This window comes from Blastopirellula retiformator, from assembly GCF_007859755.1.
GTDB lineage: Bacteria > Planctomycetota > Planctomycetia > Pirellulales > Pirellulaceae > Blastopirellula > Blastopirellula retiformator.
The window spans coordinates 229697-287367 of sequence record NZ_SJPF01000004.1 but is presented as its reverse complement, the minus strand read 5'-3'; the positions used below and the strand labels follow the sequence as shown (position 1 = coordinate 287367).

The following is a 57671-nucleotide window of genomic DNA, read 5'->3' as shown; positions in this document are numbered from 1 at the left end:
GTTGGGCCTGGAGGCTAATCAGGAAGATCTAAATACGATTGTGCAGGTGGCCATTGCCTATCAGGTGGCTGGAGAGGCTCGTAAGGCCCGTGAGACGCTCGAGAATGCGATGGAAAAGGTAGAGGATGAGCAGAGCAAAGCGATGCTTAAAGTGATTCTTCAAAAACTAGAGCAACATGCCGAGGGCGCGAAAAAGGAATCAGATTAACGCACTGGCAGCCCCGCTTTTCTCTCTCAATTCATGGGATCGCGGCTTATTGGCGCCCTTCCATGTAACTGCCTGTTGAAAAATGCCATCGTGGCATTTTCCAACCTCGCCAGGCTCAGAGCATAGCTCTTCGCGGCTCCCAAAATAACGACTTACGTCGTTATTTTGGGAGCGCATCCGTGCGATCACGCAGTCCGTCGAGAAAATCAACGGACTGTTAAGCTTGTTTTCCTGCCTGCTAATTGGTTTCAAATTCGGCGGATAATTTCAATCCGCGGTTAGAATGATCGGAGATACTCAATGTTGAATGTCAAATCTTGGACGCTCTTTATTCTGGTGCTGGTATTGCCAGTCAGCACTGCAGTTCAAGCAGAGAATATTGGCGAAACCCAAGATGGTGCTGAGTCGCCCGCTGGCAGGTACGCTCAAAAGTTGCCTGGCGAAGGACAGGTTTCACCCGCAGTTAGGTTTCGCGTCGACTTATCTCCAGCGGACGCGAAGCAGGGAGAGTCAGTGCGGTTGACCGTGCATGCGATGATTGCCGATGGTTGGCACATCGGCCCGCTAGATTCAGGCGACTTGAATCAGACGGGCTTTCCAACAGAGCTAGAAGTTGACATCAAGAACCTTGAGCCGATCGACAAGGGCTTCACCGCCTCGAAAGAGCCGAAGACTGTAGAAGCTGGCGTCGACACCCAGCAACTCTACGACGGCACACTCGATTGGAGTCGGGAATACCGCGTGATTTCTGGAGACGCGAGTTACTCTGTGAAGGGCTTCGTTCTGTTTCAGGCATGCGACGATATGCGATGCCTGCCCCCTACGAAGCTTGAGTTTTCGTTAGGAGAGATTGTCGCCTCGAAACCGAAGCCTTCTGGCGTCGAGAGTGAGAATCACAACGAGAAAACAATTGGCGAACCCCTGGTTATCGAGTTAGAAGACTGCAATTTGACGAGAGTGCGGCCTCAACTCGGAAACATTTTTAGCCTGTTAGTACTCGGGCGCGGGGTGGACAAGATGGTCCTGAGGGGGACCGTCCGCATAGGGCCTGACGCCACCGCCAACTTGTATCTTCCAGAAGCGAAGCGTTATAGCCTGCGGAATACTGGTTATGGCGAAGGCATATCAGGCAATAATTCGACCTATGTCTCCGTTGATCAGAATTGCGATGAAGTCCTTGCATTGTCGGAAGCGTTTGCGGCGAGTCGGCCGATTCGCATCCATGACAAAATGTTTCGTATTCAGTCGATTGATAAAAAGGGACGGACTTTGACTTTGCAGCAGGTCGACATGCCGCTTCAGGGTTCGGTGATTGGTCGAAAGTGCCCTGATTTTGAGTTTGAGACGGTCGATGGCGAGACGGTCTCCAACAAAACCATTCTCGGCAAAGTAACTGTCTTAGATGTCTGGGCCGTATCTTGTCACAATTGCTACGAAGGATTTCCAGTTATCAAGAAGTGCCAAGAAAAGTACTCCCCGGAAAACGTGCGGGTTGTGTTATTCAGCACGGACAGGAATCGAGCATTCTACGACAAACAGTCTCCTAAACTCTTCAAGAAGTATGGTGGAGCTGACTGGCCTGCGGTTCTGCTGCCAAGTGCTTTTGAGAGCGCTCTAGTGTTTGGTGATTATGGCTTTGGAAGTGTCGTTGTTGATAAAGAGGGCGTCGTCCGGGGGATAGGGCTTCATGGTTATGAGGTCAAGCAAGTCCTGGCAAATATTCTTGAGAGCGGGAACTAAGAGGAAAAGAAGAATGCTCAGGCATCCATGCATGACGCTGTTAATTCCTACCTACGTTGTCTTCGCTTCAACGCTCGGAGCGATAGTATGCTCAGACCTGGCTGGCCAACTTGATGTTCTTCAAGCTGCAGAGGTGGAGATTGTTGATCAGGGAGTCGCCGCAAGTAGCGATTCTGCTTTGCAGGGGCTAGAAGATCAGTTGGTTCAGGTTGCCAAGCGTGCACGACAAGCAACTGTCGCCATAACCTTCGACCATATGTCAGGTCATGGTTCAGGAGTCATCGTTTCAAGAGATGGAATCGTTCTATCTGCTGGACACTGCGTAATGAATCCCGGGCAAGAGGTCAACATCCTCCTCGGCGACGGTCGGAAATTTCGTGCGGAAGGAATCGGGCTTGAGAAGGAATACGATTGCGGCCTTTTCAAGATTGATGCGGCGCAGTTGGCGGGGCAAGAGCTGCCATTCGTTGAGCTTGGCTGGTCATCGCAGCTAAGGAAGGGTGAGCCCGTATTTAGTACGGCGCATGGAGGCGTACGCAACACCGACCGTGGCCCCTATTTGCGATTCGGTCGCGTGATTTCACCGGTGTCTAGTAACAATGGATTTATTCAAAGTACGTGCCTGATGGAGCCAGGCGATTCTGGTGGTCCGCTTTTTAATATGGATGGTCGCCTAGTGGGCTTGCGAAGCCGTATTGGCTTGGCAAGCCTCGACGAGAACTACGATGTCCCAGTCGATCTTTATCGGTTCTACTGGGGTTCCCTGCATCTAAAAGAGCGCTTCCAGTGGAAGAATTGCAAGGAAGTTCCAAGCTTCGGCGTTCAGTTTGAGGTGAATACTCTAGGCGCGATCGCTGATTTGTTCGGGTTCGGCGGCGGGAGCATTTGCATTGCAAGTGTTGACAAACCGTCTTGGGCGTTAGAGATGAAATTGAGAGAGGGCGACTATCTATTGACTTGGAATGGTGATGGCATCTCAAGCATTCCGGCATTAAACGCCAGGATGATTAGCGCATTCGCCTTGGGGGAGTCGGTAGAAATAGGTATTAAACGTGGCGATCAAAAAAAACTGCTAGAGCTCGATTTTTCCGAATTTGGCGATTTGCGATCGCGGATGGAAGTCATCCAGCCAAATCGCGAGTCTTCGTATGCCGGTAAGCGTGCCGTCGAAGCGTTGGCGAGACTGGCCAGCGCAACACGAGCGCTAGAGCAGCAATTAGACGACTATTCTGTCATGGTAAGTTGTGGCGCCAAGCAGATTCCGGCAACTCTTGTGTTTTGGCGTCAGGGCCATGAAACAAGTTGGGTTGTTGGCAGTTCATCGTTAATTGAGCGGAATGAAGTAACGGTTTTACTGGAGTCAGGCCAATCGATTCCTGGAACGGTAACGAATCGCAGCCAGGGGCTTGACTTAGCCCTGATCAGGTTGTCTCAGCCAGCCTTGTTGCCACAAGGCAAGTTGTCGCCTCTTACTTTCAGCGATCGGCCGATCGGCCGAATACTCGTATCAGTTAGTCAGTGTGACGATGGGCACACGAGCGTTAAGAGTGCGCCGATTTTCTCATCCTCTGGCCGTGGTCGACTTGGTATCGTCGGGAAGAGTGAGTGCGATCAATTTATTATTGAGGAACTGGAATCTGGTGCTGCCGCCGATCAAGCTGGCCTGAAGGTGAATGACCAAATCATTAGCCTGGATGGAACAAAGGTATCGTCGCTCGACGATGTCCTGAAATTTCTCCGCAGCACGGTGCCGGGCCAGAAGATAAATGCTAGTATTAGTCGCGATGGGATTACGATAGATGTCGAGATCACGCTGTCGCGCACCAACAATGCAGCTCCTGGTCCTCATGCTGCCAACTGGTTCAAGGGGGGGAAGAGCAAGGAAACAAGTTTTCAGCGTGTTCTCTTGCACGATGCCCCGGTACTTTCATCTCGCTGTGGCAGTCCCGTGTTCGACTTGAAAAAGAACTTCGTAGGCATGAATATTGCTCGCGCGAGTCGGACCCGCACTTACATCATTCCCGCCTCTGAAGTGATCGCTTTTGTCGACGAAATCGTGAACGGCTACTAGTTCTGGCCTGCCCCCATTTTCTGTACCAAGCCTTATGAAAGATCGGTTTGGGAAACAGGTAACGATTGGGTGGGGTCGCTGTGCCGCTGCAGCGGAAGGAGCGCAGCGACTGGAGTGGAAGCGGCACAGATAGGTCATTAGACTTAGCCACGCGTAGGTGTCGCGCATGCGACTATTGGCCCATCGCCATTTCAATCGCCTGACGCGGCGCCCCGATATCGGCCGTGACCACCTCTCCCAACCAAGGCTTTGCTGACTCGGCCGCGAAACCTTTTTTCGGCGCCACAAACGTAGCCGTCACCGTCGCGTCCACCGTCGGATCGCCCGGCGTCCCTTGATCGCAGTCGAGCCCGCTCGGCAGGTCGACCGCCAGGCGTTTGGCGCTGCTGCGATTGATCGCCTGGATGATGCGATCCAGCGGTGGTCGTGGATCGCCTTGCATGCCGGTTCCCAGCAGCGCGTCGACGACCCAGTCGGCGTCTATCAGCAGGCGATCGAGCGTCTTGTCGGTGACGTCGGCCGGGATGATTTCCAGCGGTAGGCCCGCCTTCTGCACGATGTTCAGCTGCACCGCCGCGTCGCCGGTGATTTCGTCCGGCGGGCAAAACAGGAGCGTCTTGGTCGGGATGCCGCGCAGGTCGAGCAGCCGGGCCATCGCCAAGCCGTCTCCGCCGTTGTTTCCCTTGCCGCAGCAGATTCGGACGCACTTTGCGCCACGGTCAGCTAGAATATCAACGCACCCTCGGGCGGCGTTTTCCATCAAAACGACGCCGGGAACGCCAAATTTCTCGATCGAGATCTGATCGACTGCGCGGACCTGCGCCCGACTGATTTGCGATAAACTAGAGTGCATGGACATAATGGCGTGTGTGGTGTTGGCGTTTCTTCGCGAAAGCCTCAGCCTTCATGATACGCCGTAGCCGAACCTACCAAAACCAAGCGAAGAGGAGCCTCGCCGCGATGCCGCTGTTTGAATACGTTTGCAGCCAATGTAACTGTGAGTTTGAAGCGCTGGTCCGTGGCGAAGAGTCGCCCGCCTGCCCGCAGTGCGGCGACGTGAAGCTGGAAAAAGCCTGGAGCGTGCCGGCCGCCCATACCGGCGGAGCTTCGCAAAGCCTACCGATGTGCGCTCCGCCGAGCGCCCACGGCGGTTGTGGCGCTCCGCAATGCGGTGGCGGCGGCTGCGGGATGCACTAGTCCCCGCTGCCAACTGGCCCACTCCTTCGTTTCCCACCGACCGATCCTTCCAACCTAGGGTTCCTGCCGATGATCTTTCGACCTCGCTTTACCTTGGCGGCGCTGATCGCACTGGCCTGCTCTTCGTCGGCGTGGGCCGTCGACTCGTGGCCACAATTCCGCGGCGCGGCGGGTGACGGAATCAGCGAAGCGACCCAGGTTCCGCTGAAATGGTCGGAAGAGGAAAACGTCGCCTGGAAGACCCCGATCGAAGGCAAGGGTTGGTCATCGCCGGTCTTGGGCGACGGCAAGCTGTGGCTGACGACCGCGATTACGCAGAAAGCGTCGCAAGAAGCGTTCGACGAAAAGCTGAAAGGCAAACCGCGCTTCGCCCAGGCGACCAGCGAACTGGCGGCGACGGTGCTGCTGAAGGCGATCGAAGTCGACTACGCGACCGGCCAGATCGGCAAGCAGGTCGACCTGTTCTATGTCGAAGATCCCGATCCGATTCACGCGACCAATAGCTACGCGTCGCCGACACCAGTGCTGGAAGGGAACCGGCTCTATTGTCACTTCGGAACGTATGGGACCTGCTGCTTCGATACGACTACCGGAGAAGTACTCTGGCGGAAACAGCTGCCGCTGCAGCACAACGTCGGGCCAGGCAGTTCGCCGGTGCTGCACAATGGCGTCTTGATTTTGACCTGCGACGGCGCTGATCAGCAGTATGTCTGCGGGCTTGACGCCAACAGCGGCGAGACCGTTTGGAAGACCGATCGCCCCCCGCACCGCAATGAAGATGGCGACCAGCAAAAGGCGTACGCCACGCCGCTGGTCGTCACCTGGGGTAGCCGCACGATGGCGATCATCCCGGGCGCCCAGTGGGACTGCGCTTACGATCCGCTGACCGGCAAAGAGCTGTGGCGCGTCGACCATGGCGACGGGTTCTCGAACGTGCCGCGGCCCGTTTTTCAGGATGGCGTCGTTTACATTTGCACCGGTTTTACCCGGCCCGAGTTGTGGGCGATGAGCGTCGACGGCGAAGGAGACGTCACCGATACGCACGTCGGCTGGACGATGAGCAAACAGGCGCCGACCAAGCCCTCTCCCCTGCTCTGGCAAGACCTGCTCTACATGGTTTCGGACCGCGGGATCGCAACTTGCGTCGACGTCGAGAATGGCGAAACGGTCTGGACGGAACGGCTAGGAGGCAACTTCTCGGCCTCGCCGGCGATCGCCGAAGGACGAATCTACTTCTGCAACGAAGATGGCGAGACGATCGTGATCGAGCCCGGCCGCGAGTTCAAGGTCTTGGCCGAAAACGAAATCGCCGGCCAAATCATGGCGACTCCGCTGCTGTTGGAAGGAGCGATCATCCTCCGCACCGACACCGCCCTCTACCGCATCGGTAAGAAATAGTAGCCCGCAGCGCGAGCGAGGGAAAAGCGGCCACCAATCAAATGCCGGCAATGAAGTGAGGAAAACCGACGCTTCAAGAATCGCCTTCGGTCCTAAGAATTCTCGACAGCATGTGCTTCCAAAGCCTGGCGCATGCTCGCCAAAGCTTCCTCAAAGCCAACCGCTTTGGTCTCTCCACGATCGTAGGCGCCTAGACGCCGATCGATTTCCCGGGCCCAAGCGTCGGCAATTTCAGGAGTGCGAAACTCCTCATGCGGAAGACTCTGTTCCAGCATGTCGGCCAGATATTCACGATCTTCCGGCGGCAACTCCATCGCTCGCTGGGCAATCTCGTCGCGTGGTGAAATCCTGTCATCTCCAACGGTGGCGCTTGCCCGATTTTGCCAGTTCTCAACTGCACGGTCGAGACTTTCCTGCGTCGCCAAACAAAAAATGCGTTCGGGCCGAAACCCAAACGCAGTTTGAATTCTCAACGCGGATGCAGCGCTAGATGCTGCCGTTACGATACCCGGGGTATCCGCCCCCCGGACCATAGCCGCCGGCCGGGGCGTTCCTATACGGCAGGACCCGCGGACCCAAGTTGAAGGTTGGGCCGAGGCCTTGATACGGAGCGCCCCACAATTGATACGGCACCGAGTAAGGGCGATACGGATGGAGCCATTCGCCATAGGGCCGAACCGGGCGGCCCCACTCTTCGACAACGTGATAGTTGTCGACGCTGCCGCCGGCCCCGCGGATTGTGCTTTGGAACTGACGATAGCCCGACCGCAGATAGGTCGGATCGTACGGCTGTTCGACGATCGGATCGGGCGCATACTGCGCGACGCGATCGCCGGTGTGGTCGCTATGACTGTAAAAACTAGGAGCGGTCAGCCACTCTTGTCCCAAGGACGAGGAAGCGGCGGCCAATACCAGACCAAGCCCGGCTGCTACGCGGAGTACGTTCATGATCGAACAGGGGAGTTCGGCGCATCGTCGCGCGTATCCGTTACGTGACGCGACGATTAAATCAGACAGCCGGCGCTTCTAGTTGCGACGGCGTACGGCGCGACGAAACTCGCCGCGAGAACTGGGGGGTACCTTCCATCTTAATCAGCGATCTGCAAATCCCAAGACTTCATTCGGTCGAGATAGCGATCCTCGGTCAAATTGAAGTGGAGCGGCGTCAGAGTGATATCCCCCTTCTCCAGGGCCGAAAGATCGGTTTCCTCCGATCCGTGCTCGGGGCGCGGGTCGCCGGTCGCCCAGAAATAGTCGCGTCCCTTCGGGTCTTGCCGGCGAATAAAGTGTTCGCCATAGCGGGCCAGGCCCATCGGTACAACCTTTACAACCGATTTTTTCTGCATCGCGGCGGTCGGGAAGTTCAGGTTGAAAAGCTGCGACTCTTCCCCCTTTTGAGCCAAGATCTTTTCGACGATTTCCCGCGCTTTCAGGGCCGCGACGTCAAACAGCGGGTGCTCGGCCCATTCCAGCGAGACCGCCACGCTGGTGATCCCAAAAAAGGCGCCTTCGATCGCCGCGGCGACCGTGCCTGAATAGAGGACGTTGATCCCGGCGTTCAGCCCGCCGTTGATCCCGCTGACGATCAAGTCGGGGCGTTTCTTGCAAAACTCGAAGACCCCAATTTTGACGCAGTCGGCCGGGCTTCCTTCCACCGCATATCCCCGCAGGCGATCGCCGTCGTACGCCTCTTTGCAGATCAGGGGGCTCAAAAAGGTGATGGAGTGCCCGACGCCACTTTGCTCGGTCGCCGGAGCGACCACGGTCACATTGCCAAGCTTTTGCAGTTGGCGCTCCATCGCGGCCAACCCGGGGGCGTAAATTCCGTCGTCGTTCGTCAGCAAGATTTCCATCGTTCCATCCGGTTGTGCGACAAGATCCGTGTTGGACTTCATGCTAGGCGGCGTCGCGGCAAGGGTAAACCAGGGCGCTGGGGCCAAAACGGCCTTCCGGGCCAAACTTCATCCTGCAGCGTGGGGCTGATCTTCGCGACTTTCCGCAGCCGAATGAGGGGGGCCTCGCTAGTTTGCAGCATTTCGGGATGGCGATATAATACGCGGTTTCCTTCACCCGCCGGATTCTGGGCGGGCTTTTTCGTTTCCGGTTTGACGGAAGGATGACGATGACGGCTCCCTTTGCTGATAACACCTCTGGCTCGTCTCGCATCTCTGACGAAAAGATCCTCGTACTCGACTTTGGTTCGCAGTACGCCCAGCTGATCGCCCGCCGCGTTCGCGAACAGAACGTCTATTGCGAGATCGTCCGCCACGACATCACCGTCGAGCGAATCGCCACCCACAATCCCCGCGGCATCATCCTCTCGGGTGGACCTTCCAGCGTTTACGAAGAAGGCGCCCCGCAGTGCGATCCAGGCCTCTTTTCAATGGGCATCCCGGTGCTGGGCATCTGCTACGGCATGCAGCTGATGTGTCAGGCCTTCGGCGGCTCGGTCAAGAACACGTCGCATCGCGAATATGGACACGCCAAAATCAAGATCGGCGCCACCGAAGATCTCTTTGGCGGCCTGCCGAGCGAGACCGACGTCTGGATGAGCCATGGCGATCAGGTTGCTAACGTGGCCGATTCGTTCTCCCCGCTGGCCAGCACGTCGACCTGCCCCATCGCCGCCATGCGACACAAAGAACTGCCGCTCTACGCGATGCAGTTCCACCCCGAAGTAACCCACACGCCGCTCGGTTTTCAGATCTTGCGCAACTTTGTGATCGCCATCTGCGAGTGCGAAGGGCTGTGGAAGCTGCACGACTTCGCCCAGCAGACGATCGCCGAGATTCGCGAGCGGGTCGGCAATGACCGGGTGATTTGCGGTCTGTCGGGCGGGGTCGACTCGTCAGTGGTCGCCGCCCTCCTCTATCAGGCGATCGGCCCGCAGTTGTCCTGCATTTTGGTCGACAACGGCCTATTGCGGAAACAAGAGGCCGAGTCGGTCATCTCCGAGTTCACCAAGCACTTCAAGACCGATCTGCACGTGGTGGCCGGCAAAGAAGCGTTTTTGGAGCAACTGGCCGGCATCGAAGAGCCGCAGGAAAAACGCCGCCGCATCGGCTACCAGTTTGTTGAGTGCTTTAAGGCCGAGGCCCGCAAGATCGAGGACGCCAAGTACCTGGCTCAAGGGACGCTTTACCCCGACGTGATCGAAAGCGGCGCCGCGATCGATGGCCCGGCCGCGACGATCAAGCTGCACCATAACGTTGGCGGATTGCCGAAAGAGCTCGGCTTCGAGCTGATCGAGCCGCTACGGGATCTGTTTAAAGACGAAGTGCGGAAGCTGGGCCTGGAACTCGGCCTGCCGGAAGACCTGGTCTGGCGGCATCCGTTCCCGGGGCCGGGCCTGGCGGTTCGGTGTCTGGGCGAAGTGACCGACGACAAGCTGGACGTCCTCCGCGAGGCCGATTCGATCGTCGTCAGCGAGATCAAAGCGGCCGGACTTTACCGGTCGACGTCGCAGGCGTTCGCCGTTTTGCTGCCGGTGCGAAGCGTCGGCGTAATGGGCGATGCCCGAACGTATGAAGACGCGGTCGCGGTTCGCTGCGTCAACACCGACGACTTCATGACCGCCACCTGGAGCGACCTGCCGTACGAAGTGCTGGCCCGGATTTCGACCCGGATCATCAACGAGGTCAAAGGGGTCAACCGCGTCTGTTACGACATCAGCACCAAGCCGCCGGCGACGATCGAGTGGGAATAAGTTACCGTCTGCGGTAACGTCGCTGGTCGATAGGCCTTACAATACAGACACAGAATCATGACGCCATGATCTTGCGGCGTCTTCGTCGGATGAGCATGTCTGGGTCCCGTAGTAGGGCGTGGAAGCCATGCTCTTCTCACGAAGACGCGATAAGAGCATGGCGCGAAGCCTATAGAGAGCATCGCACGGCTCACAGAGCCGTGGCACGCTGGGCCGTGGCACGCTGGTTTCTGACCGGCAAGAAACAAAAACGGACGCGACTGTTGGGAGCAGTCGCGTCCATGAACGGAATCTTCGCTCGTTTGGCAAGCCTGGCAGGCGGGGCGAGCTGGTGGGAACTCGGGGCCAGGATTACTAACGATCGCGTGGAGTGAAGATAAGAGTCTTTACCCGAACTAATGTTCGATGGATTCATGATATCAGTTTATCTTGATCTTACAACCATTAATTCGCAGTTTTGGGAAGAATTCTTCCTGTCGGGAGGCAGCGGCCAGATGAAATGCACAAAATCGCTATAATCGGTAGCGATCCTTCATTACCCGTACCATCACTAAACGCTAGCTACGAAAGACGTTAGAGAGTACCTGCATGGGTAAAAAATACATCTATACGATCGAGAGTTTGAACAAAAAGTTCGGCACGCGCGAGATCATCAAGGATATGTGGCTCTCGTTTTACCCAGGTGCCAAGATCGGCGTCTTGGGGCGAAACGGCGCCGGTAAGAGTACGATCCTGAAGATCATGGCCGGGATTGATAAGGAATTCGACGGCAAGGCGGAGCTTACCTCCGGCTTTACTGTCGGCTATCTCCCCCAAGAGCCGCAGCTGAACCCCGAGAAAGACGTCTTTGGCAACGTCCAAGAGGCGGTCGCCGATCGTCGCGGGCTGGTCGAGCGTTTCAACGAAATCAGCATGAAGCTGGGCGAGCCGCTCGAAGATGACGAAATGAACGCCCTCTACGAAGAGATGGGCACGCTGCAGGACCAGATCGAAGCAACCAACAGCTGGGAACTCGATCGCGAAGTCGAAATCGCGATGGACGCGATGAACCTGCCCCCGGGCGACGCCGACGTCAGCAAGCTCTCTGGTGGTGAACGCCGCCGTGTGGCCTTGTGCCAATTGCTGCTGAAGAAGCCTGACTTGCTGCTGCTCGACGAACCGACGAACCACCTCGACGCCGAGTCGATTCTTTGGCTGGAGCATCACCTGCAGGCCTACCACGGCACGATCGTCGCCATCACCCATGATCGCTACTTCCTGGACAACGTCGCCGGTTGGATTCTGGAACTCGAATTCGGCCGCAGCTATCCGTACGAAGGGAACTACTCTGCCTGGCTCGAGCAGAAGCAAAAGCGTCTGGCGCTCGAAGAGAAGCAGTCGGAAGCTCGCCAGAAGTTTTTGGCCAACGAGCTAGATTGGATTCGCAGTTCGCAGAAAGCGAAGCAGTCCAAAGGTAAGGCCCGTATCAACGCCTACGAAAAATTGGCGGCTGAGCAGTTCGAAGAGCGGAATGACGAATTCGAAATCCAGATTCCGCCGGGCAAACACTTGGGCGATCTGGTAATCGAGGCCAACGATATCACCAAGGCGTATGACGATCGCGTCTTGATCGACAACCTCAGCTTCCGTCTGCCGGCGGGCGGCATCATCGGCGTGGTTGGTCCCAACGGCGCCGGTAAGACGACCCTCTTCCGGATGTTGACCGGCGAAGAGACGCCTGACTCGGGGAGCATTCGTTTCGGCTCAACGGTCGAACTCGGCTATGTCGATCAGTCGCGCGACGCGCTTGACCCCAACAAGACCGTCTTCGAGGAAATCTCGGGCGGGCACGACACGATCGTCATGGGGAACAAAAAGGTGCATGCCCGCGGGTATGTGTCGCGGTTCAACTTCCGCGGCCCCGACCAGGAGAAGAAGGTCGGCGTCCTCTCTGGCGGTGAGCGCAACCGCGTTCACCTGGCGACGCTGCTGCGACGTGGTTCCAACGTCCTGCTGCTCGACGAACCGACGAACGACTTGGACGTCGATACGCTTCGCTCGCTGGAAGAAGCGATCATGAACTACGCCGGCTGCGTGGTCGTGGTCAGCCACGATCGCTGGTTCCTCGACCGCCTGGCGACCCACATCCTGGCGTTTGAAGGGGACGGCTACGTCCATTGGTGCGAAGGGAACTTCAGCACGTACGAAAGCCAACGGCGCGAACGTCTGGGGATCGACCCGGATCATCCGCCCCGCTTCAAGTACAAGAAGTTGCAGCACTAATCTCACCGGTAAACGGATTCGCCTGGCCGTAGCGTCTTGACCTTGCGGCGGCGATCCGTTACCAACGATGACTTGCTCCGAACTATTTAAGCTATTGTTGACTTAACTACGAGGTATTCCGCCGTGTCCATCATTCGCGTTGGTTCCAATCAGAAGTACTCCGACGGTTGGGAATCTGCGTTCGGAAAAGAGCCTGCCAAGAAGAGTTCGTCCGCCAAGAAGACCGCGAAGCCCGCCAAAAAGAAGTCGGCCAAAGCGGCCGTAAAGAAGACGGCGAAGAAAAAGAAGTAGCGGAGAGAGCCGCCAAGTTCGGCTTACCCCATCGACCAAACGAGAAACGGCCGCGGCGAAGATTCGCCGCGGCCGTATTTTCTTTTCTTGTTGAAAGCCGCCAGGTTGCGCTGGCCGGCTAGGCCCAGGGCTCTTCCCCTTCGACATCGTCAAAGTCGTCGCCGGCATGCCACCGCTCGAGCGCGGCGATCACCGTGTCTCGTTCTTCGCGGTTGGTCCACAGCGATTCCCCTTGTTCCAGCCGGACCTCGTACTGCCCTTCGCACAAGCAATCCTCGGCGCCGCAGAAGTGCGGCACGTCCGAGATCCACAAGATCCGGTACAGGGGGACGTGCTTGTCGTCAATTATGCAAAACAACGAAGACATTTCGCGATCTCCTCTTCGGCGCCTATCGCCTGCTTGTAATTATAGTTTCGCGGAGCAGAGTCGCGGACAGAATTATTCCGCCCCCAGTTCCTGCGATCGGGCGGTCGCCGCCACCACCGCGTCATATGCCGCCGCCCGAAAGCGGCCCGCCTCTAAGGCTTGCAGACCGGCGATCGTCGTACCGCCGGGACTGGCGACCCGGTCCTTCAGCACGCCCGGGTGATCTCCGGTTTCCAATACCATGCCGGCGGCGCCGCGGACCGTCTGGGCGGCCAGTTGCAGCGCTGCGTCGCGCGGCAGACCAACCCGCACGCCGGCGTCGGCCAGCGCCTCGATCATTACATAGACGTAAGCCGGGCCCGAGCCTGACAGCCCGGTGACCGCGTCCATCAGTTTTTCGTCTACTTTGCGGACCACGCCGACGGCGCTCATCAGCTGTTCGATCAGCGCGGCGTCTTCGGCGGTCGCTCCACTGCCGGTGCAAACGGCCGAGGCGCTTTCGCCAATCAGGCACGGCGTGTTCGGCATCACCCGGATGATGCGGTCGGTACGGGTCCACTCGGTCAGCTTGGCCAGCGAAGTTCCGGCCGCGATCGAGACCAACAGCACGTCGCCGCCGATCTTGCCCAGTCCCGCAATCGCCCCTTGCATCATCTGCGGTTTGACCGCCAGGAAGATGACGTCGACCTCGGTCGCCAGGCTGGCCGCTTTGTCGCTGACGGCGGCGCCGGGGACGAGACTCGCGAAACTGGTCTGCGCGGCCGGAAATGGGTCGACGGCGACGATGTCGGCCGGGTGGACCAGATCGGCCCGCACAAAGCCGCTCGCCAGGGCTTGCGCCATCTGCCCGGCGCCCAGGAACCCGATTTTGCTCATTTTCAGCCGACCTTCTGCCAGGTTTGCTCGTTGGGGAAACGCTCAATGCTAAAGAATTGCCCAGTCAGGGACAATGCGGCGGGCGAAATGCCGCAAATCGCTCTAGACGACGCCGGGCGATTTTGAAAGATTCCTCGTCGTTTTTGCGGGCCATAGGAACAAGGAGTCAGGCGATGCCACGGAAATGGGCGAGTCGAGTGGTTTGGGGGCTGTTGCTGCTGGTCGCGACCGGCGGTTCGGTGCAGGCCGAATGGAGTTTCTACAACCCGTTCGCCAGCCAGCCGGCGAAGAAGAAGCCAAGCCAGCCGTCGTTCTTCAGCAAGACGGCCGACTTCCTCAATCCGTTTAATGACGCCGACGATAAGCCGAAAAAGAAAGAGAGTGGTTCGTTCTGGGGGTCGTGGTTCGGTCCGTCGGAACCGGAGCCATTGCCGCCGGCGACGGTTGGCGAGTTCATGGGGTTGCCGCGTCCCTGACGCTTGCGCCTGCATTGCCAGCGATCGCCCAGAAATTGGTCTAGACGCGGTTCGCCGTTTTTGACACAGTCCGCGGCGCAACTGATGGGCCCATTGGGGAAGGAGCGAGTCATGTACCAAAAATCGATGAAACTGGCGTTGTTAGGTTTGTTCGTGCTGACGCTGTCGGCGGCTCCCGCCCAGGCCGAATGGGGGCTCTACAATCCATTCGCCAGCAAGCCGGCCAAAAAGACCGCCAAGAAAGAACCGAGCACGCTCTCGAAAATGAATCAGAGCACGCAGCAGTTCTTCAGCAAGACGGCGGACTTCTTGAACCCGTTCAACGACGGCGACGAGAAGCCGAAGAAGAAGGTGGTGCCGAAGATCTCCCGCAGCAAAGAGTCGACTTCCTGGTGGAGTTCGATGTTCGGCGGCGGCGATCCGGAACCGCCGGAAACGGTCGATCAGTTTATGTCGCTCGATCGCCCGAAGTTCTAAAAGCGGTCGACAAACGAATCAACGAAAAGGCGGATTGCGAAAGCAGGCCGTCTTTTTTCGTGCGCGCTGCTTCTCTCTCGGCGACGTTCAACAATTCGCTTGACGGATGACTACATTTGTGGTCATATTTGACTACAGTTGTAGTCAAGCGAGGTCAACGCGATGCGAGATTTGCAGATTTCCGACGCCGAATGGGACGTCATGCAGCAGGTTTGGGCGGCCGAAAGCTGCAAGGCCGCCGACGTGATTCGCCAGTTGAGCGAAACGCACGACTGGAATCCCAGCACGATCCGCACGCTACTGGCGCGGTTGGTCGAAAAAGGGGCGCTGAAGTACGAGGTCGACGGCGCCAAGTACATCTACCGCGCCGCGGTTTCTCGCGAACAATGCGTTCGCCGCGAAAGTCGCACCTTTCTCGAAAAAGCGTTCGGCGGCGATGTCGGAGCGCTACTGAATCACTTTGTTGCGGAATCTTCCCTCTCGCCGGAGCAGATCGATCAGCTCCGGCGATTGCTCGCCGAACAACAGTCAGGAAAGGGGAAACGCACATGATCACTGCGATTGCTTGGGTCGGACCGATGATTTGGCGGGCAACCTGGCAAGCCGCCATCCTGGCGCTGGTCGTGACGATCCTGGTTCGCTGTTGTGGCGAGCGACTGGCGGCGAAGTGGCGTTTTCTGCTGTGGGGCGTGGTGCTGCTGCGACTTGTTTGCGTCGTTACGCCAGCAAGTCCCTGGAGTCTGTTTAACCTGACGCGCTGGGAAACGGCGGAGCCTGCGCAGGTTGTCCAGCAAGAACCGCCGCGCGTGGTAACCGTGCGAGCGCCAGTTGGCCAATCGCCTGCGCCTCCGATCGATGAGCCGCCGCCGACGGAGAACCTTGCTGACCCTGCTTCACCGGCGAAACCGAGCGAGGCGGCGCTTTCCCCCTTCCCGGTTGCAGATTCTCCGGCAGCGCCGCCGCAGACGTCGTGGTTTGATTTTGGGGACCTCGTCGGCTGGTTGAGTTTGATTTGGTTGCTGGGCGTCGTCATCAGCGTGGCCCAGTTGGCCCTGGCGTCTTGGCTACTGCGGCGGCGGCTTTCGGCGTGTCGTCCGATTGAAGACTCTGTGCTGTTAGCCCGCTACGATGAAATTTGTCGTCAGGTTGGTCTTCGCCGCCTGCCGCAGCTGTTGGTAACGCCGGAGCCGCTCAGTCCTTGCGTTGTCGGTACCTGGGCGCCGCGGGTCATCTTGCCCGAAGCGGTCGTGACGGAGGCGACGCAAGAGCGGCTCGACCATGTTCTTGCGCATGAGTTGGCGCACTTGCGCCGCGGCGACCTGTGGACCAATTGGCTGTTGCTGGCCGGCCGGGCGCTCCACTGGTTCAATCCGATCGCCTGGTGGGCGTTTGTCGAAATGCAAGCCGAGCGAGAAGCGGCCTGCGACGAGATCGCCGTGGCGACGCTGCAAGACTCCGACCGCGCTTCCTACGCCGATACCTTGATCGAATTGGCGGCCAGCTTTTCGGCTAGCGGCATTGCGCCAGGGCTGGTCGGGCTCTTCACTTCCAAGTCGCGGCTGCAAGCTCGCGTCGAACGGCTCCTGAATTCGCCGGCCTCGCCGCTGAGAGCGTCGGTCGCAATGCTCCTGCTGGCGGTTACCGGACTGTTGGGGCTAACCGACGCGTCGCCGCGGGCGGTTGCACAATCGTCGGCCGAATTGACGCCTAGCGAGAAGCGGGAGACGGGGGGTGACCATGTGATCCGCGGGACCTGCGTCGATGAGCAGGATCGTGCGCCCCTGAAAGGGATCACGGTGACCCTGTATCGACTGCGGGGACAAGCCGGGACGCCAGAGCAAATCGGCGCCACTCTGACCGATGTGGAAGGGAAATTTGAATTTGCCGGCCTCGAGCCTCCGCGCCTTGGTCATCGTTTGGACTACTTGCAATATGACTGCGTGGCGACGGCGCCTGGCTGGCCAGTCGGCAAAACGTTTTACGATCAGATCGACGGCCAGATGATTCCCACGATTCGGATGACGAAGGAAACGACGAGCTTGCGCGGGATCGTGACCGATGCCGACGGGCTGCCGATTGCCGGCGCGACGGTATGTCCGTATGCCGCCTATAATCGGCCGCTGCCGCAGATGGCAGCGGCGAAGACCGATGAGCTGGGGGCGTTTCGCATCGATGGCATCGGCGTATTTCGCTGGTCGGAAGATAAACTCGTGCCGACCCGGGTTTCGATTCGACATCCGGACTATCCGCCCGGTTCCGGCGAGTCAGAGACGCTGCCGGCGGTGATTCTGGCGACAATGCCGAAAGGGTGCGTCGTGCAAGGGAAAGTGATCGACGGCGAAACGGGCCAGCCGGTCGCCGGCGTCGAGGTGACCGCGTCGACCAAGTCGTACACCAGTCCGCCCCAGACCGTAGCGACCGACGCCGCCGGGAAGTTTCGGATGGTGGTTGCCGAGGATAACTACGTCTTCCGCGTCGGCGCCAAAGATCGCGTTGCGGTTGCGCTGGGCGAACAAGATTGTTCGGCCGGCCAGGTCGTCAATTTGCCTGACTTTGTCTTAATGCGGGGAGGGTTGATTGAAGGTCGGGTGATCGACACGTCGACCGGCGAGCCGATCGCCCAAAACCAATCGGGCAAGCCGCTGCTGGTGGGACTCTTCGGCCCGGCGGAACTTTCCAGTCAGCTCGCCAGCGCCAGCGTATTGGCGACGGTGGACCCTCAAGGGCGTTTCCAAATGCGTGCCGCGCCCGGCGACAACTTTCCTTACGTCTTCAACATGCATGCCGATCGGATTTCTTGGGACACCGAGAAGCAGCCGCCGGTCATCGTGAAAGCGGGCGAAACGACCCACTACGATTTGACGATCACGCCGGCGGTTCTGCCGGAAGAAAAAGTGAAAGCGGCCGAGGCCCTGATCGCCCGACTGCCGGAAGATAAGGGAGAACGTACCTCCGAAATCTTGCGAGAGCTTCGCGAGCCGAACGGCGACGCCTTCGAGGATTGCGAGCGTTGGACGCGGCTAGTTCGCGAACTGGTCAAGATCGGTCCGGCGGCCGTACCGCAGATCACCGCCGAGCTGGATCAAGCCGACGACGAAAATCGACTCCGCAAGCTCAGCTTCGCCTTGCGTGCGATCGGCGATCCCAGCGCTGTGCCAGCCCTGATTCGGGCAATTCCGCGTACGCTCCGTCGTCCGAGTAGCGACTGCGGCATCAAGGTGGTCGACCAGGGCTTGAATCAGTTCATGCAAAAACATGACCTGGATGAGCAGGATCGGGGATCCGATTTTGGCTATGGGCGACCGGTTCGCGAAGTCTTCGGCGCCTTGCAGAAGCTGACGGGCCAGGACTTCGACGACAAGTCGGTTTACTCGATCCATCTCAGCGAGGACCCACGGCGTCAGGAAATGCAGCGGCGTCGCTATGAGCGCCAGGCCGAGGGTTGGCGCACCTGGTGGGAAGAAAACTGGCGATCCCTGACGCAAGACGCTTCGCTGGCCAACGTCGGGCTACGGCTGACCGAAACGCCAGTCGTGTCACAGCCAGAATTGTTGGGCCCGACGGCGAAATCGGGAGATGGCGTCATCGGCATGCGGCTGTCACCGCTGCGAGAGAAAGGAAAATACGTCGACTACTTTATCGACCTGGATACCGGCGAACAGCCGCGTCCGCCGCAAGCGTTCGTCAAGCCCGACGCCCCGCCAACCGAAACCGAAGTCGCGGCTTGGGCGGCACAGCAGGGAATCGATTTGATTTGCGTCCCTTACAAGACGGCGGCAGGAAAGGAAATGCTCGCCTTGAAAGCGATCGGCATGAAAGTTCGCGAGCTTAGTCCGTCCGAACTGCGGAACCTGGACAAGATCCTCGCCACCGGAAAATTGCCGGCTGGACAGCCGGCTGGCGAATTGTTGATTCACGTTGACGCGGAAACCAAGCAGCGGAATCCCGACGTTGACTCGGCCTTTCTCTTTACAACCAAGGAGGGAAGCTTGGGACTGATCGAAACGAGAATGTACGGTCGCGGACGTTCCAGCGCGGCGTCGCTATTCGATCCGAACGGCGACGCCGCGGGACCGACGTCTCGCAGCGTGTTGTTTGATATGCATGAAATTATTCCGTAGCGTTTCCACTGGCGATCAGTTCTTCCTTCGCACTTCGCGAAAGTCCCTTGATCGCCAACTCCCGTTTTAGCGCCGCGCTCTTGTTCGGCAGCGACTCGTGATAGACCAGCTTCACCGGCAACCGGCTGCGGGTGTACTTGGCGCCTTTGCCGGCGTTGTGCACCGCGATGCGGTTTTCCAGTTCGTTGGAGACGCCGGTGTAGAAAGAGCCGTCGGCGCACTGGACGATGTAAGCCGACCAGGTTTCGGCCAGTTGCTTCTTTAGTTTCAGGACCGCCAGTTCTTTTGCTTTCGCTTCGACTTCGACCGTCAGGTCCAGCTCGCGCCAACAGCCGGGGAAGTCGGTGACGTCGATGTAGTCATGATGCCGCTGCGGCTTGGGGCCCTTCCAGCCTTCTAGCGGGCTCGACAGGTGAAACATCGGCTCGCGGTTCCAAGTGGCGAGCGCCGCGTTGGTCGCTTCCTCCTCCGACATGCCATCCGGATTGCAGCGATGGTGGTGGATGTCGTAGACCAACGGAATGCCGGTCGATTGGCACAGCGGCAGCAGGTCGGCCGGCGTGTAAGTGACGTCGTCGTTCTCGACCGTCAGTCGGCTGCGGGCTCGTTTGGAGAGTTGCGAGAGCGTCTCGGCAAATCGCCCGAGCGCCGCTTCCTTGTCGCCATAGGCGCCGCCGCCGTGGATGTTGACTACGTCGGCACTGACCCACTGGGCGACTTCGCTTTGATACTCGAGTTCGGCTATCGATCGCTGCACAACTTCTTCGCGCGGCGAGTTGAGCACCAAAAATTGATCAGGATGAAAACAGGTGCGGACGTTATGCCGCTTGGCGAACTTGCCGCACGCCTTAAAGCGTTTGACGATCTCGTCGCCGTGCGGCAGTTCTTCCATCGCATAGCCGCAAGTCTCGTGCGTCTTCAGCGGCAAGATCTGGCTGTTGATCCGAAAGCAGCCAATCCCCTGCTCTGCACAATACTCGAGCGCCCGTTGCAGCGCTTCGGCGTTCGCCAGACACAGCCCCGACAGCTTTTTCACGCCGTCTTTGCGCGACATCCCGCTGATCGACTTGACGGTCGTATTGCGAAATTTGATCGGCTGCTGTTGGAAAATGCAGCAGAGGCCGAGGCGAACGCCGGCGGCATTGGTAGGCGCGGTGGTAGGCTTGGTCATAAGGGGCGTAACAATCCGAAATCCGATTTCGTGGCAATTTCATCCTGGGGCGAACGAATGTCTGGTAAGAGTCTAACCGCGAAAACTCGGCTGATTAACGGGGCTGCGGGCCGAGAATCGCGTCCCCCCGGTCGTGTGCCGACGCCTTGCCCCGCGTCTGGCTGGCGAGCAATAATTAAAGAAATGCGCCCAATGGAGAAATGCGATGCCCACCAATCTATTCGGCAAATTGCCGACCGTTAGCGAACTGCTCGACAAGCCGCAGCTGAAGAAGTTGCGCGAGACGATGAATCCGGCCGCACTGGTCAGCAATGTCGGCGTCTATCTCGATCGCTACCAACGCGATTTCAAGTCGCGCGTCGCCGACTTTCCCGCGCCTAAGTTGCACTACCTGGCCGAGTCCCTCTCGCGGTGGCTCTCGGGCGACGCCCCGGCCGGCATTCGGGCGGCGATTAATGGGACCGGCGTGGTGCTGGCTCCCGAGCTGGGCAAATCTGCACTTCCCGAGCGAGCGATCCAAGGCGCTTATGCTCGCCTGCGCGATTACCACACGACGCCGCTCGAAGCTCAGGCCGAAGCGGTCCGCCTGATTACCGAACTGACTTCCGCGGCAGGCGCGGCGATCGTCAACACCCGGACTGCGGCGCTGCACCTGACGCTGAACGAATTGGCGGCAGGTCGCAAGATAATGGTTGCCCGGGGCGAACTGGGAGAAACGTTCGACGGGCTGCACCTGCCGAACTTGCTGACCGCGGCCGGCGTTCGCCTGGTCGAAGTCGGGGCCAGCAACAGCGCCACGATCGCCGACTATGAGAAAGCGCTCGACGACGAAACGGCGGCGATTCTGTCGATCGACGCCAGCAACTTCGCTGGGGCCGCCAATGCCGCCGGTCCCAGTCTGGCCGAACTAGCGGCCCTCGCCAAAAAGCGGGGCGTGCCGCTGCTCCGCGATGTAGGCGTCGGCGGGCTACAAAGCCGGGAAGAGTACGAGCAATTTGGCGTCGATAGCGCGGCGGCGGCGATCGCCCATGGCGCCGATCTGGTGATCGCCGCCGGCAATCACTTGCTGGGCGGTCCCGAAGCAGGTCTGATCCTGGGCCGCCAGAAGTGGATTGACCAGATTCGGGGCGGCGCCCTGTTTCCACTGGTCGCCTCTTCGCCGCTCGAGTTGGCCGCGCTGACCGAGACGCTGGAAATCTATCGGATGGGTGAGATGGTCGCCGACGAGATTCCGCTGCTAGCGCTGCTGACCACCACGATCGAAAACCTGGAACTACGAGCCAATCGTCTGGCCGAGCAGATCCTCGCTTCTCCGCTGGTTGAGTCGGTCGCGGTCCAGCCCTGCAAGTCGCACCTGCTGCCAGGCAGCATGCCGATCGATTCGGTTTGTGTGCAGGTCCTTCCGGCCGATGGTGATGTCGCGGCGATGCAGCAGCGTCTGCAGGAGAATCTCTATCCGCTATTCACTCGCCAATCTGGGGGGCAGCTAGAGGTCGATCTGCGGACCACGTTCCCGCGGCAAGACTTTCTGATCGCTGGCATGTTTCCTCTGGGGCTCGAAGAATCCCCCAAATAGACTGTTTGTTCGCGAAGATCGACGTGGTTTGTTGCGATGACTGCTCGTTCGGCGTAGTTTAGGGAGATTCTGCGGCCTTGAGGCTTTCGGTAAATTAGTTTAGTGGGCGAAATGTCACGACTCGCGATTTTGATCTGGCTGACGACCGCCTCGGTTTGCGTGGCGCAGGATCTGCCTGATTTATTGACGCCCCACGATCACCACGAATGGGCGCGGTTCGCTCCCGGCTCGTGGAAGAAGTTGCGACATACCAGCCAGGCCTTCAAAGACGGCGTCGCCGGCCCCATCAGCGTTTCGACGCAGACGATTCGGCTGAAAGAAGTGGGTGACGATTACGTCATTCTCGAGACAGCGTCGCAGTCGGAAGTTGGCGGCCAGGTCTTCGACAAGCCGACCCTGACGTTCCGCAGCGGACTAAGTGGCGAGCCCGATCGCTATACCGCGACGGTAACTCCTGGCGATCAAGAGGCGATCTCCGTCAACGGCATCGCCTATCCCTGTCAGCTGCGAAAAGTGGTGATTACGGGACAAACCGAGCAGGTCAGTGGCAACGTCTTCTACTGTCCCACGACTGCCCCCTGGGTATTACGGCGGCGGTTTGAGGCCCGCGAGATCGGGGGTGATACGGTCATCAAGACGATCGCGACCGATCCGATCGCCCTCGATATGCCGTACCCAGTGCTGGCCGAGAACAAAACGGTCGCCTTTTTCCGGACGCGGATCGTGGTGCCCGAGAAAACGTCGACTACGTCGGTCGAGATTCACTGCGCCGACGTCCCAGGGTTTGTGGTCTCTAGCTCGACCACGACCAACGACGCCGCCGGAAAGACCCTGAACCGGACCACAATCACGCTGGTCAGCTACGAGGCGAAGCCGGCTGAACGCAATCCGGCGGCGGCTCGGCGCCGCGGACTCTTCCGCCGCAATCGCTAACTGCCTGATGGAAAATGCCCTCGTGGCATTTTCCAACCTCGCCAGGCTCAGAGCATAGCTCTTCGCGGCTCGCAAAATAACGACTTCCGTCGCTATTTTGGGATCGCATCCCTGCGATCCAGCAGCCGGTTGAGAAAATCAACGGACTGCTAACGCGGCCTCTTCTGAGGGAAAACTGGGCAAAATCGCCCCCTTTCCGGGCTGCGACTCACCGTGAGAGCGTTGCCAGCATCGCCGTTGCCCGCCATAATTGCGGGTTTACCCCCACTGCTTCGATCACGCTAGATTCGGGAGCCGCGCCATGGACGAGATCTTCGCCAAAACCGCCATCACCTTTGACGATGTTCTGCTGGCGCCGCGTTACAGCGATTTCGTGCCGTCGGAAGTGACGACCGAGACCCACCTGACCGCCAACATCAAGCTGAACATCCCGCTGATCAGCTCGCCGATGGATACGGTCACCGAAAGCGCCATGGCGATCGCTCTGGCAAAAGAAGGCGGTCTGGGGGTGATTCATAAGAATCTCTCGATCCAGACCCAGACCGAAGAAGTCTACAAGGTCAAACGCTCGGCCAACGGCATCATCGTCGACCCGGTGACGATGCGGCCTGACGCGCCGGTCGAAGAAGCCCGAACGGTGATGCAGCAGCATAACGTCTCGGGAATGCCGATCACGCTAGCTGATGGCAAGCTGGTGGGGATCCTGACTCGCCGCGATCTGCGGTTTTTGGAGTCGCAATCCCTTCGTATCGAAGAGGTTATGACCAAAGACAACCTCGTCACCGCCACGGGGACCGTAACGCTTGCGGAAGCTGAGCAAATTTTAACGGCTAAAAAGGTGGAGAAGCTTTTACTGGTTGACGATGAATACAAACTGACCGGTCTCATCACGATCAAAGACATCGACATGATGAACCGGTTCCCTCAGGCGTCGAAAGATAGCCTGGGGCGGTTGCGAGTCGGCGCCGCGGTCGGGGTGATGGATTTTGAACGAGTCCAAAGCCTGATCGACAACAGCGTCGACGTGTTGGTCGTCGACAGCGCTCACGGCCACTCGAAGAACGTGATCGAGACGGTTCGCGAGATCAAGAAGAACTGGCCAATCGACGTTGTGGCGGGAAACATCGCCACCGCCGAAGGTTGTGCCGACCTGATCGAAGCGGGCGCCGACGCGGTCAAAGTGGGGATCGGACCTGGTTCGATCTGCACGACTCGAGTGGTCTCCGGCGTGGGGGTGCCGCAAATCACCGCCATTCGCGACGCCACCGTGGTCGCAGCCAAAAAAGGGATCCCAATCATCGCTGACGGCGGCGTGCGGTTCTCTGGAGACGTTTGCAAAGCGATCGCCTCGGGCGCCAGCGTGGTCATGATCGGCAGCTTGTTCGCCGGTTTGGCCGAGAGCCCCGGCGACGTCATCCTGTACCAAGGTCGAACCTTCAAGGCGTACCGCGGTATGGGTTCGCTGGGCGCCATGGTGAAAGGCTCGAAAGAGCGTTATCGCCAAGGCGAAGTCAGCGACGGGGGCAAACTGGTCCCCGAAGGAGTCGAAGGGCGCGTTCCCTTCAAAGGAAATTTGAGTCCGTTCGTGTATCAGCTTGTCGGCGGCTTGCGTGCCGGGATGGGCTACTGCGGTACGCGAACGATTGAAGAACTACGCAAGGACGCCAAGTTCATCCGGGTCACACCGGCCAGTGTTAGGGAAAGCCATCCGCATGACATCGCCATTACTCAGGAAGCGCCGAACTACAGCCCGGACGTTCATCAAAACGACAACTAACGCGCTGTGTGGTGCTCTCGTTCTTTTTGCGGCGGCCGATCTGTGGGCCGCCGATGGTCAGCCGCAAAGCCATCTGCAATGGCGTCGCTCGACCAAAGTTTCTTCCGCTCCGGAACTCGCCGGCCCGGCCCGGGTCAACGCTCCGGTGGCGCTGAAGGCCGTAAAAAATCAACCGACGCCGGCTGTCGCCGGATCGGTTCGCCCGGTGGCCCACGTCGAGCTGAACGCTCCGAATAGCCCCGCGATGGTTCGCAAAGCGAGCAACCTCTCCCCCGCTGACCCGTTCAACGATCCGTTTGGCGATCAGCTGACCGCCCTGCAAGAAGAAGCGCCGGCTCAGCCGAAGCCGAGCCGTTTCGCCGCTCCGCAGCCTTTGGGCCCGGCCGGCGACGCCGAACCGATGCTCGAAGAGCCGCAACCGATGGCCCCGCCGGCGATGAGCGTTCCGGACTTGCCGATGCCGTCGGCCAGCGATCGCCAGCCGATGGAGCTGGGCCCCGATGGATTGCCGATTCGTCCCGCTCCGCCCGAGCGTAAACCGTGCGGCGCCGTCTACAACGAACGCAACTGCTGCGACGATCTGGACGCCTGCAGCGACATCGTCGCTCGCCTGAAAGCGTTCAAGCTGCCGCAGATCAACCTCGACATGACGCCTGCCTTCCGTCCGGACGAAGAAGACCCGGAACTGGCTGAGGAGATGAAGAACGAAGCTCTGTCGGCCGCTCCGGCTCGCAGCTGGACGTTGCTTGACGGCCAGGTGGTCGCCGAAGGCCGCATGCTCGACTTCAAAAATCAACGCGTCCTGGTCGACACCGGCCGCGAGATCAAGCGATTCGACCTTCGCGACCTAAGTGCGGACGATCGTTGCTTTGTCGCCGCTTACTGGGACCTGCCGTACGAATGCGGTTGGTCGGACGCTCCATTCGAGGGGCGTCACTGGTCGCCGACCGAGGTCAACTGGACCGCTTCGGCCCTGTGCCACAAACCGCTTTACTTTGAAGAACGAGGCCTGGAACGCTACGGTCACATGACCGGACCGATTACCCAGCCGTTCATCTCCGGCGCCCACTTCTTTGCGAGTGCCGCCGTCCTGCCGTACCAAATGGGGATGTATCCGCCGACCGAGTGCCAGTATGCGTTGGGCTACTACCGCCCGGGCAACTGTGCTCCTTGGCTGCTGCCGCCGGTTCCGATCAGCCTGCGTGGCGCCGCCGCTCAAGCGGGCGCCGTCATCGGGGCGGCCTACTGGATCCCCTAACCAGCTACGAAGCGTTGCTACTTGGGAGCGATTGGAAGAAGCGGCGAGATCGTCTGATCTCGCCGCTTTCGCTTTCTTGGGAAGTTTTTTGACGCGCCCCAAGATCGCGACAAAAATAGCGAATAGGGTTCGGAGGGCGGGTCCTGCCTGCCGAGATCGCCAACGTATCCACCGCCAAGCAGCTTCGCGCCGAGAACATTTGGCAGGCACGGCCTGCCCTGCGCGTGCGACCACTTCGCCTGGGAGAGTCCGTTATGCGTCACGCTTGTCGCCATGCCTATCGCCATCAGCCGTATCGCTATGAGTCGGAAGCGAAGTTTCTCGGGCTGCCGCTGGTCAGCGTCGCCTATGGGGGCGAGGGAAATTCGCAAATGGGAATCGCCCACGGCATTTTCGCGATGGGGGATGTGGCGATCGGCGTCATTTCGATCGGCGGCGTGGCGATTGGCATCGTCTCAGTCGGCGGCGTGTCGGTTGGCGCGTTGGCGATTGGAGGGATGGCGTTTGGCATCTTGGCGGCCGGCGGTATCTCAATCGGACTCTTCGCCGCCGGCGGTTGTGCCTTGGGCGCGGTGGCGATTGGCGGATGCGCCATCGGCTGGCATGCGATTGGCGGCGCGACGACGCGGATTCCGGAGTTGCTGTCGACCGCGATCAGTTGGCGCTTTTGGTAAGGGACCGTGTGCCACTGCTGGACAAGCCAGCAGTGGCACACGATGAAGACTAGTTGCAGAGATTGTAGGGCAGGCCGTGCCTGCCGAGATCGAACCGGTCACCACCGGCCGCCGCGGCCTGTCCTACTTTACCGTTCGCGCTTTGAGATCCGGTCGCGAATCTGCGCCGCTCGTTCGTACTCTTCGCGGGCGACCGCTTCGGCCAGTTGTTCCTGCAGCGTTTGGCCGACTTCGTATTGGCTGCGAAGTTGTTCGCGCAGTTCGACCAGGCGTTTGACCAATTCGTCGCTGTCGTACTCGTCTTCCAGTTCAAAGTCGACGAAGACTTCCCGCATCTCATCCAGGCCGAGATTGATCACTTCGATCGCTCGCTCCGGCGTCAGGTCGGTCAGCGTCGACAGCGCCGCCGCTTGAATGCGATGGAACAGCACAAAAGGCCGAAACTGTTCGTGTGAGTCGATCCACTCGTCGTCGCTGGAATGATCGCGGCAGATGTCCATCAGCAGCAGGGTTTGATCGGCGTCTTTGACGGCCCGCTGGTATTCGCGCAAACCGAGCCAGCAAATGCGGCGATGATAGAACTGGATGAACTCGCGATCGATCTCGGTGCAATCGCCGTCGGTCAGCGTGTAGTTCGGATCTTCATCGATCCGCTGCTGCAAGTAGTCGGCGTAGGTGGTGAAGCCGAACGGCTCGGTCCCATCGGGACGGCCGGCCACTTCCATCTGCATCAGCCCCATCTCGATCCGCATTTGCACGACGTCGCGACTATCGTCGCCAGATACGATGCGCGCGCTGAGATGTCCGTTTTCAAACGGCCAGTCGTTCAGGATGAAGTCGATGTGCTCAGGATTTTCCATAGTCAAATTATAGCGCGCGCAGGCCGGATTTCGGTAGGCGGCGCGAATTTATCGAATGCTCGGGCGTTAGGGGGAGATTTGTAGTGCTTATAGAAGCGATGACGGCCCCCCGGGCGCTTTGGCGGAACATCACGCGCTATTCAGACGAAGGGCCAGGAGATCGTCGCATCTTCTTCGTTTCGCTCCGCTGCTTCTTGGCGGTGATTCGCCGCTGGACCGAACCGCGACTGGGACGCGTGGCGTGCCGGGTTTTCTCGCGGGCGGCCGAGTCGAGCAAGATGACGCGGAGTTTCTCGAGACAGCTATCGATATTCGTTCGCTGGTCGCGGCTATTATCATCGCTGATAACGATTTCCCCATTCTTGTTGATTCGCCCGCCCCAGCGCGTCCGCAGCCGCTCTTTGACGCGATCGTCGATGTGCTCCGACTGATCAAACGCCCAGCGCAGCATCGCCTTCGAGTTGACCTTGTTCACATTTTGGCCGCCCGGGCCGCTGCTGCGCGCAAAGGTAAACTTCAATTCCGCCATCGGAATCTGGATCGAGTTGTTAACGCGTAATTTGGGCATCAAAGCACCTGGGAAAGAAATCTCTCGATTCTCATTGTAGACTGGTAGTCAAATCGCCGCTTCCGTGAAACCTGCCTGCCCAACGATCCTGCCATGAAAAAAACAAAAAACGCCGTACTCGCGGCCTGCGTGTCACTCGTTTCGCTTTGTCTGTTTTCGCTGCCTGCGGTGGCCCAAGAGACGCTTCCGCCCGACTTGGGCACGCGCCCGCAAGGAACCGATTGGCCGATTTTTCTGGGCCCGTCGCACGACAGCAAGTCGACCGAAACCGGTTTGACGACACCTTGGCCCGAAGCGGGACCGCGCGTCGTTTGGCAGCGCCCGCTTGGAACCAGCTACGGCATTGGATCGGTCAGTCGCGGACGGTTCTTCCAGTTTGATCGGTACGACGATGTCGAACGGCTCAGCGTGCTTAACGCGGAGACCGGCGAACAGCTCTGGAAGTTTGAGTATCCAACGTCGTACGAAGACTCGCTCGGCTACAACAACGGCCCGCGGACTTCGCCGATTATCGACGGCGATCGCGTCTATATCTACGGCGCCGAAGGGAAGCTGCACTGCCTGCAGATCTCGACCCAGAAACTGATATGGAAGGTCGATCTGAGCGAAAGGTTCGGCGTCGTCCAAAACTTTTTTGGGGTTGGCAGTTCGCCGGTGATCGATGGCGATCTTATTTTGGTGATGGTCGGCGGCAGTCCGCCAGAGTCGCATCAGTTCGGGCGTTTCGATCTCGATCGCGTGATTGGCAAAGATAGCGGCGTGGTCGCCCTCAACAAACGGACGGGCGAAGTGGTCTATCACATCAGCGACGAACTGGCCAGCTACGCCAGCATGACCTACGCCGAGATCAACGGACGCCCGTTTGCGTTCGCCTTTGCCCGCGGCGGCTTGTTGGCGTTTCATCCCGAGACCGGCGTCATCGATTTCCACTTCCCCTGGCGAGCCAAACTGCGCGACAGCGTCAACGCCAGCACGCCGGTGATCGTCGGGGACGAAGTTTTTATCTCCGAGACGTACGGTCCTGGCAGCGCCCTGTTGAAAGTGAAGACCGGCGGCTACGACGTCGTTTGGGAAGACGATCCGAAAAAACGGGACAAGGCGATGCAGACCCACTGGAACACCGCCGTCTATCACGACGGCTATCTCTATGGATCAAGCGGTCGCCACAGCAACAACGCCGAGCTGCGCTGCATCGAGTGGAAGACCGGCAAAGTGAAGTGGAGCGTCCCCGGCCTGGCCCGCTCTTCCCTGCTCTACGTCGACGGGCACTTCGTCTGTCTGAGCGAAGATGGCGTTCTGCGGCTGATCAAAGCGAATCCCGAGAAGTACGATTTGGTCTCCGAAACCGATCTACGACAAGCGCCCGAGCCAGGCGCCCGCGTTCGCCCCCTGCTAACGTACCCGGCCTGGGCGGCGCCGATTTTGTCGCATGGGCTGTTGTATGTACGCGGCGACAATCGGTTGGTTTGCTTGGAAGTGATTCCGAAGAAATAGTCCGACACTAGCCCGCTGCGCCAGCGAGGGAATGCGTCAGGAAATGTCTAATGAATAATCACTAATGTTTAATGCCGACAAGCACAGCATCTTTCATTAGTCATTCGCTTGCGCTGCGGGCTAGTGTTGAGCTTTTCGAAACAAAAAAACGGCATCTCTAAGAGACGCCGTTTTCTTGGGTTGTCGCTAACTCGGTTCGATTAACCGGCCGGGTCTTTGCCGTCGACCCACGGGCCTTCCAGGCTTTGGTGGTCGGGGTTGTTGATGGTCGAACCTTTGTCGCCAGCGTTCCAGCCTTTGATGTGGGCCGGTTTGCCGCGCTCTTTGGAGATCTTTTCCCACTTCTTCGACCACGAACCGTCCGCTTCGCTGACGGTCATCGTTTCGTCGTCAAACTGATAGATCTTCCCTTCGCGGTAGCTGCGAGCGCCCAGGTTGACCAGCACGATCGCGGCGGCGCCGAGGTCGGGCGGATTGTTGCACGACTGCGGATCGTTTTCTTCGATCGCGGTGATCCAGTTCTCGAAGTGCGCCTTGGTTTGATCCTGCGGCGCTTCCTTCTCGGCCTTCATGATCTGCTTTTCGTACGGCAGTTCGGTCGGGCTGATGTGGGTCACCTGCGGACGTTCCGGCACAAAAGTGAACTCGCCGCTACTGTCGGGACGATCAAACACGATCGAGCCGTTGTGGCCGCGGACCAGTTGCTGCAGTGGAGTTTCCGAGGCGCACATCGTTGACGAGACCAGGCCTTGGCAACCTTCGTTGAACTCGGCGACCACGGTCGCGACGTCGGGCACCTGGCGGCCGTCATATTCCAGATACAAACCGCCGCTGCCGGTCACGCGAGCCGGGAAGCGAAGTCCGGTCGCCTTCATCATGGCGGTGGTGCGGTGGACGAACAGGTCGGTATACATGCCGCTACCGAACTCCCAGAAACGACGCCACTGGGCGAAGACGGCGCGATCGAACGGTTGATCTTCGGCCAGCCCTTCTTCGACGCCGAGGAATCGCTTCCAGTCGATCGTCTTGGGGGTCATTTCCTTCGACAGCTTGTAGTAACGCCACTGCCCGATGTCGGAGTTGCGGAAGTACTCGGTCTGGAACATCAGCACCTTGCCCAACAGGCCGGCGTCGATCTTCTCGCGAGCGGCGTCCCAAATCGGCAAGCTCGTTCCCTGCACGCCGACCTGAAACACTTTGCCGGACGATTTCCAGACGCTGACCAATTCTATCGCTTCTTCGACCTGCTTGACCATCGGCTTTTCGCAGTAGACGTGCATCCCGCCTTTCATCGCCTCGATCGCTTGGATCGCATGCCAATGGTCGGGCGTGCCGATGCTGACCGCATCGAGATTCTCTTTGGCGTACATCTCGCGGAAGTCGACGTAGCGGGCGACCTTGCCGTCATTTTCTTTTTCGATGTAATCGGCGGCGCGATTGCGGTTGTGTTCGTAGACGTCGCAGACGGCGACCAACTCAATATTGGCGCCTTCATTGGCGATCGCCGACAGGCTCTTCACATGGGCGCCAAAGCCGCGTCCGCCGACGCCGACAAAGCCGATGCGAAGTTTGGAGTTGGCGTCAGCCGCTTGCGATTTGGCGGCGCCTACGGCCAGCGAAGTCGCAGCGACGCCGGCGGCGGTCGTCTTCAGAAAAGTGCGACGCGATGCATCGACAGAATCCATAGACTTGGTTCTCCATTCAATGGGGGCGGGACAAAAAGTGAAAGTAGAATCTGGCGAGGCAGAGGGATCTCTCTATCAAACCAAGCGGTGCGTATGAATTCAATATGCGATTTCTCCTATTTGCGCAATCCCTTCTCGTTTCTTTGCGAATAAGCCCCCAGTGTGGCGCAGATTGCGCGAATCTTGGCGCCCCTGAACAACTCTGGGCTGATTTGTCGCGCTGAGGTCGCCACAGAAATGACGAAGGCCGAAACCAGAATGACGAAGCGTAGCAGTCCGTTGATTTTCTCGACGGACTGCGTGATCGCATGGATGCGAGCCGCGAAGAGCTATGCTCTGAGCCTGGCGAGGTTGAAAAATGCCACGATGGCATTTTTCAACAGGCAGGTAGAGACTGCGTCGTTCGTTGTAGCTCGAACGGCGACCGGCTCCGCGTGATTTCACCCAAGAATCGTCGGCGATCGGCGAATACCAGACTACATCGATCGATTCTTGGATGAAGAAATTGCCAGCAAAACAGGCGAAATCTTCATCGGCAAGACGGTGCGAGCCATCGCGTGCGAGCGATAGAATCGAGATGGCGCCGTCGTCGGTGGAATGCACCCTATTAAAGGAAGGTGGAACTCATGTCGCGTCTGTTGGCCTCGATCGTGTTGATGACTCTGGTGTTGGGGGTGATGCAAGCGCCGGCTTGGGCGCAAGAGGAGAGCGATGCTCCACCGGTCGTCGCCGAACCGGCCGAAGCGGCGAAACCGGAGGTCGAAGAAGGTGACGCGATGACGCCTGAGCCCGCCGGCGAAGCGGCGGCTGAAGAAGAGCATGCCGCAGCGGAATCCAAAGCTGACCCCAAGCCTGACATCACCGATCAGATCGACGAGATCTCAAAACACGTCGACCAGTCCGAGACGGCCCAAGAAACGTCGGCCGGCATCCTAACGCCGATCTATCAATTGGCCGAGGCGATGGAGTTCCCGGCGTTTCACTGGTTCGCCTTTGCGCTGATGTTCTCCGGCGTGGTTGGGTACGCGCTGCAATTGGTGATTGGCAAACTGGTCGTCTTTGCGCACCTCGGCTTTAGCCTGCGAGAGATTCTCTCCGACTTGCTCGGCTTGGCGATCAGCGTCGTCGGCTTGGTGCTGACCACGCAAGCGGCCGCGCAAAATTCAACCTTCACGCAAAGTCCCTCCGCCGTGCTTTCGGCTAGCGGCTTTGGCCTAGTGATCGGCCTGGTGATCTACTTCTGGGGCCAGGCGGAAGAAGTCGAAGCGGTCAAAGGCCGCGCTGCCGTGGCGCGTGAGAAGGCGAAGGAAAAGAAGTAGCCAAATTGTAGATGGCGACCGGTTTGATTCCGGCAGGCACGGCCTGCCCTACGTTTACGTGTCGGCGAGTTTGCGAAAACGCTCGTACCTTGGCAGGTCGAGCTTTTCGCGCGGGACGAGCAGCGCGTTGTCCAACGCTTGGCAATCGTGTAGCGACTGCAGCGTCGTCCAGCCGCTGCCCAAGGGGCGAAATAACACGTAATCGGGCGGAATGAGGGGCAGGAATAGACTGTCGAGTTCGACCTCGCGAGCTTGATAGTACGGTTTGTTGACTTCCATCAGGATCGTCGGCCGCTGGGCTTCGATGACCGTGCGAGCGCCGCGGAAGAAGTAGTCTTCATGCCCTTCGATATCGACCTTGATGACGTCGATTTTGCGGTCTTGATACTGGTGCTCTTGCCAGAAGGCGTCGAGCATCTCCAGCATGATCGGAGCTCGACGGAAGTTCTTGTCCTTTTCATCGCCGACCGGAATCGCGGCGTTGCCCGTCTCGGACCCGCCTTCGAAATCTTCGCGGAGCGTGATCTCGCACTCTTTCCGTTCGTCCGACAAGCCCACGTTGTACAGTTCGCAGTAATCCTCGAGGGCGTTGCGCTGCGCGTTGCTTTCCAGCCGCTGATAGTTGGACGCAAACGGCTCGAAAGCGATGACCCTCCCCTCTCCTTTGTGGGCGCGATACGAGGAAGCGACTGCGACCGTATAGAAGCCGATATTGCCGCCGACGTCCAGAAAGTAGGAGTCGTGATCCAGGAGCGACACGATCATCGAAATCAAATCGCCATCGTATTGCCCGGAATAAAACGCCCACTTCTCGGTGCGAGTCGTCAAATCGACCAGCAACGTGGTGCCATCTCGCATTTTCGCGGTCGCCAACGAATCGGCGCCCATGCCGAGCGTCAGCGAGTTGATCTTGTTGCAGAGCGTGCCGAGACCGCGAAAGGGCGGGAGGCAGTGCGCACAAGCGGCCGTGGCGTTTCGCACGAAAGTGGGGAGACTCATATCGAACTTCGTTAGAGCGAAGAGAGCTTGCGGATTGGGCTCAGGCGACCTTGCTTTCCGAAAGGCCCTCCAATTTTAATGGCTCGATAATTTGCCGTCAAATTAGATGGCAAATGTGCGCAATGCTGGATGTGGTTCCGCCAGTGAGCTATTTGGGGGGCGGCAGGAGGAATGCGGTAAGTCTGCCGAACATTGCCTGGGCGAACCTTATTTCGCCGGGACTGATTTCTCAACCTTGGCGCCGATGGCGTCGTTGAAATAGCTGCGGGTTTGGGCGATCAGTTGATCGTAGTCGGAGTTCTCGATCTCCAGTCCCATCAGTTCGACGTCGAACGGGCCTTGGTAGCCGGACGAGCGGACTGCGGCGATGATCTCGCGCAGGGGAAGCTTGCCGCTGCCTAAGGGGCGGCGGTCGGGTTCGCCGACCGGCGCTTCGTCGGCATCGGCCAGTTGGACCAGCGCCAGGTGGGGCGTCGCTTGCTTTAATTGTTCGATCAAGTTCGGTTCGCCAAACAATTGATAAACGTCGGCGACGATCTTCAGATGGCGGCTATCCAATTTCTTGATCAATTCGATCGCGTCAGACAGCGACTGCAGGAACGTCCATTCGGCGCCGGCGGCCGGGTGCATCGGTTCGACGGCCAGCTGGATGCCATGCTCTTCGGCGATCGGCAGCATTTCGCTGAGGGCCGACTGAAACAGGCGTCGCGCGTGATTGACGGTGTGCCCGCCGCGCGATCCGCTGTGCACGACCAGCACTGGGGCCTGCAGTTCGGCCGCTTGCTGGATCGCTAGCTTGCCATCTCTCAGGGCGTCGGCGAAGGTGCGACCATCGCTGCCGGTAAAACCGCCGGCCCAACTAAGTGCGACCGGCTGCAGGCCATATTCCTCGAGGAGGTGCGCTCCCTTTTCGACGCCGAAGTCGACCAGCTTTTGGCGCCAAACGTGGATGCCGGGGATTCCGGCGGCGGCGATACGCTCTGCGTCCGTTTCAAAAGACCAACGGAACGTCGTGAGTTGATTGATCGCGAGAAGCGACACGCGCATTGCCTCCATGATATGAATAGGTCCGATCCTTCGGCTGGCGACCAGAAGAAAGTAATGGGCCAGTATAGAAAGCGGCGGTCTCCTGTAAACCGCCGCCCCCTGGGGTGGTTGCTAGCGTGCCAGCGGTCGCTTTACTTCGTCAGGTCCCACGCGTCGAGCCAGCGAGTCGATTGCGGCTGCAGGCCAAAGTCTTCGACCAAGCGGCGATGCATGTCGGCAAAGTGCCCCGCGCCATAGAAGACGCCGATCTGCTTTTTGCCCGCGTCCAGTTGTTCCTTCAGGACTTCAAACGCTTTGGCGTTGCGCTGCGAGATCAGGGTCGAGCCGTTCTTCCCTTCGATCGCTCGCATCTGGCCTTCCATGCCGTCCATTTGCGAGGCGAAAATTTGCTTCATCCGCAACTGGCGATTGTTGGAGAGCATCGCCATCAGAAATGCGGCGTTCATATCCTCACCCTTCGACTGCTGCACCATGCCGGCGCCCATCAGGCGAGCGAACATCTGCAGAAAGCCGTCTCCCCGCTCCGCCATGTCGGCCGCCATTTCTTCCGGCGTCATGTCGGCATGCACGAAGTTGGCGGGGGAATAGTCGATTTGCTCCAACTGGAACTCCAGTCCAAGCATGTCTTTCATGCCATTTTGCAGGCCGCTGACGGCGCTGCCGTTGCGTTTGGGGCCGCCCTTGGGAATGCGGGTTCCTTTGGGGGCGACGATTTCGTACAGCAGCGCGTCGTAGTTTTTGAATTCGTCGTTCAGTTTGTCGTAGTAGGCCTGCTCGCCAATATGGACGGCGCCAACCAGATCGACATAGACGGCCGGATTTTGCGGATCGGCGTAGCGGACGATCGCGGTTTGCAGCGCCAGCGGCTTGCCGCCGGCGTCTTCATGGATTCGCAGAAAGGTGGGGGGCGACTTTTCCTCGCTCTCTGGGGCGGTCTGCTCTTCGGCTTGCGCTGCTAGCAACGCGGAGCTGAATTGCACGATCAGGGCGAGTAGGAAGGAAAGCTTGGATCGGACCGTCATCACGATCTCCAAAGAGGGGAGGAAAAGGAACTACTCCAATATAGAACCGACAGCGCTTCGGCTCAACGAATAGACCGCATTGCGCGTTGAAATCGAAGCATCTTTCCTATTTTGACTCCTCGCCCCGTTTTTTTGCGAGAGTGTGCGGATTGCACCGGTTTTTCGGCAGAGAAAGACATTCTCGTTTAACTCCGGTAGCCGCGAATTCCGATACTACCGGCACAGCAAGATTTTTCCGAACAAATTGCGGTAGGCAAAGCCGCGAGCGCTGAAGCTCTTTACAAGGTATAACCGGAACATGTTAATGAACCGAAAAATGCTCTGGCTACTCTTCGTCGCAGCATCTTCGCTTGCGGCGTCGACGGCGTTTGCCCAGTATGACCAGGTCTATCCCGGTTTCTACACCCCCTTCACCGACATGCCGATCGAGGACTACGACTTCCAGTGGTTCGCTCCGCCGATCACCGAGTCGTACGGCCAGGACGGCATCGACCCCAAGACGGGGCCGTTCTTCGACTACCATCGCGCTTACCTCAACGTGAGCCGTGGCGAAGAGGCTCCGGACAACAGCCAAGGGGATGTGACCTGGGGCAACAAGCTGGACATCGGCTGGATGTCGGAAGAGCAGCATGGTTGGCTCTTGCAGACGTTGCACATCGACGGCCCGCAAGTCGCCGAACGGAACGTCGGCTCGACGATCAGCGTCGGCTTGAACAAGATGTGGCGTCTCGATCCGTACCACAACGGGTGCTTCATTGAACCGATGATCGGCGTCCGCTACTTCCAGTTCAAAGATCAGTCGATTCGAGTTCTCTATCCACAGGTCCTCGGCTTCGTCTTCCCGGTTGACACCGAGCGGGCCATGGAAAACAACATGCTGATGGGCCAGGTCGGCTTCCGTGCCCATACCCATCGCGGTCACTGGAAACTGTACGGCGAGTGGCAGGTCATGGGCGGTAACAACTGGGTCTACCGCATGCAGCAGGACAACACCTACTCCAAGGGTATCATGGGCACCCAGATCACCCTCGGCTGTGCTTACTACCTGACTCGCGAAATCGCGATCGACTTCCAGTGGGATACGATCTACTTCCCCGATGGCGTCGGTCGTAACCCGATCCTGACCGCCGGTAACCAGGGCGAGTCGCTCTTTATCTCCGGTCTCGGCTTCGGCTTTACGTTCCATCGCTAAGCCGGCGACGACAACAATCGAAAAAAAGGACGACCCGTTGGTCGTCCTTTTTTTATGCGCTGATTGAAAGGTTAGCAGTCCGTTGATTTTCTCGACGGACTGCTTGATCGCATGGATGCGATCCCAAAATAGCGACGTAAGTCGTTATTTTGCGAGCCGCGAAGAGCTATGCTCTGAGCCTGGCGAGGTTGGAAAATGCCACGAGGGCATTTTTCAACCGGCAGCTAGAGCGTTGGGCGAGAATAAACTCGCTACGCCCGCACGTTAGCGCCGCCGTTGTTTAAGAAGTCGGAGTCCTCGGTGCGGATCTCATCGCACAGCTGTCGCAGGATGTTGATGGTGCTGCGAATCTGCGCCTCGGTATGTTCCGAGTTAATGAAGAACCGCAGGCGAGCCGCCGACTCGTCGACCGCCGGATAGATGATCGGACGGACGTTGATCCCCTGCAGCAGCAGCCGCTGGGCGACGAACATCGTCATCATCGAGTCTCCCAGGATCACCGGCACGATTGGCGTTTGCCGGCTGCGGCCGGTGTCGAGACCCGCCTGACGGGCGACCCGCAGGAAGAACTCGGCGTTACGATGCAAGGACGAGACGCGCTGCGGCTCTTCGGCCAGGATCTTCAGCGCTTCTAGCGCCGCCGCCGCACTGGCTGGCGGCATGCCGACGCTAAAGACAAACCCAGGCGCCGTGTACTTTAGGTACTCGACCAGGTCGGCGCTGCCGGCGATGTAACCGCCGCAGCTGCCCAGCGCCTTGCTAAGCGTTCCCATCCAGATGTCGACGTCGGTCGGTGCGATTTTGAAGTGCTCGGCGATGCCGCGGCCCGTGGCGCCCATCGTGCCGACCGAATGCGCCTCGTCGACCATCAACCATGCCTTGTGACGACGCTTGATTTCCACAAATCGGGGCAAGTCGGGGTAATCCCCTTCCATGCCGAACACCCCTTCGGTCACGATTAGCACACGGCGGTAATCGCGGCGGATGTCTTGCAGAATCTGGTCCAGCTCTTCCCAGTCGTTGTGCGGGAAGGGACGTCTTCTGGCGCCGCTGAGACTGGCGCCTTGGATGATGCTGTTGTGGGCTAGCGAATCGTGCAAAACCAGGTCGCCGGTACGCACCAGGTGGCCGATCGTCGTCTCGTTGGTCGCATGTCCGCCCAGCATCGCCACAGAGGCGTCGACGCCGGTCCATTTGGCGATCGCTTCTTCCAGCTCAGCATGGATCGGGCGTTCCCCCGAGACCAGGCGGCTGGCCGAAACGCTGGCGCCATACTGGTCGATCGCCGCCTTGGCCGCCTCGCAGACGCGGGGATGCTGCGCTAGGCCGAGATAGTTATAGCCGGCGAAGTTGACCACTTCGGTCCCGTCGATCGAGGTCGTGCCGCCGGTCGCTTTGTCGTGCGTCTGGAAGTACGGATTCGGCATGCCGAGCGCTTCCAGTTCGTCGGCGGTTTGCTTCACCTGGCGGTATTCCGGCAGCGCCGAGAAGCTGTACATTTCGGCCGGCACGTCATCGACGAACGCTTGCGCTCGCGGCTCGCCGCCGAGATAAATCTCGACCGCTTCGGTCACTTCGCGGCAGGTCTTCAGGGTCGGCAAGATGTGATCGGGGAACTGCACGCCATACGCGTCTTCGATCGACGCGATGATCTCCATCCGTTCCAGCGAATCGAGGCCCAGCGATAACAGGTCGGTGTTCATATCCAGATTGGTCGCCCGCTCTTTGGCGACCGCGTGGATTTTTTCCATGACCAGCTTGGTCGTGCGATCTCGCAGTTCCGGATCGGAAACGGCCAAGCCTTCGGCGTCGGCGCGAGCCGATTCCAATTGCGAGCGCCGCAGCCGCACCTTGCGAACTTCGTCGAGCATCTGGGTTTCGTCCCAGCTGACCCAACGATCGACGATCGCCAGCACGTTCTGCATGAAGTGATTGCGGCAGGCATGCCGCTGAATCTTGCCGCTAGAGGTCTTCGGGATCGAGCCGCGACGAATCAGCGCCACGCCGTCGACCGCCATCTCATGCTCCAGCGCCACTTCCTTGCGGATCGCGCTGATGATTTCGCTGTAAACGTTGGACCGCAAACGGGGCGCTTCGACCACGATGACCAGTCGCTCTTTGCCGGCAATCTCGGTCGAGAAGGCGGCGGCCGTCGAGTTCTCCAGGTGTTCGTGCGACGCGCAGACGGTCGCTTCGATATCTTGCGGGTAGCGATTGACCCCGCGAACGATGATCAGGTCTTTTAGGCGGCCGGTGACGAACAATTCGCCATCTTTCAAAAAGCCCAAGTCGCCCGTTCGCAGGTAAGGACCCGCTTTGGTGTCGGAAAGATGGGCTTTAAAGCACCGCTCGGTGTCTTCTTCGTTCCGCCAGTAGCCTTTGGCGACGCTCGGGCCAGAGATCCAGATCTCGCCCACCTTGTTGCCCGGCTGTTGCGTCTGGGTATCGGGATCGACGATTAATATCTCTTGGTCCGGCAGGCAGCTTCCGCAGCCGACAATCGGCCGGGCTCCGGCTTCGTCCGGATCGCAGTCGACGGCGACCCCTTGATCGAGCACGTCTCCATCGACCGTCAGAATGACCGGCGGGCTCTTCTTCAAACCGCCCGAGATGATCAGCGTCGCTTCGGCCATGCCGTAGCAGGGATAAAACGCCTCGCGACGGAAACCGCACGGCTCGAACGCTTCGACAAAGCGATCGATCGTTTCCGGCTTGATCGGCTCGGCGCCATTGAAGGCCAAGTCCCAGCTCGAAAGGTCAAGCTTCTCGCGCTGTTCCGGCGTGATCTTGTTCACGCACAGCTCGTAGGCGAAATTCGGCCCACCGCTGATCGTCGCCTGCACCTTCGAGATCGCCCGCAGCCAGCGATACGGCTGCTGCAAGAAGGCCATCGGCGACATCAGCGTCGTCGGGTGACCAATCTGCATCGGCTGCAGCACGCCGCCGATCAGCCCCATGTCGTGGTACATCGGCAGCCAGAAGACCGCCCGGACGCTGCGGGTATGCTCAAACGCATACGAAATGAGGGCCGAGTTGTGCATCATGTTGCTGTGCGACAACATGACCCCTTTCGGCGTTCCGGTCGAGCCGGAGGTGTACTGCAGGAAGGCGAGCGTCTTCTCGCCGATCCGCGGCATGTGCCACGAATCGGGATCGGCCAGCAGCGGTCCATCGGTCGCTAGCCACTGGATCTGCTTCAGGTGGGGCGTTTCGTCCAGCATCGGCGTGACGCGGTCGAGCACGTCGCTGGTCGTCAGCGCGATCTTCGCTTCGGCGTCGTCGGCGATCGCCTGGATCCGGACCATGTTGCGGTTGCGCCGCGGCGGATAGGCAGGCACCGCCACCGCGCCGGCATACAAGCAGGCGTAAAACGCCACGACAAAGTCGAGACCGGGCGGAAACAGCAGCAGCGCACGCTCGCCTGCCATGTTCATCGCTTGCAGTCGAGCCGCCAGCGCACGAGCCGCTTGGTCCAGCTCGGCGTAGGTCATTTCGATCTTCTCGTCTTCCCCGTCGACCAGATAGGTATAGGCGAGGTGCGGGCCCTGATGTTCCGCCCGGTACCGCAGTCGATCAACGACGGTGGATGTTGGGGGGGAAAACGAACCAGCAGATTCGGTTGTCACGCGGCTATCGCCTCTGCAATTAGGGAAAGACATACTCTCGCCGCCGCCAAGAAATTGATGCAGCGGGAGATATGGATTAGATCGGCGTACTGGTGTTAACTGTTTTAACCAAGCTTCCCAGCCTTACGGCCAGGCAGACTAGGTAGACTAATCCGGCATTTTATTGCATTTCGCGTCGCTGTCGAAGAAGCGCATCGCAGAATCGAGCCCGGAAACTCGATTTAACCGGAAGAATCTCGCAAGACCAGCTTGGCTCTTTGCGCAGAGAATCGTCGCGTTTGATGCTTGTCCAGGCGTTTGCCTACCAGTCCGTTGATTTTGTCGACGGACTGCGTGATCGCATGGATGCGATCCCAAAATAGCGACGTATGTCGTTATTTTGCGAGCCGCGAAGAGCTATGCTCTGAGCCTGGCGAGGTTGGAAAATGCCACGAGGGCATTTTTCAACAGGCAGCTACGCCCAGCCAAGCCCGCTCGCTTTTTGAATTCGCTTCTCGTAGTCGCCAATCAGCCCGCCGATGATATCCCACCCTTCTGGGCGTCGGACTTCGATATCCCCTTGCTGATTGATGCGCACGATCGTTGCTTCGGCGACGCCGGCCTTGCGCAATTCGTCGGGACTCAGCTCGTCTTCGTGCAACGCGCTGATCAACGTTCCGCCAGTCATCTCGATGAATTTCATAGAACCGCCAACAAACCAACCAGACATGGGAAGACGACGCAGCGGCGTCGTTCAATTTCGAGTCTCCATTATCCTTGATCGGCCCCCAAAATCCAAGTCGGCGGAATGCCACGAGATTCCTGTCCCTTTGGGGGCAAACGTCGCGATTTTCGCTCGTCGAATTGGGGGGGCGTCACAGCGCGGGAACGTTATTTCCCCTGCGCCGCCAGCTTCTGCCGGAACATCTCACTCATCGCCAGCACTTCGTCCGGCGTAAACTGCTCGGCCCGGGCGTCGGGCTGCAAGTTGTTCTCGGCGATCACCTCATCCACTTCTTCTTTCTCTAGCCGCCCTTTGAACGCGCTCATCAGCACGCTACGGAGGAACTTGCGGCGGTGGAAGAAGATCGCCCGGCTGAAGGTGTGGAAGAATTCGAGATCGGGGATTCGCCCGCGTAGCTCGTCGTCGATTACCAGGTTCACAATCGCTGACTCGATCTTCGGCCGGGGCCAGAAAACGCTGGGCGGCAAGATGCGAACGATCTCGCAGCGACATTGCGACTGCAGCCAGATGCTGAGCGCCCCATAGTCCTTGGTGCTCGGCTGGGCGACGATCCGCTCGGCCACTTCTTTTTGAATGGTCGCGGTCATCGAGTACGGGATGATCTCGGTCCGCAGCAGGTTCGAGATAATCGGCGTCGCCACGTTGTACGGCAAGTTGGCCGACAGCTTCAGCCGCCCGCCAGGGATCTCGGCTAGCTTCTCTTTGATCGTCTCCATCACTTCGGGACGAAACGCGTTTTTGTTCTTCAGCACGTCAAACTGCAGCATCGTGACGTTGTCGAACTCAAACAGCTCTTCCGAGGCCAGCGTGTGCAGGTGCTCGTCGATTTCGACCGTGATCACATGTCCCGCTTCGGCCGCCATCCGCGTGGTGAGCGAACCGGTGCCGGTCCCGATTTCGAGCACGACGTCTTGCGGGCCAAGATCGGCCGAGCGAACGATCAGATCGAGAATGTTCATGTCGATCAGAAAGTTCTGCCCATGGCGCGATACCGGGCGAATGCCGACTTCGCGGAACCGTTTGGTCAGAAAGGAGATCGTTTGATTCTGAAATTTGGGCATGCGTATGCGAACAAGTCGCCAAGTGAAATTAAATGGAATCGAATCAGTTAGGAAGCGAGTTGGCCGCCGCGGAGCTGCCGTTCTACATATTTGGCCAATAGGTCGGTCTCGATGTTGACGTTGTCGCCAACTTGGCGTCCGCCGAGAGTCGTAACCGCCAGGGTATGGGGAATCAGGGCGACGCTGAACCGCTCGTCTTCCACATCCACCAGCGTCAGGCTCACCCCGTCGACCGCGACCGAGCCTTTGCTGGCCATCTGCAGCGCCAGTTCGCGCGGCACGCGAAACCAGAACTTCGACCACTCGGCGTCGTCCTGCCGCTGGTCGACCTGCCCTACCCCGTCGACATGTCCGGTGACGTAATGCCCCCCCAATCGGTCGCCGGCACGCAGGGCTCGCTCGAGGTTGACCGGATCGCCAGCCGACAGCCGGCCGAGGTTGGTCTTACTCAAGGTTTCTTCGCCCGCCTCAAACGCCAACTGCGAGCCGGAGATCTCGATCACGGTCAAACAGGCGCCGTTGATCGCCACGCTGTCGCCAATCACAGCGCCTTCGGCAACCGGGCCGCATTCGACCAGCAGCAGGACGCCGGGCCCCTGACGGGTGATGGCGACGATCGAGCCGAGGGCTTCGACCAGTCCGGTAAACATGAGCAATCGCCTTTTGGAAGGAACAAGGTGGAAAAACAGCGCCGCAATCGCAGCGCAGCGGCGAGAGTCAGCATTCGGTTACAGACGGTCCGTAGTTAATGAATGTATCCCGAGTTAATTTTTTCCTCAACCAAGCCCCGACTGCCTAGCCAATGCGTACTATGCGCGGCAAAATGGCGACTCCATTCGAACGATGGTAAGCCAATTCTAGGGACGTTGGAGTCTCTAGGCCCCGAAAAGGTGCGGCGCCCGACAAGCGGCAGCCCCCTTCCAGCGACATCCCTTGTAGAACGAGAGAGAACCATGAGCTTTATTGTTGACATTCGTGGCCTGCAAGTGCTCGACAGCCGCGGCAACCCGACGGTCGAAGTCGAAGTGACCCTGGATGATGGCGCCGTCGGCCGCGCCGCCGTGCCGAGCGGAGCCAGCACCGGCGTCCACGAAGCGAACGAACTGCGTGACGGCGACAAGAGCGTTTATGTCGGCAAGGGCGTCACCAAGGCGGTCGAAAACGTCAACACGGTCTTGGCCGAAGTGCTGCTGGGCGAAGACGCGCTGAACCAGACCGAAATCGATCGCAAGATGATCGAACTGGACGGCACGGCGAACAAGAGCAAGCTGGGCGCCAACGCCATCCTGGGCGTTTCGCTGGCCGTCGCCAAAGCCGCCGCGCAAAGCTCCGGCTTGCCGCTGTACCGCTACTTGGGCGGCGTCGGCGCTCGCATGTTGCCCGCCCCGATGATGAACATCCTCAATGGCGGCTCGCACGCCGACAACAACGTCGACGTTCAAGAGTTCATGGTCATGCCGCTCGGCTTTGACAACTTCAGCGACGCGTTGCGGGCCGGCGTCGAAGTCTTCCACAGCCTTAAGGGCGTGCTCAAGGGCAAAGGCCTGAACACCGCCGTCGGCGACGAAGGTGGTTTCGCTCCCAACCTGGGCAGCAACATCGAAGCCCTCGACCTGATCATGGAATCGATCGAGAAGGCTGGCTACAAGCCGGGCGAACAGATCTTCATCGCGCTCGACTGTGCATCGAGCGAGTACTACAACGGCGAAACCAAGAAGTACACGATGGACGGCAAAGAGTTCGACTCGGCCGCGATGGTCGACTTCCTGGCTGACTGGGCCGAGAAGTACCCGATCGTTTCGATCGAAGATGGCTGCGACGAAGACGACTGGGAAGGTTGGAAACTGCTGACCGAAAAGCTCGGCGACAAGGTCCAACTCGTTGGCGACGACCTGTTCGTCACCAACACCGAACGTCTGGCCCGCGGCATCAAAGAAGGGATCGCCAACAGCATCCTGATCAAGGTCAACCAGATCGGCACCTTGACCGAAACGATCAACGCGATCGCCATGGCGCACAACAACGGTTACACCAGCATCTCGAGCCATCGCAGCGGCGAAACCGAAGACTCGTTCATCGCCGACCTGGCGGTCGCCCTGGGCTGCGGTCAAATCAAGACCGGCTCGGCCTCGCGTAGCGATCGCATGGCGAAGTACAACCAACTGCTCCGCATCGAAGCCGAACTGGGCGAAAACGCCCAATACGGCGGCCCGATCTTCCCGGCGATGAAGAACAAGTAGTCTTCAAGCCGCGAGCAGTCGTGACAGAACGAACAGGCGCCGGTCCCAGGATCGGCGCCTTTTGCATTTCTTGTCTGTGAGTAGGCAATCCGGCCCTGCAGGTCTGCGCCAATCGAGGGCCTGCAATTTCAACCAGAAATTGCTCGTCACGTGTATAATCGACCTTCATGGAAACCTCGCAGCCCCCCATCGCCGATTCTCCCTGGTTTTGGCTCTATCTGTTCGCCATGTGCGCCCTGGCCGGCGGACTGGTGATGGCGCCCAAATATGGCGCCCGCCAGGCGACGCTCGAAAAACAGTACCAGGCTCGCCAGCGTGCCGAGCAAATCCGTCAGGGAGATACGCCGCAAGGCGCCATCTCGTCGGCCGACGATACGTTGATTGACCTGCGGCCTCTGTACTTGGTGCTGTTGGTTTTGGTCAGCGTCGGCTGGGCGCGGCTGTGGTGGACGCGGTGGGGATCACGCGGCGACACGACGATCAATCAAACGCCAAGGGAAGGAACGTCGACATGAACATCCTGCTGGAACAGCAAACGACGATTCTGGTCGTCGGCGTCATTGGCGCCGCCATCCTCGCTGGCTGCCTGGTGCAGACCGGTAAGAAGGTCTTTATTCCGATCTTCTTCCTCTGGCTCGCCTTGGCCGGCTGCGCGGCGCTGATTGAAATGGCGGTCGTCACACCGACCGAAAAGGTCCGCGACTCGGTGCAGTACTTTGGCGCGGCGCTGCAAAGCAACGACGAGGCCCGCGTGATGGACGTGCTGTCCGACATCCGCCCGCAAATGAAACAACGGGCCCGGCAGATCATGAACCTGGTCGAAATCGACAGCGTCAGCATCAAACAACCGATCGAAGTGATCTTCCACGATCCACAGAAGACTCACTGCCACGCCAAGTTCAACGTCGTCGTGATGGGCCATCTCAAATCAGGCGCCTACGTCGGCGGAGACCGCTTCGCCGCGTTCCTCGTCCTCGACCTGATCAAAGAAGAGGACGGCAAATGGCGCGTCGCCGAATACGAAACGTACGACCCCCGCGGCGAACAAGCCGGCCGGTTGGTTGAGCCGATCTAAGAAAAGCGGAAAAATAGTAGCCCGCAGCGCCAGCGAGGGAGATGCGGCCGCAACGTAAATGACGAATGTCGAAGCCCGAATGACGAACCCAAACAAGGGTGGCCCGGCCACATTCGCCAGAACTGGCCGGGTTGCTTAGCAGTCCGTTGATTTTCTCGACGGACTGCGTGATCGCACGGATGCGAGCCTGGCGCGGTTGGAAAATGCCACGAGGGCATTTTTCAACAGGCCGTTAGCAACAAGATGCCTCAACGTCGGACCGAAACGATGCATGGCAAAGAAAAGTTGGTCTAGCTAGCTTGGCGGATGGCCCACAATTCGCGAGAATAGGACGCACGAGAACTCCGCGACATCTTGGATGCGAGCAATAGATTCTATTTTCTTGACGCCTCGCTAGTTTTTCTATTTGGGGAGCGTCACGATACGCTCTAATTGCGAGGAGCACTTCTATGCGCAAGTCGGAACTACGTCCGATTACCGCTCTTCCCGTCAATCCAGAAGAAATCTGGCAAGGGGGCGTACTCAACGCGGCGGAGGCGATGGGCGCGCCCGTCGATGAAGATGGCAACGAGATGTTCATCGCCCTTTGGCGTTCCAGTTCCAGTGGCCTGATCAACGTCACCCCGTTTGTCGCCAACGCCGCCTCACAGACGAGTTTCGTCAATCAGTTCGCAGAGAGCATGCTCGCTTTTTTTGAATTGCATGAGTTTCCGTTTCGCCCCGCGCGGCTCGAATGCCACGACAAAAAATTGGCGATCGCGCTCGACAAAAAGTTAGCGGTTCCAGAACTGGTCGTTGAGCACCAGCCTTCGATGCCGGAGTGGGAAGAAGTGATCGCCGATTTCGCAAGCGACTTTGCGGCGCAAATGGGGGGCGGAACTTCGCCCCCCAAGATGATCGAAGTCGGCGCCGATCTCGATCAATGGCGCGCCTTTGCAATGGCTGCCGCGAATTTCTTCCGTGCCCAATTCTGGAATCACCTCGACGATGTTGACGTCATCCGATTCGATTCTCCTACGGTACCAGAGTCGATGCGATATGGCGTAATTCTGGGTGCTGGAGGAGAGATCGTCGGAATTGGTTTCTACGCCCAAGAACAAGACCACTACGATGTGATGGCTCAGCGCGCTAGCATGGAAAGCGTGTCGGTCTTGAGCGTAGCCTACGATCCATTCGACGAAATCAACGCCGAGGACGCCGAATTCTGGCGAAGGCATGATTTGCCGCTCGAGACCTGGGATGCGTTTCCCAGCTTTTATGGCTTCGATCAAATGGTTCCGCGGCAACCGACGCTTCCCGAATTAATCACCGCAACCGAAATCTTGCAGGCCTTGGCCGAGACGACCGAGGATGAAATCGACGCGGGAAAATGGGCCAAAACGGTCGAGGTTTTGGGCGAGCGAACGGTTTGCCAGTTTTCGATTCCCAACCTGATCGATCCGCCTGATCGGCAGGAGTGGATCCGACGGGGAATGGCGCCCGAGACGCGCGGCCTTGAGGGCATGCAGCAGTTAGCTCAGCAGTTCATCGAGCAGAACGAAGGCTTGGAGATCGAAGAATTGCAGCGTCTGCTGAACGAGAAGTTTATCGGGGAGATTGACGAGGTTGAGTATCCGATGGATACGCCTGCCGATCGAGCCGCCGCCAAGGCCCGGCAGGCAATCGATTCCTATGGACGGCGGCGCCTGCAATTGGTCCGTCAGGCTTTGCAAGAAGATCCCGAGCATGTGGAGTCGCTCACCCTGTTGGCCGAATGGATGACCGATGCCGAGCGACGGCTTGACGCGTTTCAGCAGGCGGCCGACGCTGGCCGGCGGCAACTGGGCGCGATCATGGAACACGAGGTCGGGAATTTTTGGGGCCTCTTGGAAACCCGCCCCTTTATGCGAGCCTGTCATGGGTTGGCGCATGCGCTGGAAGATTGCGGGCGGCCGAATGACGCGATTGCCCAATATCAGGAAATGTTGCACCTGAACCCAGGAGACAACCTAGGGGTGCGATATGACATGATCGCGATGCTGATCAGCGGCGATCGCAACCTGGAAGCGCTTGACGTGATGGACGAGTACGGGGAGGAGACCGGCCTTTGGTACTACTCGCATGCGTTGCTGCAATTCCGCCTGGGGGGAGCGAAATCGCGAACCGCCCAAGAGGCGATGAGGGAGGCGCTGAAGTTCAACGAGCATGTCGTCCAAGTCATGCAGTCCGACGCCCCCATTCCTCGGCCAGATCGCTATCAACTTGGAAGCGTCGAAGAAGCTTGCGTCTGCATCGAGACATGGGGTGAGGTGGTGCCCGAAATGAAGGCGCGCCGAGGGCTTATTTTCGGCACGGCTGATTGTTCTCGAATTGCACTGGCGTTTGGTAGCCGAGGCTGGAGTGCTTTCGGTCGCAGTTGTAGTAGCGAAAGTACTCTCCCAACTCGCGCGCCCCAACGCCCACATCCTCGTATTCGGTCATTTCCAGTTCCGTCTTGATCGTTCCGAAGCAAGATTCCATGAATGCGTTGTCGTAGCAGTCGGCGGCCCGGCTCATGCTTTGCCGAATCGACGCGCGGCGCAGCAGCGATCGGAACCGCTTCCCTGCGTACTGGCCTCCTCGATCGCTATGGTGAATCAAGTCAGGCGGCGGCCGCCGCATTCGGATCGCATCTCTTAACGCTCCGATCACCAAGTCCTCCGTCATCGACAGTTCAAAACGCCAACCGATTAATCGCCGCGAGAAACGATCCATCACCATCGCCAGGTAAGCGAAACGCTTTTCGGCGAGCGGCACGTAGGTGATGTCGGCGACCCACAGCTGATTTATTTCACGCAGCACAAACTCTTCCAGCAACAGGTTCGGGCTGTAGCCCAAACAATGGCGACTGTCGGTGGTGCGCGGCTGGAATGATTTCGGTTGAATCGCTTTTAAGCCCTGGTTTTTCAGAATATTCGCCACGGTGCGACGCGCCGCGGGAATGCCGAGATCCTTCAGTTCGTCGACGATTCTTCGCGTGCCATAGCGTCTGCGATGTCGCCAAAAAATGTCGATCACCAGCGGCGTCAGGTTGGCGGTCGCCTGACGCTTGGTCGCAATGGGCAAGCTTCGCCGCTTGTAAAAATCGGCGCGACCAATCGCCAGGCAGTCGCAAACCTCGCGTACGCTCGCCACCTTCTCGGCGACGATCTGTTCCGCCGCGGCGATCCGATCGCTCAATCGCTCCGGCTGAAAATAGCTAACGCTTTTTTTAACACGTCTCGCTCACGCTCGACACGTTTCAGCTCCAGTTCCAATTCCTTCACGCGGCTTTCCAGCGAAGCGGCGACCGGGCCGCTGCCTCGCAACTGCTCGCGTTTCCAGCGGTAGAGTAAATTCGTGCTTGACAGGCCAAGCCGCTGGACGACCGAATCGGCCGAATGGCCGTCCAGCAGCATCTGCACCGCATCGCGTTTGAATTCATCGGTGAAGCGACGTCGTGACGGGGGCTGTTTCCGCTTCGCTTTTGCGCTCATCCTGGCGGTCTCCTGAACCGGCCATTATAAGCCCCGGACGCGCCTCCATTTCGGGCACCACCTCAGGGCGAGGCCTGGCAGGAAACAGATGGCTATGTCGAATTTATGTTCGCCCAGTATTATAAGTTCGAACGTGATCGCCTGAAGAAACGCCGCACGACACTGAAAAAAAAGCAAGCCAAGAAAACAAAGAAGCCAAAACGATAGTGCGGAAAGCGGCGTCGTTGTAGCCCGCAGCGCAAGCCGAGGGAATGCGGCCGCAAGGTCAATGACGAATGACGAACAACAAACCGGGTGGCCCGGTCACGTCGGCTTTCGACTGGCCGGGTTGCGCAGCAACAAGATGCCTCACAATCCGGATTGTCTCTTCAGCAACGCCTCCATCCGTCATGCCCTGCAACCAACATCCCCATCCTTCTTCCGCCCCGGAGGGGCAAGCCAACCTAGCCTAGGGCGAAGTCGCCCACCAGGCGACGCAGCCCTAGGTAACGTCGCCACCCTGATCGAAAGCCCCGGAGGGGCGAACCTAACGAGCGACCAATCCGGTCCAACGTCAACGATTGATTTCGTGCACCGTTCCTGGGGCTGCGTCGCGAAGCGCGACTACGCCCCAGGCTAGGTTGGAACGGCCCTCCGGGCCTGATGACGTTCGTCATTCGGACCTTCGGATTTGATTCGACATTCGTCATTGAAATGGACGCCGCATTCCCTCGGCTCGCGCCTCGGGCTACGATTTTGTGCGATTTCGCCCTTGTTTTCTCGGGTCAAAATTGGTTTGACAAATTGCTCGACTTTTGGGCTAATGCCTCTCGCAACATGGGTGACGGATGCCCGTCGATTCTTCCCGCCGGCCTGGCGACGCTCTTCGCCGTGGCCATCAAACATGACGAAATGTAACGAAACGTGTGCCACTGCTGGCTTGTCCAGCCGTGTCTGCAGGCAGCGTAAATAACTCGTAGGGTCCGCTGTGCGGACCACGGCAGCGCGTTTGCTTGCGCGATTCGAAAAAGGGTCAGGTCGCTTTTTCGCGGTCGCGTGCTGCGCGTGTGGAAAACTTACTCGCGAAAAAGAGACCAGATCCTGTTTCTCAATCGGCTCTGTTTCTCATTCCGGCCGGTTTCTCGTTCAACTTTTTTGGGGAGGCAAAATCATGAATCGTAGTGATCGGATCGAGCGGCTGCGGGAGTTGTTGCAAGGGCAAGGGATGTTCCCGATCGCGGTGCCTGATCCGATGATCGAGGCGGCGGTCGACCGGTTTGACTCGACCAACAAACCGCTGCAAGAGTTCACCTCGGTCGAATTGCTCGAAGCGCCGCACGAAGTCGACTGGCTGGTGCCCGGCCTGCTCTCGCGCGGCGCTCCGGCGGTGATTTGCGGGCCGAGCAAATGTTTGAAAACGTCGCTGGCGGTCGACCTGGTGGCGGCCTTGTCGACGGGCGAAAAGTTCTTGGGGCGATTTGCGACCAAGCGCAAGGTGCGCGTCGGCTTCTTCAGCGGCGAGCAAGCGAAGCATGCGCTGACCGACTTAACGCGGCGGTGGATGACGAGCAAACAGAAACAAGAGACGCCCCGGTTCGTCTGCGCGCTGCAAGGGGCGAGCGCGAATCTTGAAAAACAGCTGCGGCAGTTGCGCGCGTGGATCGGCAAGTACGAGTTGGAAGTGGTGATGATCGACCCGCTCGACGTCGCGGCCAAAACAAAACGGGCTCACACGTTGCACCTGCAGGCGATGATCCGCTGTTGTCTTGAGTGCGGCGCGACGCCGATTTTGTGCTGCGCGACGCGCAAGACGATTCGCCCGCGAACGCTCGACGTGACCGACTTGCAAAGCGCCGGCTGTCACGATTTGGCCCGGCAATGGCTGCTGGTGAATCGCCGCCAAAGCTATGAACTTGGCAGCGGGCAGCACAAGTTGTGGCTGACCGTGGGCGGCGACGCTGGGCAAGATAGTCTGTGGGGCGTTGATGTGGAGGAAGGAAGACTCGATGATTCCGCCGGCCGCAGATGGTCGACGAAGGTTCGTACTGTCGATTCGCTGAAGAACGAACAAGCCGCCCGCGAAGCGATGACCCGCGACGAGCGGCACGACGCCAAACTGCGCGTCGTGATCGAAAACCTCGGCCCCGACCGAGCGATGAAGCAAACGGTCCGTGAACATGCCGGGATGAACGGCACAATGTTCGCGGCCGCGTGGGAGCGGCTAGAAGAAGCCGGCGAAATCGAAAAAGTAACCCCCACCCGGCGAAGCGGCTTCGCCACCTTCCAGTTGAAAAACGTAGGGCAATCCAGCGTAGGGCAGGCCGTGCCTGCCGAGAGCACGAGCGACCACCCCGAACAAAGTCCACCCACCCCAAAAAACGAAACAGTCCAGTCCGGTCCGCCCGAGTTGCAAGAACCACCCGTAGGGTCCGCTATGCGGACCAAGACCCCGCCAAACGATGACGATGATCAAGTCATCAACAACGCCACGAACCAGAAAGAGTCGCCAGCGAGTCCCATCGCGGAAAAACCAAAACAGTCCAGTCCGGTTGCGGATAAATCAAAACAGTCCAGTCCCGTCGAACCGCACGAATCCACGAACAAGTCCAGTCCGACCCAAAAAGCCCCGGAGGGGCGCCGCCAACCTAGCCTAGGGCGAAGTCGCGCCAGCGACGCAGCCCTAGGAAAAGTCGCCACCAAGATCGCAAGCCCCGGAGGGGCGACCCAATAAGAGAAACGGTCCAGTCCAATGTCAACGAAGGACTTCGCGCACCAACCTGGGGCTGCGTCGCGAAGCGCGACTGCGCCCCAGGCTAGGTTGGGACGGCCCTCCGGGCCTGGGATGTTGGCGGGGCTGAAGATTGAGGGCGATGGAGACGAATGTTGTTGTGCCATCTGGATGGTGAGGCATCTTGTTGCTGCGCAATCCGGCGAAAATTGGAAACAGCCTCAGTCCCGTCGAACCGCACGAATCCACGAAACAGTCGAGTCCCACCCAAAAAGCCCCGGAGGGGCGACCCAATAAGAGGACCGGTCCAGTCCGGCGTCAACAATCGATTGAATCGCACCAACCTGGGGCTGCGTCGCGAAGCGCGACTGCGCCCCAGGCTAGGTTGGAACGGCCCTTTGGGCCTGAGATGTTGGCGGGGCTGAAGATTGAGGGCGATGGAGACGAATGTTGTTGTGCCATCTGGATGGTGAGGCATCTTGTTGCTGCGCAACGTGAGCCAGTCTTGGCAGACTGGTCGGGCCACCCGGGGAATTCAAGAATCGTCCGGTCCGGTTCGTCATTCGGGCATTCGGATTCGATTCGTCATTCTGGTTTCGGCATTCGTCATTGGCATGAACGCCGCATTCCCTCGCTGGCGCGTCGGGCTACTATTTTTCCGCTTTCCACTTTCCGCTCAGGTCCCCACTCGACCGCCATTTTGTACCTTCGACTGCCGCGGCTCGGTAAATCCTGCAACGATTTTGTAAGTATGTACACCAACTGTCCAGGTTTCTATCGCCGGCCAGAAATGGCGTAAGTTGTTATCTGGAAATGACTTTTATGGAAACGGAAAAAGTTGGATAGTCTTTGGCATGGCAAATGCAATGATTCTCTTCGCAATCGCTTACCCAAGGATTCTTCCAAGCAAAGGAGTGTAGGATGCTGGTTTTGACCCGGAAACAACAGGAAAAGATTCAGATTGGCGACGACGTTGTGATCACTATCTTGAAGGTGAAAGGCAACTCGATTCGCGTCGGTATTGAGGCCCCCAAAGACGTTCGCGTCGTTCGCGGCGAACTGCCCAAAACGGAGACGGAAGTCGCCGATGCGGATCAGTCGGCTGCCGCTCAGCCGAGCGAGGATAGCCAAACCGGGCTGAATCCCTTTCTGAGCACCCAGCAAAACGGCGACGATTACCGGGTCTTGTCGTTCCGGATCTCGGCCGAAGAGCCGCAGCAGGAACCGCAGCAGTTTGAGCGTCCGAAAGCCCGGCTGCAGACGATGCGTGAATATATGGCCAACCGCTAATTCGATCGCAAAGACGCCTGGTTGGGCATGCCAGGCGTCGCCATGACGCTTTATCGCTTTTGTTTCTACTTGGACGGAGTCAAGGGAAATGATTCGGACATCGACCGACCGCCGTAGCCGCCTGAAGGGGCGGTACTTGGAAGCGGCGCTGAATGCCCAGCTTGCATCACAGTGGAATTTGGAAACGCTGGGTGTAGCGGAGCGCCTGTCTGCGTCGCGGCGACATACTCCTGACGTAGTCCTTCGATATGGTCTCGTAGAATGTTTCGGACTCGCAGGATGCTGCGTGGATGTCGGTGAACATTCGCATGATCAGAAGTAACGACCAATTCCGAAGCGGCCTCTTCCAAATGGGCGCTTGCGTATTCCACAACCCCATCACTCTTGCCGGCGAAGGTGCCAAGCCAGGTATCTTGATCGACGACCCCGATCACCGTGTGGTATTTGACCCACGGCGCTTTGGGCGCCTCGATGATCTTCGGCAGAACCGGCGAGTCTGGCGCCAGCGAGTCGATGCTGGTCGCGACCGCCAACATCTCGGCATCGCGGAAGAAGTTCGGATTGGCGTTTTTCAGACGCTTTTCGGCGGCGGTTAAGGTCTCTGGCAGGGCGATCAAATGCCGACCGAGCCATTTGGTGGTCGGATTGGCGAAGTCGCTGCCGCGATGCGGCGTGCCGAGGGTGATCACCTGACGAACCGATGGGCTAGGCTCGAAGAAGAGCATGCTCATCAGCTGTTGTTTGTCTTGCTCGGATCCTTGCAACTGTTCCGGCGACTGATCGGTGACCATCGCCCAGAAGTCTTTCTGGCTATCGATGGTTTGCCATCGCGAGATGAGGCCGCCCATGCTGTGACCAATCAGTACGGTCTGATCGAGGGCGAGCGCTTGATGCTGCGGGTCAAGATCTTCACGGGCCTTCTGCAGATCTTGGCGGAACTGCGTCGCGCTGATCCAGAACGGCTCGCCGGTTGGATAGAGATAGAACCAGAACTGGTAGTTGTCGCGGATCTCGGGCTGAGCGCGGAGATCGTTGAACATTTCCATCCAGGTGATCGGGCTCGACCACAGGCCATGCACCATGACGACCGGGATCTTTTGCGGATCGTACGGTTCGAGCATGTAGAGCCCCTGCACCGCTTCGGTGTGCCCGGGCAATAGCAAGCCCCAGGTCGCCAGATCGGTGTCGCGGAACTGCGGTTGGTCGAGGTAGTAGGCGAGCGGCGTGCTGATGTCGGCTTCAAGCGGCGTCGTCCTGCCGCCGATCTGCACCTCGTTTTGCATCAGCGGATCGTAAAGCTCGATCTTGCAGAAGTGAACGGCCGAGCCTTGCGTTTGCTTTTGCGGCGTGACTTCGAGGAAGGCGGTCAGCGGATAGGCGAGACCCGGCGGCAGGTAGCGGTCTTCGGCCTTGCCGGTGTCGGCGCCTTTGCAGATGGCGATCAGCGGCACGCCCAGGCCGTATTGGCGATGCTGGTTGCGGAGCCCTTTCACTTCGTAGTCGGAGGCGAACTCGAAATGGTCGAAGTCTTCTGGGTTCCAGCGTCCCGAAAGCTGCAGCGCTACGTGGAACTCGTGCTGCGGCGTGGTGATGCGATAGACCGAGCCCGGCGTCAACTTGCCTTGGGCGCGGACGATTCGCAGGGCCGACTCGAGCGAGCCGTTGTACAAGTCGCAAGCGCCGCGGAACTGCGGATCGTAGACGTGATCTTGCCGGGCAAAGTTGGGATCGAACAGGTAGTAGTAGGAGTGGGCTGCACAGGAGGCGAACAGTTCGAGCGCCGTCGCCTTTTTGCCGAGCGCTTCGGCTCGCGTGCCGGCGATATAGCAGAGTTCCGCAAAGGCGTAGGTCTTTTCGGCGGTCGGCTCTTGCTTGAGCTCTTTGGCGAGCTGATCAAGCGCCTCGCGATGATCTCCTTCGGCGTATTTTTCGAGATCGTACTGACGCAACAGTTGCTTGGTGCGCTCGGTCGCCTGCGGGCCTTGTCGCGAGAGCAGCTGCAGTTGCCCGGCCAGCGGATTGCGGGGCGACTTGCGCACCGACATGAAGGTATCGCCGGCGCATCCTGTGGCAGTCAGCAACAAGGCGAACAGGCCCAGGACGAGCAATGAGCGAACGAATTGTCGGTTATGCGGCGGCGTTGGCATTGATCCGCTATCCCCCCATCTCTAGCGGAAATCCCAGAAGAGAACTGGACTCGGTAGTTTGGTCGGGAGACAATACGAATTCTGCCCACCCCACGTCAAGGCAAACCTCCCACCCCGATGAGGATTTTTCATGCACTTCTATCATTGCTGTCGTTCGCTGCTGCTAGCCGCCCTGCTGTGCAGCTGGGCCGCCGCAGCCGATACCCCGCCCAACGTCGTCTTGATCCTGTCGGACGATCAGGCCTGGTCGGACTATGGTTTCATGGAGCACGAGACGATTCAGACCCCGTGCTTGGATAAGTTGGCCAAGCAGTCGCTGACGTTTACCCGCGGCTACGTGCCGGACAGCTTGTGCCGGCCGTCGCTAGCGACGATCATCTCGGGCCTTTATCCGCATCAGCACGGCATCGTCGGCAACGATCCGCCCAAGTCGGCCAAGGGAGATCCGTCTTCGCCCTATCAAACCGGCACGCGAAACGACTTCCTGCAGCACATCGACAAGATGCCGTCGCTGGCCAAGATATTGAAACAAGAGAAAGGCTACGTCTCGCATCAATCGGGCAAATGGTGGGAAGGAAACTTCTCGCGCGGCGGGTTCGACCAGGGGATGACCCATGGCGACATCAAACGAGGCGGGCGCCATGGCGACGCCGGTTTGACGATCGGCCGCAAGGGAATGGCGCCGGTGTTCGACTTTATGAAAGAAGCGAAGGGAGACGGCAAGCCTTTTTTCGTCTGGTATGCTCCCTTCATGCCGCATACCCCGCACACGCCGCCAGAGCGATTGTTAGCCAAGTATCGCGACAAGACCGACAGCTTGCCGATGGCCAAGTATTGGGCGATGTGCGAATGGTTTGATGAGACCTGCGGCCAGCTGATGGACTTCCTGGATGAAGAGAATCTGGCCGACAACACGATCGTCATCTACGTCTGCGACAACGGTTGGATCAACCAGAAGGACGCCAGCAAGTACGCTCCCCGATCGAAACGCTCGCAGTACGAAGGGGGCGTGCGGACGCCGATCATGGTCCGTTGGCCCGGCCACGCAAAGCCGCAAATCAACTCGACGGAACTGGCCAGTTCGATCGACATCGTGCCAACGGTCTTGACTGCGGTAGGAATCGAAAAGCAGCCCGAGATGGAAGGGATCGACTTACTTGACGCCAAAGCGGTCGCTGCCCGCGACGCGATCTACGGCGAGATATTTGAGCATGACGTCCGCGCGATGGACGACCCGGTCAAGAGCTTGCGTTTCCGCTGGGTAATCGAAGGCCCTTGGAAGCTGATCGTGCCGTATGCCCCAAATGAACCGAACGAGAAGATTGAGCTGTTCAACGTGGTGAACGATCCGACCGAAGAGACCAACCTGGCTGCCGAGCAGCCCGAGTTGGTCAAGCGATTGCAAGCGAAGCTGGATGCGTGGTGGTCGGTCCGTTGAGCGAATCGGAGTCGCCGCTAGGGCCTGACTGGCCGCTGAAAGATGAGGACGTACGCGTCGCCCTGTTGGCCGCGTACGCTGATGGCAGTTGGGGCAAGTACCACGGACCGCACGTTGCGCGTCTGGAAGAGGAGCTGTCGCACTACTTTGAGGCGCCGCATGCGTTGACCTGCGCGTCGGGCACGATCGCGGTCGAGATCGCACTGCGCTCGTTGAACTTGCCGGAAGGATCCGAGGTGCTGCTGGCGGCGTATGATTTCGCCGGTAACTTTCGGGCGATTCAAGCGGCCGGACTGCGGCCGGCGCTCGTTGATATCGAGGCGAATCGGTGGCGGATCGACGTGGCCGAGATCGAAGCGGCGATCACGCCCGAGACGCGCGGAATCGTCGTTTCCCACCTGCATGGCGATCTGGCTGACATGCCCGCGGTGATGGAGATCGCCCAGCGGCGTCAGTTGCAGGTTGTGGAAGATGCCTGTCAATCGCCGGGGGCGATCATCGACGGCCGGAAAGCGGGCAGTTGGGGGGATGTCGGCACGCTTAGTTTTGGCGGCAGCAAACTACTGACTTCCGGAAGAGGCGGCGCCGTCATCACCTCACGCGCCGATCTGCAGCAGCGGGCTCGCGTCTATTGTGAACGCGGGAACCATGCGTTTCCGCTGAGCGAACTGCAGTCGGCTGTGCTGCTGCCGCAGCTGGCCAAATTGGACGCCCGGAACGACCAGCGCAGGAAAGCGGTCTCGCAGTTTCGTGAAGCGATGCGCGACTCAGCCGGGTGGATCTCGCCGCCGCCCAGCGACGGCTACTCGGTTTACTACAAGGTTGGTTGGACGCTGGCCGATCCTGCAACACGAGCCGCGGTCTGCACTCAACTACAAGCGAGCGGTGTGGCGATCGCCGCCGGGTTTCGCGGGTTCGCCAAACGTCCGGCGGCGTGGTGTCGCAAGGTGGGTGATTTGTCGCAGGCGCGACGTGCGGCCGAGGGGACGATCACACTGCATCACCCGGTCTTGCTGGGCAACGAAGCGGAACTAGCGCAGGCTGTCGGCGTCGTGCGGCAGGTTGCCGGCGGTTAGATCGATCGGCGGCCGCAAGAACGCAAAC

Annotated in this window: 48 protein-coding genes and 1 pseudogene (1 of these 49 cut by a window edge); 28 read left to right on the top strand and 21 right to left on the bottom strand. The window is 59.1% G+C overall.

Annotation, left to right across the window (positions count from 1 at the left end; translation table 11 throughout):
* The 3 genes from Enr8_RS17105 to Enr8_RS17095 all read left to right on the top strand — a co-directional run.
* Positions 1-208: the final stretch of a TlpA disulfide reductase family protein gene (locus tag Enr8_RS17105; protein WP_146433767.1), read on the top strand. Its footprint begins 965 nt before the window's first position; only the last 208 of its 1173 coding nucleotides appear in the window; its start codon lies beyond the left edge, outside the window; its stop codon occupies positions 206-208.
* Between the two features lie 300 nt (positions 209-508).
* The gene (locus Enr8_RS17100) at positions 509-1948 is read left to right on the top strand and encodes a TlpA family protein disulfide reductase (RefSeq protein ID WP_146433765.1); all 1440 of its coding nucleotides are present in this window, start codon (positions 509-511) and stop codon (positions 1946-1948) included.
* A 31-nt stretch (positions 1949-1979) separates the two neighbouring features.
* Complete coding sequence (locus Enr8_RS17095; protein ID WP_186767717.1) at positions 1980-4019, top strand: trypsin-like peptidase domain-containing protein; 2040 nt, start codon at positions 1980-1982, stop codon at positions 4017-4019.
* A 172-nt stretch (positions 4020-4191) separates the two neighbouring features.
* On the opposite strand, the gene Enr8_RS17090 is transcribed toward Enr8_RS17095, so the two are convergent.
* Positions 4192-4878 (bottom strand): NAD(P)H-hydrate epimerase, encoded by a 687-nt coding sequence (locus Enr8_RS17090; protein ID WP_146433761.1) that lies wholly within the window; start codon positions 4876-4878, stop codon positions 4192-4194.
* Between the two features lie 101 nt (positions 4879-4979).
* On the opposite strand from Enr8_RS17090, the gene Enr8_RS17085 reads away from it, so the two are divergent.
* Positions 4980-5216 carry an FmdB family zinc ribbon protein gene (locus Enr8_RS17085; RefSeq protein WP_146433759.1) on the top strand — a complete coding sequence of 79 codons (237 nt, stop codon included), beginning with the start codon at positions 4980-4982 and terminating at the stop codon, positions 5214-5216.
* 69 nt (positions 5217-5285) lie between these two features.
* On the top strand, positions 5286-6614 hold the full coding sequence (locus Enr8_RS17080) for an outer membrane protein assembly factor BamB family protein (RefSeq protein ID WP_146433758.1): 1329 nt from the start codon (positions 5286-5288) through the stop codon (positions 6612-6614).
* A gap of 92 nt (positions 6615-6706) precedes the next feature.
* Here Enr8_RS17080 and Enr8_RS25540 read toward each other — a convergent pair whose 3' ends face one another.
* The 3 genes from Enr8_RS25540 to surE all read right to left on the bottom strand — a co-directional run bounded on the left by Enr8_RS25540 (position 6707) and on the right by surE (position 8467).
* On the bottom strand, positions 6707-7039 hold the full coding sequence (locus Enr8_RS25540) for an addiction module protein (RefSeq protein WP_186767716.1): 333 nt from the start codon (positions 7037-7039) through the stop codon (positions 6707-6709).
* Between the two features lie 61 nt (positions 7040-7100).
* Positions 7101-7562 (bottom strand): hypothetical protein, encoded by a 462-nt coding sequence (locus Enr8_RS25535; RefSeq protein ID WP_186767715.1) that lies wholly within the window; start codon positions 7560-7562, stop codon positions 7101-7103.
* 140 nt (positions 7563-7702) lie between these two features.
* The gene (gene surE / locus Enr8_RS17070; protein ID WP_146434957.1) at positions 7703-8467 is read right to left on the bottom strand and encodes a 5'/3'-nucleotidase SurE; all 765 of its coding nucleotides are present in this window, start codon (positions 8465-8467) and stop codon (positions 7703-7705) included.
* 269 nt (positions 8468-8736) lie between these two features.
* On the opposite strand from surE, the gene guaA reads away from it, so the two are divergent.
* The 3 genes from guaA to Enr8_RS25530 all read left to right on the top strand — a co-directional run bounded on the left by guaA (position 8737) and on the right by Enr8_RS25530 (position 12873).
* The gene (gene guaA / locus Enr8_RS17065; RefSeq protein WP_246120133.1) at positions 8737-10320 is read left to right on the top strand and encodes a glutamine-hydrolyzing GMP synthase; all 1584 of its coding nucleotides are present in this window, start codon (positions 8737-8739) and stop codon (positions 10318-10320) included.
* 588 nt (positions 10321-10908) lie between these two features.
* Positions 10909-12582, top strand: a complete 1674-nt coding sequence (ettA, locus tag Enr8_RS17060; RefSeq protein ID WP_146433753.1) for an energy-dependent translational throttle protein EttA — start codon at positions 10909-10911, stop codon at positions 12580-12582.
* A gap of 123 nt (positions 12583-12705) precedes the next feature.
* A complete protein-coding gene (locus Enr8_RS25530; RefSeq protein ID WP_186767713.1) occupies positions 12706-12873 on the top strand; it encodes a hypothetical protein in 168 nt (55 codons plus the stop codon).
* A gap of 118 nt (positions 12874-12991) precedes the next feature.
* Here Enr8_RS25530 and Enr8_RS17055 read toward each other — a convergent pair whose 3' ends face one another.
* Both Enr8_RS17055 and proC read right to left on the bottom strand, forming a co-directional pair.
* Positions 12992-13240: a hypothetical protein gene (locus Enr8_RS17055; RefSeq protein WP_146433751.1), complete on the bottom strand. Its 249-nt coding sequence runs from the start codon at positions 13238-13240 to the stop codon at positions 12992-12994.
* Between the two features lie 72 nt (positions 13241-13312).
* On the bottom strand, positions 13313-14116 hold the full coding sequence (proC, locus tag Enr8_RS17050; protein ID WP_146433749.1) for a pyrroline-5-carboxylate reductase: 804 nt from the start codon (positions 14114-14116) through the stop codon (positions 13313-13315).
* 173 nt (positions 14117-14289) lie between these two features.
* Here proC and Enr8_RS17045 point away from each other — a divergent pair, with 173 nt between their 5' ends.
* The 4 genes from Enr8_RS17045 to Enr8_RS17030 all read left to right on the top strand — a co-directional run bounded on the left by Enr8_RS17045 (position 14290) and on the right by Enr8_RS17030 (position 19190).
* Positions 14290-14592, top strand: a complete 303-nt coding sequence (locus tag Enr8_RS17045; protein ID WP_146433747.1) for a hypothetical protein — start codon at positions 14290-14292, stop codon at positions 14590-14592.
* A 111-nt stretch (positions 14593-14703) separates the two neighbouring features.
* On the top strand, positions 14704-15069 hold the full coding sequence (locus tag Enr8_RS17040) for a hypothetical protein (RefSeq protein ID WP_146433745.1): 366 nt from the start codon (positions 14704-14706) through the stop codon (positions 15067-15069).
* 162 nt (positions 15070-15231) lie between these two features.
* Positions 15232-15621, top strand: a complete 390-nt coding sequence (locus tag Enr8_RS17035; RefSeq protein ID WP_146433743.1) for a BlaI/MecI/CopY family transcriptional regulator — start codon at positions 15232-15234, stop codon at positions 15619-15621.
* A complete protein-coding gene (locus Enr8_RS17030; RefSeq protein WP_146433741.1) occupies positions 15618-19190 on the top strand; it encodes a M56 family metallopeptidase in 3573 nt (1190 codons plus the stop codon). The genes Enr8_RS17035 and Enr8_RS17030 overlap by 4 nt, the downstream gene beginning before the upstream one ends.
* Here the strand turns inward: Enr8_RS17030 and uvsE are convergent.
* Positions 19180-20361, bottom strand: coding sequence for a UV DNA damage repair endonuclease UvsE (gene uvsE, locus Enr8_RS17025; RefSeq protein WP_146433739.1), 1182 nt, complete (start codon positions 20359-20361; stop codon positions 19180-19182). The two genes, Enr8_RS17030 and uvsE, sit on opposite strands and share 11 nt — an antisense overlap.
* Before the next feature lie 205 nt (positions 20362-20566).
* On the opposite strand from uvsE, the gene Enr8_RS17020 reads away from it, so the two are divergent.
* The 5 genes from Enr8_RS17020 to Enr8_RS17000 all read left to right on the top strand — a co-directional run bounded on the left by Enr8_RS17020 (position 20567) and on the right by Enr8_RS17000 (position 26579).
* Positions 20567-21937 carry a hypothetical protein gene (locus Enr8_RS17020; RefSeq protein WP_146433737.1) on the top strand — a complete coding sequence of 457 codons (1371 nt, stop codon included), beginning with the start codon at positions 20567-20569 and terminating at the stop codon, positions 21935-21937.
* A gap of 111 nt (positions 21938-22048) precedes the next feature.
* Positions 22049-22870, top strand: a complete 822-nt coding sequence (locus Enr8_RS17015; protein ID WP_146433736.1) for a hypothetical protein — start codon at positions 22049-22051, stop codon at positions 22868-22870.
* Between the two features lie 301 nt (positions 22871-23171).
* Positions 23172-24647, top strand: coding sequence for an IMP dehydrogenase (gene guaB, locus Enr8_RS17010; protein WP_146433734.1), 1476 nt, complete (start codon positions 23172-23174; stop codon positions 24645-24647).
* Complete coding sequence (locus Enr8_RS17005; protein WP_146433732.1) at positions 24583-25905, top strand: hypothetical protein; 1323 nt, start codon at positions 24583-24585, stop codon at positions 25903-25905. The genes guaB and Enr8_RS17005 overlap by 65 nt, the downstream gene beginning before the upstream one ends.
* Positions 25906-26159: 254 nt before the next feature.
* Complete coding sequence (locus tag Enr8_RS17000) at positions 26160-26579, top strand: hypothetical protein (protein WP_146433731.1); 420 nt, start codon at positions 26160-26162, stop codon at positions 26577-26579.
* A gap of 128 nt (positions 26580-26707) precedes the next feature.
* Here Enr8_RS17000 and Enr8_RS16995 read toward each other — a convergent pair whose 3' ends face one another.
* Positions 26708-27439: a UvrB/UvrC motif-containing protein gene (locus tag Enr8_RS16995; RefSeq protein ID WP_146433729.1), complete on the bottom strand. Its 732-nt coding sequence runs from the start codon at positions 27437-27439 to the stop codon at positions 26708-26710.
* Positions 27440-27575: 136 nt separating this feature from the next.
* A complete protein-coding gene (gene arfB, locus Enr8_RS16990) occupies positions 27576-28007 on the bottom strand; it encodes an alternative ribosome rescue aminoacyl-tRNA hydrolase ArfB (protein WP_146433727.1) in 432 nt (143 codons plus the stop codon).
* Positions 28008-28100: 93 nt separating this feature from the next.
* Here arfB and Enr8_RS16985 point away from each other — a divergent pair, with 93 nt between their 5' ends.
* Positions 28101-29501 (top strand): PQQ-binding-like beta-propeller repeat protein, encoded by a 1401-nt coding sequence (locus Enr8_RS16985; protein WP_146433725.1) that lies wholly within the window; start codon positions 28101-28103, stop codon positions 29499-29501.
* 200 nt (positions 29502-29701) lie between these two features.
* Here Enr8_RS16985 and Enr8_RS16980 read toward each other — a convergent pair whose 3' ends face one another.
* The gene (locus Enr8_RS16980) at positions 29702-31186 is read right to left on the bottom strand and encodes a Gfo/Idh/MocA family oxidoreductase (RefSeq protein WP_146433723.1); all 1485 of its coding nucleotides are present in this window, start codon (positions 31184-31186) and stop codon (positions 29702-29704) included.
* A gap of 99 nt (positions 31187-31285) precedes the next feature.
* On the bottom strand, positions 31286-31789 hold the full coding sequence (locus tag Enr8_RS16975) for a hypothetical protein (RefSeq protein WP_146433721.1): 504 nt from the start codon (positions 31787-31789) through the stop codon (positions 31286-31288).
* Positions 31790-31812: 23 nt separating this feature from the next.
* Here Enr8_RS16975 and Enr8_RS16970 point away from each other — a divergent pair, with 23 nt between their 5' ends.
* A complete protein-coding gene (locus Enr8_RS16970) occupies positions 31813-32505 on the top strand; it encodes a hypothetical protein (protein WP_146433719.1) in 693 nt (230 codons plus the stop codon).
* A 54-nt stretch (positions 32506-32559) separates the two neighbouring features.
* Here Enr8_RS16970 and Enr8_RS16965 read toward each other — a convergent pair whose 3' ends face one another.
* From Enr8_RS16965 to Enr8_RS16955, 3 genes are all read right to left on the bottom strand, one after another.
* On the bottom strand, positions 32560-33504 hold the full coding sequence (locus tag Enr8_RS16965; RefSeq protein WP_146433717.1) for an FkbM family methyltransferase: 945 nt from the start codon (positions 33502-33504) through the stop codon (positions 32560-32562).
* Between the two features lie 207 nt (positions 33505-33711).
* Positions 33712-34551 carry a sugar phosphate isomerase/epimerase family protein gene (locus tag Enr8_RS16960; protein WP_146433715.1) on the bottom strand — a complete coding sequence of 280 codons (840 nt, stop codon included), beginning with the start codon at positions 34549-34551 and terminating at the stop codon, positions 33712-33714.
* A gap of 131 nt (positions 34552-34682) precedes the next feature.
* A complete protein-coding gene (locus tag Enr8_RS16955) occupies positions 34683-35573 on the bottom strand; it encodes a hypothetical protein (protein ID WP_146433713.1) in 891 nt (296 codons plus the stop codon).
* Between the two features lie 304 nt (positions 35574-35877).
* Here Enr8_RS16955 and Enr8_RS16950 point away from each other — a divergent pair, with 304 nt between their 5' ends.
* On the top strand, positions 35878-36765 hold the full coding sequence (locus Enr8_RS16950; protein WP_146433712.1) for a hypothetical protein: 888 nt from the start codon (positions 35878-35880) through the stop codon (positions 36763-36765).
* A 251-nt stretch (positions 36766-37016) separates the two neighbouring features.
* Here the strand turns inward: Enr8_RS16950 and Enr8_RS16945 are convergent, their stop codons facing one another.
* The 4 genes from Enr8_RS16945 to Enr8_RS16930 form a co-directional block, all read right to left on the bottom strand.
* The gene (locus tag Enr8_RS16945; RefSeq protein ID WP_146433710.1) at positions 37017-40391 is read right to left on the bottom strand and encodes an aminotransferase class I/II-fold pyridoxal phosphate-dependent enzyme; all 3375 of its coding nucleotides are present in this window, start codon (positions 40389-40391) and stop codon (positions 37017-37019) included.
* A 454-nt stretch (positions 40392-40845) separates the two neighbouring features.
* Positions 40846-41073, bottom strand: coding sequence for a hypothetical protein (locus Enr8_RS16940; protein WP_146433708.1), 228 nt, complete (start codon positions 41071-41073; stop codon positions 40846-40848).
* A 188-nt stretch (positions 41074-41261) separates the two neighbouring features.
* Positions 41262-42176 (bottom strand): 16S rRNA (adenine(1518)-N(6)/adenine(1519)-N(6))-dimethyltransferase RsmA, encoded by a 915-nt coding sequence (rsmA, locus tag Enr8_RS16935; protein ID WP_146433706.1) that lies wholly within the window; start codon positions 42174-42176, stop codon positions 41262-41264.
* A 47-nt stretch (positions 42177-42223) separates the two neighbouring features.
* Entirely contained in the window at positions 42224-42826 is a 603-nt protein-coding gene (locus Enr8_RS16930) for a riboflavin synthase (RefSeq protein ID WP_146433704.1), read from the bottom strand.
* 303 nt (positions 42827-43129) lie between these two features.
* Here Enr8_RS16930 and eno point away from each other — a divergent pair, with 303 nt between their 5' ends.
* From eno to Enr8_RS26710, 4 genes and pseudogenes are all read left to right on the top strand, one after another.
* Positions 43130-44416: a phosphopyruvate hydratase gene (gene eno / locus Enr8_RS16925; RefSeq protein ID WP_146433702.1), complete on the top strand. Its 1287-nt coding sequence runs from the start codon at positions 43130-43132 to the stop codon at positions 44414-44416.
* Positions 44417-44583: 167 nt separating this feature from the next.
* The gene (locus tag Enr8_RS16920; RefSeq protein WP_146433700.1) at positions 44584-44931 is read left to right on the top strand and encodes a hypothetical protein; all 348 of its coding nucleotides are present in this window, start codon (positions 44584-44586) and stop codon (positions 44929-44931) included.
* On the top strand, positions 44928-45491 hold the full coding sequence (locus tag Enr8_RS16915; protein ID WP_146433698.1) for a hypothetical protein: 564 nt from the start codon (positions 44928-44930) through the stop codon (positions 45489-45491). The genes Enr8_RS16920 and Enr8_RS16915 overlap by 4 nt, the downstream gene beginning before the upstream one ends.
* A 449-nt stretch (positions 45492-45940) precedes the next feature.
* Positions 45941-46828 (top strand): annotated as a pseudogene (locus Enr8_RS26710) (DUF7309 domain-containing protein); the annotation flags it as partial.
* Positions 46829-47810: 982 nt separating this feature from the next.
* Here the strand turns inward: Enr8_RS26710 and Enr8_RS16910 are convergent.
* Entirely contained in the window at positions 47811-48689 is an 879-nt protein-coding gene (locus tag Enr8_RS16910; RefSeq protein WP_146430055.1) for an IS3 family transposase, read from the bottom strand.
* Positions 48686-48985: a transposase gene (locus Enr8_RS16905; protein ID WP_246119990.1), complete on the bottom strand. Its 300-nt coding sequence runs from the start codon at positions 48983-48985 to the stop codon at positions 48686-48688. The genes Enr8_RS16910 and Enr8_RS16905 overlap by 4 nt, the downstream gene beginning before the upstream one ends.
* Before the next feature lie 1150 nt (positions 48986-50135).
* Here Enr8_RS16905 and Enr8_RS16900 point away from each other — a divergent pair.
* On the top strand, positions 50136-51695 hold the full coding sequence (locus tag Enr8_RS16900) for an AAA family ATPase (protein WP_146433696.1): 1560 nt from the start codon (positions 50136-50138) through the stop codon (positions 51693-51695).
* Positions 51696-52613: 918 nt separating this feature from the next.
* Positions 52614-52982 (top strand): carbon storage regulator, encoded by a 369-nt coding sequence (locus tag Enr8_RS26515; RefSeq protein ID WP_146433694.1) that lies wholly within the window; start codon positions 52614-52616, stop codon positions 52980-52982.
* 65 nt (positions 52983-53047) lie between these two features.
* On the opposite strand, the gene Enr8_RS16890 is transcribed toward Enr8_RS26515, so the two are convergent.
* Positions 53048-55129: an esterase/lipase family protein gene (locus Enr8_RS16890; RefSeq protein ID WP_146433692.1), complete on the bottom strand. Its 2082-nt coding sequence runs from the start codon at positions 55127-55129 to the stop codon at positions 53048-53050.
* Between the two features lie 130 nt (positions 55130-55259).
* On the opposite strand from Enr8_RS16890, the gene Enr8_RS16885 reads away from it, so the two are divergent.
* Together Enr8_RS16885 and Enr8_RS16880 are read left to right on the top strand one after the other, a co-directional pair.
* Entirely contained in the window at positions 55260-56567 is a 1308-nt protein-coding gene (locus tag Enr8_RS16885) for a sulfatase family protein (RefSeq protein ID WP_146433690.1), read from the top strand.
* Positions 56564-57643 (top strand): DegT/DnrJ/EryC1/StrS family aminotransferase, encoded by a 1080-nt coding sequence (locus tag Enr8_RS16880; protein ID WP_186767712.1) that lies wholly within the window; start codon positions 56564-56566, stop codon positions 57641-57643. The genes Enr8_RS16885 and Enr8_RS16880 overlap by 4 nt, the downstream gene beginning before the upstream one ends.
* The last annotated feature ends 28 nt before the right edge of the window (positions 57644-57671 follow it).

Excerpts from the sequence above, each read along its gene's own strand:
- Enr8_RS16930 (WP_146433704.1), bottom strand. The coding sequence starts at position 42,826 with ATGTTTACCGGACTGGTCGAAGCCCTCGGCTCGATCGTCGCCATCACC.
- Enr8_RS16960 (WP_146433715.1), bottom strand. The coding sequence starts at position 34,551 with ATGCGCGTGTCGCTTCTCGCGATCAATCAACTCACGACGTTCCGTTGG.
- Enr8_RS16915 (WP_146433698.1), top strand. The coding sequence starts at position 44,928 with ATGAACATCCTGCTGGAACAGCAAACGACGATTCTGGTCGTCGGCGTC.
- Enr8_RS17000 (WP_146433731.1), top strand. The coding sequence starts at position 26,160 with ATGCGTCACGCTTGTCGCCATGCCTATCGCCATCAGCCGTATCGCTAT.
- Enr8_RS17040 (WP_146433745.1), top strand. The coding sequence starts at position 14,704 with ATGTACCAAAAATCGATGAAACTGGCGTTGTTAGGTTTGTTCGTGCTG.
- Enr8_RS17045 (WP_146433747.1), top strand. The coding sequence starts at position 14,290 with ATGCCACGGAAATGGGCGAGTCGAGTGGTTTGGGGGCTGTTGCTGCTG.
- Enr8_RS16950 (WP_146433712.1), top strand. The coding sequence starts at position 35,878 with ATGAACCGAAAAATGCTCTGGCTACTCTTCGTCGCAGCATCTTCGCTT.
- Enr8_RS17100 (WP_146433765.1), top strand. The coding sequence starts at position 509 with ATGTTGAATGTCAAATCTTGGACGCTCTTTATTCTGGTGCTGGTATTG.
- ettA (WP_146433753.1), top strand. The coding sequence starts at position 10,909 with ATGGGTAAAAAATACATCTATACGATCGAGAGTTTGAACAAAAAGTTC.
- Enr8_RS17085 (WP_146433759.1), top strand. The coding sequence starts at position 4,980 with ATGCCGCTGTTTGAATACGTTTGCAGCCAATGTAACTGTGAGTTTGAA.
- Enr8_RS16890 (WP_146433692.1), bottom strand. The coding sequence starts at position 55,129 with ATGCCAACGCCGCCGCATAACCGACAATTCGTTCGCTCATTGCTCGTC.
- Enr8_RS16900 (WP_146433696.1), top strand. The coding sequence starts at position 50,136 with ATGAATCGTAGTGATCGGATCGAGCGGCTGCGGGAGTTGTTGCAAGGG.
- surE (WP_146434957.1), bottom strand. The coding sequence starts at position 8,467 with ATGGAAATCTTGCTGACGAACGACGACGGAATTTACGCCCCCGGGTTG.
- proC (WP_146433749.1), bottom strand. The coding sequence starts at position 14,116 with ATGAGCAAAATCGGGTTCCTGGGCGCCGGGCAGATGGCGCAAGCCCTG.
- arfB (WP_146433727.1), bottom strand. The coding sequence starts at position 28,007 with ATGCCCAAATTACGCGTTAACAACTCGATCCAGATTCCGATGGCGGAA.
- Enr8_RS17090 (WP_146433761.1), bottom strand. The coding sequence starts at position 4,878 with ATGTCCATGCACTCTAGTTTATCGCAAATCAGTCGGGCGCAGGTCCGC.
- Enr8_RS17005 (WP_146433732.1), top strand. The coding sequence starts at position 24,583 with ATGACATCGCCATTACTCAGGAAGCGCCGAACTACAGCCCGGACGTTC.
- Enr8_RS17080 (WP_146433758.1), top strand. The coding sequence starts at position 5,286 with ATGATCTTTCGACCTCGCTTTACCTTGGCGGCGCTGATCGCACTGGCC.
- uvsE (WP_146433739.1), bottom strand. The coding sequence starts at position 20,361 with ATGACCAAGCCTACCACCGCGCCTACCAATGCCGCCGGCGTTCGCCTC.
- Enr8_RS16940 (WP_146433708.1), bottom strand. The coding sequence starts at position 41,073 with ATGAAATTCATCGAGATGACTGGCGGAACGTTGATCAGCGCGTTGCAC.
- Enr8_RS17035 (WP_146433743.1), top strand. The coding sequence starts at position 15,232 with ATGCGAGATTTGCAGATTTCCGACGCCGAATGGGACGTCATGCAGCAG.
- Enr8_RS16995 (WP_146433729.1), bottom strand. The coding sequence starts at position 27,439 with ATGGAAAATCCTGAGCACATCGACTTCATCCTGAACGACTGGCCGTTT.
- Enr8_RS16980 (WP_146433723.1), bottom strand. The coding sequence starts at position 31,186 with ATGGATTCTGTCGATGCATCGCGTCGCACTTTTCTGAAGACGACCGCC.
- Enr8_RS16955 (WP_146433713.1), bottom strand. The coding sequence starts at position 35,573 with ATGACGGTCCGATCCAAGCTTTCCTTCCTACTCGCCCTGATCGTGCAA.
- Enr8_RS16920 (WP_146433700.1), top strand. The coding sequence starts at position 44,584 with ATGGAAACCTCGCAGCCCCCCATCGCCGATTCTCCCTGGTTTTGGCTC.
- Enr8_RS26515 (WP_146433694.1), top strand. The coding sequence starts at position 52,614 with ATGCTGGTTTTGACCCGGAAACAACAGGAAAAGATTCAGATTGGCGAC.
- Enr8_RS17020 (WP_146433737.1), top strand. The coding sequence starts at position 20,567 with ATGCCCACCAATCTATTCGGCAAATTGCCGACCGTTAGCGAACTGCTC.
- Enr8_RS16885 (WP_146433690.1), top strand. The coding sequence starts at position 55,260 with ATGCACTTCTATCATTGCTGTCGTTCGCTGCTGCTAGCCGCCCTGCTG.
- Enr8_RS16965 (WP_146433717.1), bottom strand. The coding sequence starts at position 33,504 with ATGAGTCTCCCCACTTTCGTGCGAAACGCCACGGCCGCTTGTGCGCAC.
- Enr8_RS17055 (WP_146433751.1), bottom strand. The coding sequence starts at position 13,240 with ATGTCTTCGTTGTTTTGCATAATTGACGACAAGCACGTCCCCCTGTAC.
- Enr8_RS16985 (WP_146433725.1), top strand. The coding sequence starts at position 28,101 with ATGAAAAAAACAAAAAACGCCGTACTCGCGGCCTGCGTGTCACTCGTT.
- guaB (WP_146433734.1), top strand. The coding sequence starts at position 23,172 with ATGGACGAGATCTTCGCCAAAACCGCCATCACCTTTGACGATGTTCTG.
- rsmA (WP_146433706.1), bottom strand. The coding sequence starts at position 42,176 with ATGCCCAAATTTCAGAATCAAACGATCTCCTTTCTGACCAAACGGTTC.
- Enr8_RS16905 (WP_246119990.1), bottom strand. The coding sequence starts at position 48,985 with ATGAGCGCAAAAGCGAAGCGGAAACAGCCCCCGTCACGACGTCGCTTC.
- Enr8_RS17095 (WP_186767717.1), top strand. The coding sequence starts at position 1,980 with ATGACGCTGTTAATTCCTACCTACGTTGTCTTCGCTTCAACGCTCGGA.
- eno (WP_146433702.1), top strand. The coding sequence starts at position 43,130 with ATGAGCTTTATTGTTGACATTCGTGGCCTGCAAGTGCTCGACAGCCGC.
- Enr8_RS25535 (WP_186767715.1), bottom strand. The coding sequence starts at position 7,562 with ATGAACGTACTCCGCGTAGCAGCCGGGCTTGGTCTGGTATTGGCCGCC.
- guaA (WP_246120133.1), top strand. The coding sequence starts at position 8,737 with ATGACGGCTCCCTTTGCTGATAACACCTCTGGCTCGTCTCGCATCTCT.
- Enr8_RS17015 (WP_146433736.1), top strand. The coding sequence starts at position 22,049 with ATGTCACGACTCGCGATTTTGATCTGGCTGACGACCGCCTCGGTTTGC.
- Enr8_RS16970 (WP_146433719.1), top strand. The coding sequence starts at position 31,813 with ATGTCGCGTCTGTTGGCCTCGATCGTGTTGATGACTCTGGTGTTGGGG.
- Enr8_RS17030 (WP_146433741.1), top strand. The coding sequence starts at position 15,618 with ATGATCACTGCGATTGCTTGGGTCGGACCGATGATTTGGCGGGCAACC.